The organism is Clostridium sp., from assembly GCF_050717535.1.
In the GTDB taxonomy this organism is placed as follows: domain Bacteria; phylum Bacillota; class Clostridia; order Clostridiales; family Clostridiaceae; genus Clostridium_AD.
The window spans coordinates 57,672-103,359 of the sequence record NZ_JBOITM010000073.1; the positions used below are offsets into that span (position 1 = coordinate 57,672).

The following is a 45,688-nucleotide window of genomic DNA, read 5'->3' on the forward strand; positions in this document are numbered from 1 at the left end:
TGCTCTCCACAACAAGTATTGAAGTGTCCGAAGCGACTTGCAATAAGAGACGTAGAAACTATTGAAATTCGATTTAGAAATTCTTGCTTTGCGAAAATAAAATCCTCGTAAGCCTGCCAGGACGGCAGGCTAGCGAACCCGAGCCAGGACGGCGAGTGCATAACAATTAATAATTGTTATGTCCCCCAGAGAACTACCCAGAGGAGAGCGCTAGAGGATTTTATTTTCGCAAAGCATTAGAATTTCTTAATCGAATTTCCAGTTTCAAGCTCGTTTGCAAGGCGCGTAGGACCTCCCTAATACTTCTTGCACTTGGGTTTTTGTTTGCCTTCTCTCCCAAAAGCTAACATAGCATTAAGCTCTCCACCTAGTAATATTATTATGGAGGTAATATAAAGCCATAACATAAGCACTATAACTGCTCCTATACCACCATAAACACTAGAATAGTTATTAAAATTATTCACATAGTACGCAAATGCTAATGATGATAGTAACCAACCTAAAGTACTAAAGGTAGCTCCTGGCATTACTTCTCTCCACGTAAGTCTTCTACAAGGGGTAAAATGGTACAATGCTGCAAATATAAATACCATTCCAACTAGAGTTACTACATATCTTATAATATCCCAATTAAAAATAAATTTACTTGATACATTAAATCGCGTTACAATAACTCCACCTATCATTTGTCCAAATACTACTAAAGCTACCGCAGCTATAATAACCAGCACAAGTCCCAGCATAAATAATACGGATATAATTAGAGTCTTCCAGTAAGGCCTTGTTTCTTTTTCATCATAAGCTTTATTTAATCCCTTTATTATAGCTCTGAAACCACTGGACCCAGTCCAAAGTACACCTATTATACTTAATGAAACTAAATTTCCACTTGTTTTATCAAACACACTTACAACTGTATTGTTAATTAAATCAAAAGTACCCTTGGGTACTACTTTACTTAGATATATCAGCACATCTGTACTTTTTAGGTCACTATAACCTAAAACGCTAAGTAGCAGCAATAAAAAGGGAAAAAAAGATAGCAATAAATAATAAGTAAGTTGAGCTGCCAAAGCAGTAATATCATCGTCTATAACATTGGATATAAGTTTTTTCAAATCTTTTAACATATAGACACCACCCTTTTCAGTTAACAATCTGTAGTGGAGAGTTGAGCTTTAATTATAAACACTTTATTTTATTATTATAACTTATAGTAAATTTTTATACCAATAAGTTTTTCGAAGTAGCTAAAAATAAGTGGTTACTTTAGGCACAAAGAATAAATTATCTGATAAGTTCATAAATAAGAAAACAATAAAACTTGCCATTACACCAGTATAAAAGGGTATATAAAACTTATCTCTAGTTATGCTATACAGTTTCTTAATTCTAAATAGCGTCGTTGTTATAATTCCAAGGAAAGAAAGTATTCCCAATATGCCTAGCTCACTTTGAAATTTCAAATAGGAATTATGGTTTGGATAGCTCTTATATGCATAATATTTTAATTCACTATACTTCCCTACATATTCATTATATCTAGTAACGAAATTTCCATTACCAATGCCTAAAATTGGATGATCCCTTATCATATATAGTGCTGTTTTCCAAAGTTTAATTCTTAATTCATTTTGATGTAAATCAACTGTACCTTCAATCCTTTGAGCCACAGACGGTATGAACGAAATCAAAATAGCAAAACCACCTAAAGTGAAAATCCACTTAATACTATAAATTAGTGTAAGCACTAATAATCCTAGTCCAAGACCTAATATTGCATTCCTAGAAAAAAATATTTACTAATCTCTTTAATATATAATAACAAGTTGAAAATATTTTATCACTAGTATCAGCAGTGGAAACCTTAGCTTCTTCGGTTTCAGGCGCTGGTTTGACCAGTCCCGGAATTCTAGTCACAATAGCAGAAAAAGATCTGTATAAACTAGGACGGGCTTGCATGAAATTTACAGATGCAGCAATTGCGATAACCAGACTACATGATATCATGAATGTCAAAATCCGCTTCCACGAATTCCATTTTGCCCCAAATATCAACAGAAACGATGCTACAATTACTGCTCCCATAACCACCCAGCCAAGGCGCCCTCCGGAAAGGAATGCAAAAACCAAACTCATGCCCACGTTAGCATATGCAATTGGTGTTATCCATGATGGCAATCTTTTTTCATCACTTTCTTTTATTGTCCATATTGAGTCCGTAAAGGGTAAATGTAGCATAAAACGTATGCTAAAGAGCACAAGAAAATACACTCCAAATGAAAACAATATCCAAAATACTCTATTGGATAACTCCGTAAATTTATAATCACGCTTATATATTCCATGATAAATAAACCTATTAAGAAAAAATCCTATGGCAATTATTTCTGATAAAGCCAAATATAGTGATAGTCCCTTGATTCTAAACAATATCGTAGTAGCAATTAGTATTATGCAGATAAGTTCAGTAACCCAAAAACGTTTATGAAATGCTAGGGTATCTTCCATTCTATAATTCTCCTTTGTTTGCTTTTAAACGCCTATTTTGAATACATATTGTTATAATAATTTTGGTATTCCCCTGATGTAATATTATTCATCCACTGTTTATTATCTATATTCCATTTTATTGTCTTTTTTATTCCTACTTCAAATGTAGTTTCAGGATACCATCCTAACTCCTGTTTTATCTTAGCTGGATCTATTCCATATCTCATGTCGTGACCTTTTCTATCTTCAACATAAGTTATTAGTTTTTCCGTTATGTCACTATCTACATTTTCATTTAAATAATTTACAACAGTTTTAACTATTTGCATATTAGTTCTCTCGTTATGTCCACCTATATTGTAAACTTCCCCTACTCTACCACCATTTATAACCATGTCTATAGCTTTACAGTGGTCGACTACGTACAACCAATCTCTTATATTCATTCCATCACCGTAAACTGGTAGATCTTTATGATTTAAACAGTTATTTATTAGGAGCGGTATTAATTTTTCTGGAAATTGGTATGGACCATAATTATTTGAACATCTGGTTATATTTACAGGCATTTTATAGGTATCAAAATAAGCTTTAACCATTAAATCTGCGCCTGTTTTACTTGAAGAATATGGACTATGTGGGTCTAGTGGTGTAGTTTCAAGAAAGTACCCTGTTTTGCCAAGTGATCCATATACTTCGTCCGTTGATACTTGCATAAATTTCTTTCCTTCTTTAAATCCACCGTTAATTTCCCATGCATTCTTTGCTACATTTAAAATATTTACTGTACCTAAGATGTTTGTTTTAACAAATATCTCTGGCTCTTTTATACTTCTATCTACATGTGATTCTGCTGCAAAATTCACAACGTAATCAATATCATTATCGTTAAATATTTTTTCTACAAATTTTTTGTCACATATATCTCCTTGCACAAAGGAATAGTTTTTATTATTTTCTATATCTTTCAAATCTTCTAAGTTTCCTGCATAAGTTAATTTATCTAAATTTATAATTTTTATATCTGAATATTTATCTAACATATAATGTACGAAATTTGCACCTATAAATCCAGCTCCACCTGTTACTAAATAAGTTTTCATAATTAATTACACCCCTTATATTCGAATGACACTTGTAAATTTTTTAATTTCTTTTGCAACTTATCCTTATCCGATAATAGTATCTCTTCTATACCTTCTAATGGCCACTCTATAGATATATCTTCATCATTCCACAATATACCACTATCATATTCAGGAGCATAGAAGTCTGTACATTTGTAATTAAACACAGCAACATCTGACATAACTAAAAAACCATGAGCAAAGCCTTCCGGGACATAAAATTGTTTTTTATTTTCTTCCGTAAGAATTGCTCCTTCCCACTGTCCAAATGTGGATGAACCCTTCCTTAAATCTACAGCTACATCAAATACTTTTCCCTCTGTAACTCTAACTAATTTACCTTGAGTATGTTTAGTTTGAAAATGAAGTCCTCTAAGTACTCCTTTGTTAGACCTTGATTCATTGTCTTGAACAAATTCCATAGTAAGTCCTGCCTCAAAGAAATCATTCTTATTGTAGGTCTCCATAAAATAGCCTCTATTGTCACCGAAAACTTTAGGTTCTATTATATACAAATCCTTTATCTTAGTCTCTATAAAATTAAACATCAATAACTCCTCCTCGATTTATTCTAGCTCAACTTCAGCTTTTAACTTAGCTTCTAATTTAGCTTTATCATAATCATCAGCAATCCGCATTAAATACTTACCATATTCTATTTTCATTAGTGGTTTTGCCAATTTTAGAAGTTGCTGTTTATTTATAAACCCCTTTCTAAAAGCTATTTCTTCTATACAAGCCACATATAGTCCTTGCCTGGTTTGAATAGCTTCAACAAAGTTAGCTGCGTCCAGGAGTCCTCTGTGAGTTCCTGTGTCAAGCCAAGCCATTCCTCTTCCAAAAAGCTCAACTTTTAAATTACCTCGCCTTAAGTATTCATTATTAACTGCTGTTATTTCTATTTCTCCTCTATCAGAAGGTTTAATGCTTTTCGCAATCTCTACTACATCGTTATCATAGAAATATAAGCCAGGCACTGCATAATTTGATTTTGGTTTCAGTGGTTTTTCCTCTATAGATAATACGTTATTATTATCATCAAATTCAACAACACCAAACTCCGTTGGATTGCTTACATGATATCCAAAAATAGTAGATCCTTCTTCTCTGTCCACTGCTCTTTTTAATCTTTCACTAAAGCCATAACCGTAGAAAATATTATCACCTAAAACTAAGGCTACTTTATCACTGCCTATAAACTCTTCTCCTATAATAAAAGCATCTGCAAGTCCTCTTGGAATTTCTTGAACCGTATATTGCAATTTAAGTCCTATATCACTTCCATCACCTAATAACTCTTCAAAAGTAACTATATCTCTAGGCGTTGAAATAATTAATATTTCTTTTATACCTGCAAGCATTAATACTGATAATGGATAATATATCATCGGCTTATCGTATATTGGTAATATTTGCTTTGATACTGCTTTGGTTACTGGATATAGCCTAGTGCCGGAACCACCCGCTAAAATAATACCTTTCATATTTTGCCTCCCTAGAAATTTTTATATAAAATCACAATTTCGTTAAATTTTCATCCATTGTTTGGACGTACAATTATATTTTTTAATAACCCTGGCAGGCATTCCAAAAGCTATGCAGTTACTAGGAACATCCCTATTAACCACTGAATTTGCTCCAATAATACAACCATCGCCAATATTAACTCCTAATAATATGCAAACATTTTCTCCTATCCATACATCATTGCCTATTGATACAGATTTAGTATTAAGTGGTCTCTTGTCTGGTGCCTTTTCATTCTCTTGTATAAAATCATACGCATCTTTTATAGCTTGTCTAAACTTTTCCTCCTCTATAATAAGATGATCTGAAGGTAATACCACCATGGTAGAATCACTGTAAAACTTTTCTATATAAAAAGCTGAAAGTGCTATACATGGCGCAGTATTTTTACCTACTGGCTCAACTATAATATTTCTAACTGGCAACTGCGGTAACTGCTGCTTTACTAAGTCCATGTAATCTAATGATGTTACTACAAAAATTCTTTCCTCAGGAATTATATCTTTGATTCTATTAATAGTCATCTGTATCATTGTTTCCTCACCTAAAAGTTTTACAAACTGTTTAGGTTTTTCATCAGTTGAAAGAGGCCAAAATCTAGTCCCCTTACCTCCTTTCCTGCTATTTCTCCTGGAATAATATATAGTCCATCTATTCCTATTCTAATTCCCAACCACTTCACATCCTATTTTTTTATATTTATATATTATTATATATTATTATATATTATTATATATTTATATATTAATAAACTATCTAAGATAATTATTATTTCTTCCATTTATAATTGTTTGTACCCAGTTATGCAAACTATATTTTTCATAAACATCATCATTAATAGATACATACTTGTTATTAATAAATTCTTCTATTTCACCTAAATCATTCTCATCCATTACAAATATATTATTTTCATTATAAAAATCGTATTTCACAATATTTATATTGGTAGTAACCATCTTTCTTCTAGCGCCCAATGTCTCAATAGTTCTCATGGTCAAATTTACTCATATTCCTTCACCTCTTAGCCTGAATCAGCATTCCAGTTTCTTTCATTTCATCTATTGAATGTTCAAAAAAAACATCTGATTTTTCTAAGCCACTTTCACTATTTTGTAACTTCACCCATGTTGTAAACTCTTCCATACCTTTTTCAAAAGTATATTCGGGTTTAAATTCACATAACTCTTTAGCTCTACTTATCCTCTCCATATACAGATCGTGATGAAGAAAGAATTATTTTCTTGATAGGCAACTTATTTTTTAATATAACCTCAAGTAAATTTGCTCCGAAAAACTATCCAGAACAACGATCTCATACTTTCCTTTTTTATATAAGTTATCAACCACAGAATTTCCTATAAACCCTGCTCCTCCAGTTATTAAAACTTTACTCATCTTTTATTGTCTCCCCATACAGCTAATGAATCATATTCTCTATCATCAAATGCGCCATATTGTAATTTTATTTTTTTATCGTCTTTCGCAAGCAGCTCTATAGCCTGCCTTAAACTATTCTTAGCTATACCACATAATGAAGAAGGATTAGTGGGTGAATTTTCATCAATAGGTCCTTCCCAATATCCAATCTCATGCATTTTACCCATAACTGATAAATGCGTAAGTCCTCCACTAATCATATTTTTCAGAAATATATAATGATCATACCTTTTTCATATATCATTACTCCCTCTATACCATTTTAAATAACATATTTTAGCTTTCCCTTAATTTATGCTGAATAATCTTTAGACCTACGCGTTTTGAGTCCATCATCATTTATTCCCTCTGCTTTTATAACTTTAAATACTGTTCTAAATAAAATTTTTACATCAAGTGCCAATGATTTATTATTTAAATAATAAACGTCATGCACTGTTTTTTTAAGCTCATATTGATTGTATAAAGCAAGTCTTGGTCCAACAAAAGTCATATCCCCTTTAAGTATATTAATTGATTGGGGAAGTTCGTCTAGACTAGATTTTCTTAAGAATTTTCCAATTAAAGTTACATAACTTTTTGAACTATCAAGTTTATCAGTGGATACATCAGGAGTTCCAATTTTCATTGTTCTAAACTTATAGAATTTAAACAATTCATTATTTCTACCTATTCTCATCTGAGTAAAAAATACTGGTCCTTTTGAAGTTAACTTTATCATTATTCCCACAATCAAAAATAATGGTAATAGTACCACTAAAATAAGCAAACTAATTGTACTGTCTAATAATTTATCCATAACAACCTTTTGTTTTTCAAATTACTGGCTTATTATGCAACAATTCATTTAACTCTTTATTTCATAATAAGTTTAGTCAAACTTATTGTTAGCTCAGTAATATAATGGCATGTTTTAGAACCCACGCGAAAAAAAACAGTAGTTATAAACTCCTGATTTTTTATGTATTATATTAAATTATTAATAGCCAAATAATGTACATTAGATTCGCTTAAATAATATTGGTTTCCTATCACTATTATTATATAATATGATTATATATATACTGAATATAGAAGGGATTGATTAAATGAAATTAGCACTAGCCCAATTTGATATTGCTTGGGAAGATAAATCCACCAACAAAGAAACTGCAATACAATTCATAAAACAAGCAGCTGATGAAAATGTAGATATAATACTTTTCCCTGAAATGGCTTTAACAGGTTTTTCTATGAATACTTCTTTTATAGGAGAAACCAACAATGAAACAATAGAATTTTTTAAGAAAATCAGTAGTCAATTTAATATCTTAATAGGCTTTGGATATGTAGACGGCACCGCTAATAGTAAAAATAAATACTCTGTAGTGTCGCCTTGTGGAGATGAACTTGTAAATTACACTAAAATCCATCCTTTTTCCTTTGGAGGAGAAACTGAATTTTACCAAAGTGGAAGCCAAATAAACACATTTAATGCTTTTGGTTTTACTATAGCCCCTTTAATCTGTTACGATTTACGCTTTCCCGAAATCTTTCAGGTAGCTTCAAAAACTGCTCACCTAATTACCCTTGCAGCTAACTGGCCAATAGAACGTCGCCAGCATTGGATTACCTTACTACAAGCAAGAGCTATAGAAAATCAATGTTATATAGCAGGTATAAACCGAGTTGGTGAAGGAAATGGATTAACCTACAGCGGCGACTCCATGATCATAGATCCACTTGGGAATATAATAAGTAGCTTATATATGGATGATGGCTTAATTATAGCTGATATATCTGTGGAAAACGTAACTCAGATTAGAGAAAATTTTAACCTTAAAGAAGATAGAAAAGAAGGGCTGTATTGTACTATGTATTCCGATAATATTTATCCTCCTGTTGACTCATCAACTTATTGAAAAGTTCCTCACATTCTAGTAAACTCATCCCCACTGAAATATGTGCTCCTTCTTCAGCAAGTTTTTTATACGCACCCACTACGGTAAGTTGGGACTCATATGTTTCTATACTCATTATTACTAAATCACCATACCCATTTTTAGTAATAAAAATGGGTTCTTTACTTTTATGGCACATTTCAGATATTTCATTTGTATTTCTCAAATCTGTTATTGGTCTTATTAGTGGCATTCGAAATCACCTCTTTTATTTTTTTATAAATATGTACATTATTATGTCATAATTATTTACAAAATATACAGGATCTTTTTTTACCGATAGCACTATAAGTAGGCATACTATCCTTTGTATACAAAGAAAATGTTATGATGCAGCCTCTTTATATGGTAAATCTACAACCTCGCCCATACCCGTTATTTCTTCAGTCCAGGATTTAAATATCTTTGTTGCTGAACCAGAAAGACCGAGTCCTTGCGCTGCCACACCTATTCTTCCACCATCAAGAGTTTTCATTGCTATATTCACAGCCAGTTCTTGTTCTTTTGATAAATTAAAATTAATTTATTTTTTATTTAATCTAAATTTTCAGAGAAAAAATTCTCTCAGATTAGAAAGATCTTCAGGCTAAATGGGGGTATAAAAGAAGTGCTGTATTGTAATAAGTATTTCGATATTATTTATGACAAAAATTGAAAAGAATTTCTTCAAAAAATTAATAATAATAGTAAATTTAGATTATTTTATTAGTGAATAAGTTAATAATATTATATATTTTCAGATAATTTGTTTTCAGACAATTAAAAATTTATCCACAATTTAAGCAAAGTTATCCACATAAAGAGGATAACTTTGTTTAAATATACATGTAATATGCCATAGAGTGCTAGTATGACCATTTCTTATAAGAATTTATTCTCTTTATCAGAATAGTTATACACAGGCAAGAAATAAGTCTAAATATAATTCTACTGTGAAAGCTTCTTTTTCATCATGAACAATTCACGTTCATTATTGAATTCTTTCATACCAATATACTCGATTTTTTCACTTACAACTTCAACCTCATTTGATACATGATTTATATCATTTTTAATTTCTTTAACATCTTTTGAAGTGTCCTTTATAGCCAATTCTATAACTTCAATTTTTTCGTCAAAGTTTTTCACTATATTATTATGAACCTTTTCATCTTGCTCCATATGAGACTTTTGTACTTCTGCCATAGTTTCAACTTTAATTGTCAAATGCTCTAGTAAAATAGTATTTTTATCTAATCTATTATCTATAACATCTAATCTATTATCTATAACATCTAATCTATTGTCGATAGCCACTAATTTAGTGTCCAATCTATTCTCTAAATCTCCTAATTTACTATCTAACATTTTGCTAAACATTTCCATGGTTTCTTTGTCCATACTATTACCACCTTTCTATTGTATCTTGTGTATCTTTCAATGCAATATTATATTTATTATACCCTCAAAAGGCAATAATTTCAAAGCTTAAATTATGGAACTTACAATAGTTTATAAATATATGTAAAGAATATAAACAATTCAGCTATCAGTATTAAAGGTATTCCTATAACAAACTTTTTATGCTTAGTTTTATGCCTAAATAAGCGCATGCCCATAAATATACCCAATGCCCCAAAAGCAAAAGCTATAGTAAATATGGTGCTTTCTGGCGTTCTCCATTTTCCCTTTTGTGATTTTTTCTTATCTGAATACATAACGAAAATTCCGTATAAGTTTATAGCTATAATATAATACAATAAAAATTTCATGTGTTTTCCTCCAATTTATTTCTAGTAAACACAGCCTACCGGCTAAAACACTTTAGGGCTCGATTACTTAAATTCTATTCAGAATTTCTTATTTTAATTTTTTTCAGCATGATACATAGTAAACACAGCCTACCGGCTAAAACACTTTAGGGCTCGATTGCTTAGATCCTATTCGAAATTTCTTATTTTTATCTTTTCAGTATGATACATAGTAAACACAGCCTACCGGCTAAAACACTTTAAGACTCGATTACTTTAATCCTATTCGGAATTTCTTATTTTAATTTTTTTCAGCATGATACATAGTAAACACAGCCTACCGGCTAAAACACTTTAGGGTTCGATTACTTGGATCCTATTCGAATTTCTTGTTTTTATCGTAAACTTCACTTTTAAAAGTGCACAGGCTAACTCGCCACGTAATTGTATAAAATTTCTCTGGAGTTAATTGTAATAAGAAGCGCAGAAACTGTTGAAGTTTGATTTAGAAATTCTTGCTTTGCTAAAATAAATTTATCGTAAGCCTGCCAGGACGGCAGGCTAGCGAACCCGAGCCAGAACGGCGAGTGTGAGCGTTAGAAAAATTTATTTTCGCAAAGCATTAGAATTTCTTAATCAAATTTCCAGTTTCAAGCTCGTTTGCAATTAACGCAGGAGAAATGGTATACTTTTACGTATACTCGAGTTTAACCTTGCTCCCTCCTTGACCTTGTTCTGCTGGAGTAACTATTAGTTTTATTGGCACCCTATTCTTAAGTTCCTCCACGTGACTTATTATTCCCACAGACAAAGTACTAGAATGAAGCTTTTCAAGTGAATTCATTACTATTTCTAATAGATCTGTATCTAAAGTTCCAAACCCTTCATCTAAGAAGAAGAACTCTAGTGGAGCACTGCCTTTTAATTGAATTTGTGAGGATAGTGCTAGTGCTAGACATAATGAGGTTAAGAAGGTTTCTCCACCCGATAGGGTGTTAGTTTCACGTCTAGTACCTCCATTAAAATCATCCCTCATTACAAATGCTCCATCAGAGTCAAGCTCCAAGGCATAACGTCCTCTTGTTATTTCCTTTAAGCGCTTTGAAGCTTCCAAGGATATATATTTTAGCTGCTTCATGGCGACATATTCCACAAATTTATTCCCTTGAATTAAGTTATCAAGTTCTTTTAAAAGGCCCAGCATATGTTCTATTTCGCCTTTCTTTTTTATAAGTGCTGCGAATTCTAGAAGTTTCCTTTCCATTTCCTCTAGGGCTCTACTTTCAGCACCTACAGCCTTATTTTTCTCTTCTAAAACAGTTTGAAGTACTTGTATTTTTCCTTTTAGTTCTTCAAAGAAAACTGGATCTATTTCTTTACCATTCAGAAGTTTTTCTACTCTTTGCAAATTATCTAAAATTCTACCCACTTTTGTTTCATAGTCTTTTATTTCTTTTTCTAATAATATAAGCGCATCTTTTGTAATTAAGTATAAGGATACTATCTCTATACTTTGGAAGGAGTTCTCACTAAGAGATAATTTTAATTTTTCCTCCGCTGTAGCTAAAACTTTTAAAAGCATTACGTTTTCCTTATCACTACTTGTCTTTTGGGTTTGTAGGTTTTGCATTTCTATATTTTCTCTATCTAAAACTGCTTTTAAATTTGATTCTTTAAGGGTTATGTCTTTAATTTCATTTCTTACCTTTTCTATTTCTATTTTAGGGGTTAGGTCCTCTGAAGGCTTGAATCCACATAATTCCTCAATTTGTTTAGCCAAGCGATCTATTTCCGCTCTTTTTTCCTTGCCACTGGTTTCTATTTCTGTTTTTGAGGTAGTGAGGTCCTTTAAAATTTTGTCTACTTCAGCCCTTTGTTTTTCTAGCGCTGTCAATGCTAATCTAAGCTTCCTAGAACTAGCAGTTAATTTTATAACTTGATTATCTGTGGCTTTAAGTTGCTGTATTTTTTCACTTATTGATACAATCGTTGCACTTTGTTTTTGTTTAGTGGATGCCCCTGCCCTAGATAAATTCTCTTGTTTTTGCAAATCTTCTTTTAAAAGCATGTCTTTTGCTACTATTTCCTTTAGCTTTTCTGTGGTAATGCACAGCTCTGCCTCTATTGCTACTGCTGCTTCATTTTCTTTTTTCAGACCTTCTTGGAGAATAGCTTCTGACCTGTCTAACTTACCTTTCTCTTCACGTAACACAATTAAGGCTGCATCTAGCTGATTTTTTTCCTTGTTATAATCTTCTAAGGTTTTTCTAAACTCAAGTAAGGATGCTTCACTTATGCTTTTTTGCTGCTGCAAATCATCAATGTTTAGGTCACCTAGTTTTTCAGAAACCTCTACCAAACTATTATTTATATACTCCACATCTCTTAAAAGTTCTGCATTTTTAATTTGCTCTGCTTGAAGCTCTTTAACTAGTTTTTCTAAAGTTAATTCCTGTGTTTGCTTTGATTTTTTCTTGTCATCTAGGTCAATGTTTACTGCTACCTCTGCTAAATGAGTATGATGAAGAGATCCACATACTGGGCATAGTTCTCCTTCTTTTAAATTAGAAGCTAAAACTGCTGCCATGCCTCCTAACTCTATTTCTTTTATTTCACTCTCTATAATTTTAATCTGAGCTTTTGCGTTTTCTATAGCTTTTGACCTATTTTTTAAATTCTCACTTACTTTTGCACTTTCTAAACTTTTAATATTGTATTTTTTTTCAAGCTCAGCCTTTAATTTATTGTTTTCTACAGCTTTCTCTAGCTTATCTCTAAGTGTGCTAAAGGCATTTTGCTTTTCTAACAACAAATTATTATCTCCCGGGAAATTATCTGCTAAGGCTTTACTTTTTTCTTCTAAAACCACTAATTTATTCCCACTAACCTGCTGTAGTAACAGAGCCTTACTATATCTTTCCGAAGTTAGATTAACAGCCTTTAGGCAACCCTCTTGTTTATTTTTAAAAGCTTCTACATTTTTCGTAGTGGCGGAAACTTCTAGCTCACTATTGTAGGCATACTGAAGTTTCTCTCTATATTCTGGAAGTATCTCTATTTCATTTAGATTATCTTCTGTTATTTTTAAATTGTTTTCCGCCTCTGTTTTACTTATTCCTATCAAGTTATAATTAATTGTTTTTTCATTTATATTTATCAAAAATTGTTTATGTCGGTCTAAAAGCTTCTGCCTTTCAGTCCCTAAATAGTTTACTTTTTCTTGAATAGCTGTAGCTTGCTTAAGGCTTACTTCCTTTTCAATTAAAATAGGAAGTCTGCTATTTTTATTGTTTATGGCAACCTCATAAGAGGCTTTAGTTATATTTAGCCTATTACCTAGATCTAAAAGTGCAGTGTTTAATTTTTCAAGAGTGACTTTGTTTATAGCTAAGCTATCTTTAGTTTCCATCACATTGTCAATAAAGGGTTTTACATTTAATGCTGCGCTTCCCTTGGTGAATTTTTCACTTTTGTTTTTAATATCTACTTCCTGAAGCTTTAACTCTTGTGCTGTTTTAACATACTGATTTTTTTCTTGTTGAAGCTCGAAAAGTGTTTTATACTCCTGATATTGTTTATCTAAAGTGTTTTTTTCAGTTCTAAGAGCTTTTTCTTCATTTTTCAAACTGGCTAAAGATAATTTTATCTCCTTATGAGATTCTTCACTTACATTTTCGTAACCTTTCATCTCTCCATCTAGCTCATTTCTGGCTTTTAGGTTTTCAGTTTTGATTACTCTTATTTTTTCGTAGAGCTTTGTACCGTATTTCTCTAGGGCAAAGATTCGCTCTAACATATTTCTTCTATCTTTTCCTGAAAGCTTTAAAAATTCATTAAATTTACCTTGAGGTAGTACTACGGACCTTGTAAAATCCTCGACTTTCAGTCCTATAATATCTATGATTTTTTCTTCTAAATCCCTTGGTCCTTCTGCTAGCACCTGGTTATTTTCAGAGTTTTCTTTGTCTATTTCTATAAGCCTTGCATAGGCAGTTTTAAAATATCCATTTTTCAGCCTCTTTATGCATCTTTCTGCTCTATAAAGCTTTCGAGTTTTCCCTAGTCCTATTTCAAAGTCGTAGCTTATTTCTACCACATTAGTCTCTGTGTTTACAAACTCCTTGGTGTCTCTGGATACTTTCCCATAAAGAGCTATGGTTATTCCATCTAAAATGGTGGATTTCCCACTAGCTGTAGGACCGAAAATACCGAAAAGTCCTTTTTCTGTAAGCTTTGAAAATTCTATAGTTTGCTCTTCTACAAAGGAGTTTAAGCCCTTTATTTTAAGATTAACTGGTTTCATTTAACGAATCCTCCTCGTCGTATGCTATGGTTAAGAATAAATCCATTAACTCTTTGGAAGGCTCTAGTCCTGCTTTTTCTTTTATAAAATATTCTTTAAACATTTCCTCCATGGATTTTTCCCTTAGGCTCTCCACTAAGTCTTCTTCCTGATCAAGGCCTTCTAATATAGGCTGTATGGAAACTATGTCACGCCTTAACCTTTTCATTTCCTTTATATTCTCTGTGCTTATTATTTCTTTTGTCTTTATTTCAAGGTATACCCAAATATTTCTCTCGCCCTCTGCTTCACATTTTTGCAGGGCCTCTTCTACGCTACTACATTTCCATACTTCTATAGGCTTGTAGTTTCTAAACATGATTTGGGATATTTCAGCATCACTTCCCGCCTGAACATTTACCAAAAAAGCACCCTTACTATGGTTTATTTCACTTTTGCTATATTGAATCGGAGAGCCGGAATATCTTATCTTTCCTGAGGTTCCTGGAACTTTTTGCGGTCTATGAAGATGTCCTAAGGCAGAATACTGCGCCTTTTCTGGAAAAATAGCTGGTGAGACTGAAAGACTCCCCCCCAGTTGTATACTTCTTTCTGATCCACTTTCCTCTCCACCCATAACGTAGAGATGAGATACTGCTAAGTTTATGGTATCATCTCTATATTTAGCAGATAATTTTTCAAAAAGTTGCCCTATTCTATCAGAATAGCTCTTTTGTCTGTCCTCATCATCTAAGCTTTCGGAAAGTACTTCATTTAGCCTTTTTTCACTTGGATAAGGCAGTGTTATAATAACTGCTCTTTCCCCTCTAATACTAAGCTCTATATAGCCTTCTCCGCTTTCTACTATTTCAAATTCATATTTATTATCTAAGTCTTCTTCTCCAAAGCTACCTTGCCTTGCTATACTTTTTGGTTCACCTAGAAGTATTACTCCATGCTTATAAGCAAGGGGACTAGCTGCTACTAACCGCTCTGGATTATCATGATTACCTGCAATGACTAGCACTGCAGTTTTGCCACTTTTAGTTATATTCTTAAGGGTTTTATAAAACATTGATTCTGCCTTTGCCGGAGGATTCCCATTGTCATAAATATCTCCAGCTATAATAACTAAATCTATATCATTTTTTTCCACTATTTCTTCAAATTCGTCTAGAAATTCTTCCTGTTCTTCTAGCCTACTGTATTGCTCTAAGGTTTTTCCCAGATGCCAATCGGAGGTGTGAAGTATTCTCATAAATGCCACTCCTTTCTTCCCTTTTTATTCTACTTTCACGGCTTCATCTATACTAAATAGGTATAGGTATCTCTCTTTAACTTTCTTTTGCAGCGTTGTTTCCAAGGCTCTTGCATAATAATCTAGCTGAGACCTATATTTTTCGACTAAAGCACTAACCTCACCATTTTTCACAGAATCCGTTTTATAATCCACTAAAGTTATTTCTCCGTCTTCCTCAAAATAACAATCTATTATTCCTTGGAGCATTATTTTTTCCTCTCCATATATATCTATTGGAAGATTTTTATAAATTTCACTAGAACTTATCTCCATATGGAAGGGAACTTCTCTTTTTAAGTTATTTAACCCATAAGCCTTTACCATTCTTTGCCCAAGCTCTGTTTTAAATAATTTCACTATTTTCGCGGCTCGTACTGCTTTGCCCTCCTCGTCTGACAATAAGAGTTTTTCAACGTAAATTTGAATTTGCGCATCTATTTCATCCTTATTTTCAACTTTGGACAAATCTAATCTTTGCACCACTGCATGCATAGCGGTTCCTTTTTCTGCTGGAGTTAAGCCCTTTGTTTTTTCTAAAAATTTCGGTTTGCTTATAAGTTTTGGCATATACATAGTTTCTGAATCGCCCTGCGTAAGCTCTACATTAAATTTCCTCTTAAGCTCTGTTACTGTAAGTACTGTAGGCATTTTTGTGGACATTTCATATTTATATTTAAAGCCAAGCCTTTTATCTATCTCTTCCACATTTTGATCATCTGTAATTTTTTCCTGAAGATTCAATAACTTTTCCTCTGTACTCACAAGCGTTTCTTCTTCAATTTCTTGCGACTTAACTATATCGTCTCTATTCCAAAATCTAACCTGCCAGCTAGATGGATGATGCAAAAGATTTACGTTATCATCTTCTATTCCAATTAACTCTCTTAGTTTCTTTCCATCTTCATGTCTTATTACTGAAGGTACTATCCAATCTAGATAGCTTTTGGCCTTTAGAATTTCATATTCTCCAAGCTTTTCTGTGGACTCTTCTAAACTTGAGCTCATTCTCGCTATATTTTTCTCTATGTTTTTCATTGACCCAGTTATTATTAATTTTTCCTTAGCCCTTGTAAATGCTACGTATAACACTCTCATTTCCTCTGAAAGACTTTCAATTTTTATTTTCTTTCTTAATGCCTGTTTTAACACTGTAGGGTAGGAAATTCTTCTTATAGGATCCACATAATCTGGTCCGTAGCCTAATTCGTGATGAAATAATATACTTTTATTTATATCCATTAGGTTAAAGTTTTTTCCTGTACCACTTAAAAATACTACTGGAAATTCTAATCCCTTACTTTTATGAATGCTCATTATCCTAACTACATTTTCATTTTCCCCTAAGGTTTTAGCACTGCCCATGTCTCCAGAACTTACTTTTAACTTGTTTATGAAGTTTATAAAGTTAAACAGTCCCTTATAACTAGTTTCTTCATATTGTTTAGCCCTTTGAAAAAGTACTCTTAGGTTTGCTTGTCTTTGCATTCCACCAGGCATGGCTCCTATATAACCGTAATAGCCTGTGTCCGTGTATAGATACCAGATGAACTCGTCAATGGGCATATATTTGCAGATTCGTCTCCAGTGATCTAATCTTTTTAGGAATTTAGTGAGTTTTTGGGTGACTGATGCTTGAGTCACTGATGCTTTAGCTTCTGATTTTACAAGCTCAGATTCCTTTGAATTCTTGTCTTGCACTGCTTCTTCACTAGGCAGAAAATTTACCATGGCCTCGTAAAAGGTAATTTCCCTTTGCCCTATTCTTATATCTACTAGCTCCTCTGAGGTAACTCCACCTATAGGAGAACGTAGTACCGAAAGCATAGGAATGTCTTGCCTTGGATTATCTATAATCTGAAGGAGACTCATGACTATTTGAATTTCTACGGTATTAAAATACCCTGTGCCTGTATCTGCATAAACTGGTATGCCTTCAATTTTTAATTCTTCTAAAAATGAGGGTGCCCAATTTGAGGTGGCACGTAGTAATATTACAATATCCTTATAATCTACAAATCTATATTCTTTAATATTTTTATCATAAATTTTAAATGCGTTTTCATCATTATGTAGCATTAATTCTTTTATTCGTTTTGCCACAATTCTAGCTTCTAATTGAATATTTGTAGGGGTTTCGTCCTCTGCCGATTTGCTTAAGTCTTCATTTTCAGAGCTACCAAACTGACTTTCCTCTTGCGCATCTGAATTTTCCTGCGTTATATCTACAGCTTCTTTTTCAATAAGGTGTAGCTCTACTGGTCCACCTACTACTCCCTCATCTTTAAGGTCTTCAAAATAAGCGCCTAAATTTAGTGCTTCTTCATCTGTATAGTCAAGGTCTCCAATATTTTTGCACATTATTCCTTTGAAGATATAGTTTACCGCATTTATAACTGGTTCTCTACTTCTAAAGTTTTTGTATAGGGTTATTTTTCTGGTTTTAGCCCCCTCTTCCTTAGAATAGCTACTATATTTGCCAAGGAATAGTTCTGGCCTTGCCTGCCTAAATCTATATATACTCTGTTTTACGTCTCCTACCATAAATACATTGGGAGCCCCTATTTTTTCTCTTGAGATTATATTTAATAGTGTTTCTTGCACCATGTTGCTGTCTTGATATTCATCTATCAAAATTTCTTCGTATTTATTTCTAAGTTGGATGGCTACAGAGGATGGTTCTGGTTTTCCCTGCTCATCTAAGACTACCTCCCCTTGCTCATTTTTCTGCATTAATATATGGAGGCAATAGTGCTCAAAGTCATTGAAATCTATTATTGAGCGTTCCTTTTTCTTTTGTTTATATTTTTCCTGAAGGTCTATAACTAGTTGTGATAGTTCTAACATGAGAGGATAAAGTTTTTTTATATCCTCTATGGCTGTTTCTGAATTTGCAGCGACTATCTGCCCCTGAAGCTCTAGCAGTTGTTTTTTTACCTTGTTTCTTATGTCTTGTACTGCCTTTTGTTTTTCCTTGTCCTTGCAACCTCTTATAGTTGGAAGTTTTGGAAAACTCAAAAGTTCTATGGTATCGGTTAAGTTTTTAAAGGAATTTTTAGCTGCACTTATAAGATCAGCAATGGAGGCTAAATCTTCTTTAAAGACATCATTGTACACGGTTATTGCCTCGTTTTCCTCTATGATTCTCAATGCCTTTATCATTACTTTTTCAATGCCTAGTAGCTCTATTTTAGTGTCTTCCATCAAAACCATTGCCCAAGGAGTGTCGCTAAGGTTATAACCATCTTTTATGTTAAAATCCTCTGCGGCCTGTAGTAGCCATTTTGTTGGATCTGTGGAGCTCATTGAAAAATTATAGAGGCTTAGAACTATGCCTTGAAGGCCTAAGTCCTCTTTGTTGTTGCTATAGGCTTCGACTAGGTTTAGGAAACTAGAATTTTCTGGGTTATTAAATGTAGTTGTTTCCGTGGGCTCTAGGATGCTTGCGGATTCCGTATGGCTCTCGCCTTCTTTAAGTATCTGCTGCTCTGCAATAGTTACGTATCTCTCTTCAAAAAGTTCCTCTAGAGCTTCCTGCTTTAGAAGTACAGCTTCTGTTGCATCTGCTATTCGAAAATTAGGATCTAAATCTACTACATGAAAATTGCTCCTAATAACTTCAAGGCAGAAGGAATGAATAGTTGTAATGCTAGATTTATTTAATAGTGTTAATTGTCTTTGCAGTAATTTACTTTGTGGATTTTTATGAAGCTCTTTTGAGATTGCCGCAGCTATTCTCTCTCTCATTTCTGATGCAGCTGCATTAGTAAAGGTAACTACTAAGAGCTTGTCTATATCTGTAGGCCTATCTTCGTCTGTCACTATTTTTATTATTCGCTCTACCAGTACTGCTGTTTTTCCAGAACCTGCAGCTGCAGCTACTAGAATATTGCAGTCACGAGTTAAAATAGCCTTTTGTTGATCCTCGGTCCATGAAACTGCTTTTTCCACAGGCACAATTTCGCTTGTATCCATTACTCTTCCCCTCCTGTCTTTTGATGATTTGTAAGATTTAATCTTGTTTCTTCTGTAGCTTCATTACATAAGAGTTCCCATATTTCTTGGTCTTTTCTATCCTTTATTATCTTATAATTATTTTCCTTTAATGTGGGGTCGAATTGGCATATAGCTGTGTATTCACAATAAGAACAAGGGGTCATATCCTTTTTCTTGTAGGGCTTTATGTCTATTTCTCCGCTTAGCATTTCCTCGCAAGTACTTATTAAGTTTTCCTTTACGTGATTAAGTAGCATATTAAATTGCTCCTTAGTTGCTACTGAAGATCTTGAGCCTAATTCTCCATCTTTTTTAATAGATGCTGGAATAACTAGAGAGGCTCCCTCAATATTTCTATCCATTTCCCTAATTATTTTAGTGTCTGCTAGTAGGAGTCCCTTCATTTTTAAAGCTTTCATTATGGCTTTTTCCAGTTCTTCTTCATCTAAATTATTTTTAGCCTTGATTACTGGGTCATCTATTTTAAAATACAGTATACCTGCCGGGAAAATTGGCTCCTTTGATAGCTGGCTCTCATTTGTAAGCATGGCATCTAAATAGGTAAGTAGTTGTATTTGAAGTCCGTAATATACATCTGATAGTTTAAAATCCTTATTTCCAGATTTATAATCTATAATTCTGTAAAATTCTTCGCCCTCATTTATCAATTTATCTACTCTATCAATTCTACCAACTAAATTTACTATTTCTCCTGTGGATAGTTCTACCTGAATCGGTGGATAATCTCCCTCATTAAAACCAAAGGATACTTCATACCCAAAAGGTTCAAAGCCACTGTTTTTCATCTGCTCAACTATTACCAAAATAGTTCGCTTTAAAACTCTTTTTAACCGCTCTGTAAAATACTTATACCTTGGTGAACTGTTTAATATATACCCACTGGAGCCTTCCGCCGCTTCCATTTCTACAATAGTTGCTATATTTTTCTCGCACCAATCTTTATTAAGGTCCGCCCATTTCATTTCACTTTTATCCACAAGCTTTGAAAAATTATCAAGCACACTGTGCATAAAACTTCCGAGATCTGGCGATGAGAAGGTAAAAGTTTTTCTTTCCTTTGCTTTTAGGCCATATTGCACAAAATATGCAAAAGGACACTCTTCATATTTTTCTATTCTAGATACGCTAAAATAGTTTTTTGCTCCATAAAGTAGTTTTACTTTTTCCTTTTCTAGCATTTTGACTTCATTCTTATAGTCAAAGCCCTGGAACATGGTGTTGGACTTTTCTTTCCAATGTTCTTCATTTTGAAACCACTTATAAACTTTTATCCAAAGTGGAGATATATAACCCTCTTCTAAGTATTTTCTTAGAGCAAAGATTAATCCATTAAAAGTTGGGGTTTTTGCACTTACCTCTCGAAGTTCACGGTCATCCCCTAGATCATCCGCATATTCTGTTATATTACTTTCTTCTATGAGGCCCTTAAATAAGGCTTTAAATCTGGATATTATAATAGAAGGTCTTAAAGTTTTGCCTTCGTAATCTGCTATGGGATAACTTATGTTTAAATATTTACTTGGGATAGTTATTGTAGCATAAATTAAATACTGCTCGTTAAATACCTCGGTTTTAGTATCATTAGCAAGCTCTACGTTGTTTTCTTTTAAAATTATTCTGTCACTGTCTGTAAATATTCCCTCTTCCTTGTTTGCCTTTGGGAACACTCCATCATTTACCCCTATAATGTATAGGGCACTTATATCATGACTTTTTATACGATCCACTGAGCTAATGGTAACTCCATCTAAGGCTGGTGGAATAAGTCCCATTTGATGTTTACTAAAGCCCAGTGACAGGATTTTTACAAAGTCCTCTAGTGTTAGAATTTCTTTGCCTAGCACATCCACCATCTGGTCTAATAACTCGTTTACTAGATTCCATATTTTACTGTACTCTGTGACTTGCTCCTGGGCACCGTCCCTTTTGAAATCCTCTATCCAGAGCTCTATGGTTTTATCTACCTTTGTGTTTTCTAGAAATTCAAATAAGGCAGTGCATATTTTTATAGTGGTATTTTTGCCCTTTAATTTTTCATTTAATTCAATTAGTGGTTTTATGAAAACTTCCCTTGTATCATTTAATATTTTAATGGTAGCTTCTATTTTTTCGGTTTCACTTTCTTCTTCTTTTGCTGGCATTTCGACTTCTTCGGATGCTGAGTCTTTGTTTTGTTTGGTTGCTGTATTTTTAATCTCTTCTATTATAGAGTATTCAATTTCTTCAGTTTGCTCCGTTTTCAACGTTTCCGCACTTTCTATATCCTTTTGAAGTTCCTCAGCTTCTGCCTTATTAACGTAGTAATCTCTAAAATAAAATTCTATCTTTTCCTGCCATAGTTGAGGTTCCGTCCATTTCCTTTTGCCTCTTATACCCGATGCTATTACAAAGTTTTCTAGTATATCTATATTTTCCATCTTTATATCTAATAAACCTGTTTTAAGGTATCTAAACACTGCTTCATAACTAAAGTTCTTAGTGAAAATCTCAACGGCTCCGGTTATTAATACAATTAGCGGATTACTTGTTATATCTTTTTTCTTATCTATAAATATAGGTATATTGTATTCTGTAAAAATGGCCTTAATTAATTTTTCATAGGAAGGTAAATCTCTGGTTACTACCGCTATTTTATTAAATCTTATATCTTCATCTCTGCAAAGCCTTAAGATATCCTTTGCCACATGTTCTATTTCTGAGTAAGAATTTAACCCTTTAAATAGTTTTATATTCTCACATTTTTCAGTAGTGGGAGTATAGGGAAATGCAAAATAATTTCTCTCAAGGAAAGAAAGCTCTGCATTATCTTTAAATTTATGCTTCTTGTTTCCCTCTAGCTCTATAGGTGATTCGATGCTAGTTCCAGTTAACTGAGCTATTTCTAATAACTTATCTTCTGTAAATTTTATAGAATAAAAAGCATCAGACTCCTCCATTCCTTTTGAATGTCGAGAGCTATTTAATGGAAGGGTTATATTTACCCTTTTGGCCTTTTTATATAATTTCTCTATTATTCCATACTGCTGTGGTGTAAATCCAGTAAATTCATCAATCCAAAATTCAGAACCATCAAGATCACATTCATCAATAGCACTATATAAACGAGTCAAATCGTCATCTGGGTCTACATAGTTTTGATTTAAAATATTATCAAATTGCCCATATATAAGGGATAAATCCATTATTTTATCTATTAGTAAAGGGGACTCCCCTAAGTTTTCTTTTACCGCATTTAAATCTTCCACTGAAATTCCATATTTTTTAAATTCTGTGATTGCGCCAGCCACATTATCTACAAAGCCCTTTTGCCTTGAGGCTGCACTAAACACTTTAAATTCATCTTGCTTCTTTTGCATTATGCTGTGAATAAGCATTGCTTTCCCGGAGGTATCCATAGGTTTTCGGGTTATTCCCCCAACCTCACCAAATACTTTGTAGGCTAATCTATTAAAACTAAGTACTTGGACATTCTTTATTCCTGTAGATCCAACTACTTTTATAAGGTTTTTTTCAGCTTGGAAAGAGAATTGTTCTGGCACTAAAAGTACTAGGGGTTTTTCACGTTCTTCCACTTGTCTATGCTTTATATCCTCTAAGCAGAAAGTACTCTTCCCTTTGCCAGCTCCTCCGTAAATAAATCTTAAACTCACAAAAACACATCCCTTCTTTTGACCTCATTATATTATACCATGTATGATTTTGCGCATAATACATTAATTTACTATTATAGTTTTTTATTATTTATCACATTAGACTAAATTAAAATTAATTAACGTTTAACCCCGAAATATAGTGTAAAATTTAGTGAAACATGGTATTATTATGTTGAATTTTTAATATAATTGCTATTTTTTATAAAATCAACTGTAATAAGTGAGATTAATTGAATAATTTGCAATTATAGATATTTAAATAAAAAATTGGGAGTGTTAAAATGAAATCTATAAAACATCAACTGATTATTATTACTATTTTGCTAGTAGCTATACCATTTGTAGTATCAAATTTAATCTCTGATTATTATATGTCAAGTCAATTAAAAAACGATGTATCCATTAATAATCAAGTTTTCGCAAAAACTGTCGGAAATAGTGTTTTTGATTATATGGCTAAATCTTATGCTTTAACTGAAGAATTGGCAATAAGCAGAGCAGTTAGTGACTTTATACCTCAAAAACAAAGTGAAGCAATTAAAGGAACTATTAAAAGAAATCCATATTTTGATTTGTTTTATATTCAGGATATGAAAGGTGATCAAACTTCTAGAAGCTCAGGTACTTTAGCTAATAGAGCTGATAGATGGTGGTTTAAACAAGCCCTTGAGCTAAAAGAGCCTTTTATTACAAAATCATATTTAACAACCAATGGTGACAATTACGCAGTAAATTCTATAATATACCCAATTAAAAATGATAAATCAGAATTAATAGGTGTAATGGCTGCTGATCTAAAGCTTGAAGAATTGCAAAATATAGTTGAAAGATATAGTACTAAAGATAACTATGCTTATGTAATAGATGGCGAAGGTGCAGTAATAGCCCATCCTGACAAATCTCAGATTTCAGAAATATACAATTATAAAACTATGACTAAAACTATAAAAGTAAAGGACGCATCTGGTAATATAATAAAAGATGCTGCTGGTGTTCCTAAAACAGAAACTCAAAAAATTACAGTTCCAAATGAATTAAAAAACATAACAGGTTATGCCTTAAGTGGTAAAAAAGGAATTACAAAGTATGTAGACGCAAATAAAAATAAAATAATTAGTGCTTATGACACAATTAAGCTACCTGGTAATTCTGGTAATTGGGCAGTAATAACCGTTGAAAATGAATCGGCCGCTTTGTCTTCTATAAATGCCATAAGAACCAAGAATATAATTTTTGCTGCTATATTATTGATACTCACTTCAATTCTTGTATCTATGTTATCTAAGAAAATCACAGATCCAATTTATAGGATAAAAGACTTAGCTAAACGATTATCTTTTTATGATTTTTCTGAAGGAATTGTTATAAAAGGGAAAAATGAATTTTCAGAAACAGGAATAGCTTTAAATACTGCGCAACAAAATATTAAAGAATTAGTTAAAGAAATAATGAGTAATTCTTCGGATATGAGTGCATCATCTGAAGAACTTTCAGCTACAGTTCAAGAAATAACATCTAGAATGGAAACTATAGACCATTCAACGCAAGAAATAGATAAAAATACACAGGAAACCAGTGCTACTTCCGAAGAAATAACCGCATCTGTGGAAGAGGTTAACTCAAGTATGGACGAATTAGCCTCAAAAGCTATGGAGGGTAGCGATAATGCTACGCACATAAAAGGACGAGCTAATGATGTTCGAACAGGTGCTAAACAAGCATTAGAAGATAGCAACAATATTTATAGAGAAAAAGAAAAAAACATATTAAAAGCTATAGAAGATGGAAAAGTTGTAGCAGAAATAAAAATTATGGCTGATGGAATTGCCGCAATCGCAACGCAGACTAATTTACTTGCATTAAATGCAGCAATTGAAGCCGCAAGAGCTGGCGAGCAAGGAAAAGGATTTGCAGTAGTTGCAGATGAAGTAAGAAAGCTTGCAGAAAAATCCTCAGAAACTGTAAATACCATTCAATCTACAATAGCAAAGGTTCAACAATCATTTGACAATTTATCAATAAATAGCAATGACATACTTAAATTTATGATGGATGATATTAGACCTGTTTTAGAACAATACGTAGAATCAGGCAATCAATATGGTCAAGATGGCGAATTCGTAAGCTCCATGTCAGAAGAAATTGCATCAATGTCTGCAGAGGTGGAAGCTACTGTAAATCAAGTTAGTACAGCAGTTCAAATCCTAGCACAAAATTCTCAACTTTCTGCGGAACGTACTGGAGATATTAAAGTTAGTATTGATGAAACCACAATAGCTATAGATCAAGTTGCTCAAGCTTCACAAGATCAGGCAGAACTAGCACAAAAACTTAATGAATTGGTTCAGAAGTTTAAGATTTAAGCTGGACAAGTATCGGGGACAGTCATTCACTAAATGAATTTAAGTACCCGTTAAGTAACTGGATAAAGTCATTAATAAGGTGCTTTACCATTATAAAAATATGGAAAGCACCTTAGATTTTTTATGTAAAATATTTAATATTTATTATATAATTTCTATCTAATTTTATCTAATGCCTAGTACTATGAGGGTTATCATGTATAACTTAAAGAATTTTCCCGAAATCGAGGTAACCATACTTTTAGAAGAGATTTTAAACAATAGGATACTATTTGCAAATGTGATAAGTGCAAATTGGATATTAAGGGATTCATGTAATGCAGAAAAAGCATTACATGAATCCCTTTTGTATTTTTATTTTGTGCTTTGAAGTTTTGCTATGATTATTTCTTTCATTTCCGCTAATTTATTTTCTGCCAGTGTTAAAGTTTTTCCTTTAGAGTACATATATATTTTAATTTTTGGTTCTGTACCTGAAGGTCTTACAGCATACCAGCTCTCATCATCAAAATAGAATTTAAGTACATTAGATACTGGAATTCCACTAGGTTCTTCAGTGCCATTAATTATGTCATAAGATTTTTCTATTTCGTAATCTATATATTTAACTAGCTTAGCACCACCTAAAGTCTTTGGATTATCTTTTCTGTATTCTTCCATCATTCTAGAAATTCTCTTTTGTCCTTCTATGCCTTCTAAAACTATAGATATTAAGTTTTCTCTATAATATCCAAATTCCGCGTATATCTCATTTAGTACATTTAATAGAGTTTTACCTTGTGTTTTATAGTAAGCTGCTGCTTCACATAAAAGCATAGATGCTATTACTGCATCCTTGTCTCTAACGAAGGTACCAGCAACATAACCGATGCTCTCTTCATATCCAAAGATAAATTCATAGCTATGATCTCTTTTGAAATCATTAACTTTGCCACAAATATTTTTGAATCCTGTAAGTACCTCGAAGGTCTCAACACCATACTTCTTGGCTATTGCCCTACCTAAATCACCAGTTACTAGAGATTTAACTATTGCAGCATTCTTTGGAAGTGTGCCTTTTTCCTTCATTCCTTCTATAACATATTTTATTAATATAGCTCCTGTTTGATTACCATTAAAGGCAACATATTCACCCTTATCATCTCTTACCATTATAGCAAGTCTATCGCAATCTGGATCTGTAGCTATTAATAATTCTGCCCCTTCTTTTTTGCCAAGTGCCTGTGCATATTTAAAGGCTTTTACGTCCTCTGGGTTTGGATATCCTACTGTGGTAAAATATGGGTCTGGATTTTCCTGCTCTGGTACAACTATTATATTTGTAAAGCCTCTTTCTTTTAGTACACGCCTTACAGGGATGTTTCCTGTGCCATTTAGAGGTGTGTATACAACTTTTATATCCTTATCTATATCCTCTCTTATAGCAAGACCTTTTACTTTTTCTAAATACTCATCATCCATAGCTTTTCCAAGCATTGCTATTAAGCCTTTTTCCTTAGCGACCTCCATATCCATTAATTTTATAGCGCTAAAGTCTGTAATACTCTGAATTTTTTCTGTTATACCATCTGCGATAGATGATAAAATTTGTGCACCATCTTCCCAATATACTTTGTATCCGTTGTATTCTTTAGGGTTATGACTAGCAGTTACTACAATTCCTGAAGCAGTATGTAATGTTCTTACCGCATAAGATAATTCTGGAGTAGGTCTTAACTGCTCAAATAAATAAGCCTTTATTCCGTTCGCTGCTAAAACTTGTGCTGCTGTGGCTGCGAATTTTTCTGAAAAATGTCTACAGTCGTATGCTATAGCTACTCCTCTATCCATATATTCACTTCCATATCCTTTAATATAATCTGCAAGTCCTTGAGTTGCCCTTGAAATAATGTATATGTTCATTCTATTAAGTCCTGCGCCTAATTTCCCTCTTAGTCCTGCAGTACCAAATTCTAAATCCATATAAAATCTATCCTGAATCTCTTTAGGGTCATTAGCTATTGACCTTAGTTCTTCCCGAGTCTTTTCATCAAAGTATTCATTATTTAACCATTCGTCATATTTTTTCATATAAGTCATTTTAAGTCCCACCTTTCCAAATAATTACTATTACTATCATTATACATTATTTTATATGTTTTTTAAACAATACTTTTTGTTGGTTAGTCTTGGGGCTTTTCTTGGGGACGGTTAACAACTAACTAAAATAAAACATTTAATTAGTTGTTAACCGTCCCTCTGTGTATGTGTGTGCCCACTTTATTATTCTTGTGCATCATATATCAGCTTAGATACTTTTGCAATAACTTCATTGGCCTCTGGAACGTCCTCTGTAAATACAACAAGAATATACGGATTTTTTTTATTTACTATGGCTATATCATTAACATACTCGCCATAATCTCCAATTTTATGAGCTACAATTTCCTTTGGAATATACTTGTCTATCCTGTCATGGTAATCTGTTTTTTTCATAGCTTGAATCATAGTGTCATAGTATTTATTGTTATCAACATTAAAATATAGTTTTTCTAAAATTTTCCAAGAATCCTTTGGTGTTGTATTATTTCCACTATGATCTACTTTGTGCCCAAGCATTTCTTGCATATAATCATATTTATTTTCAATGCCCACTTTTCTTAAAATCATATTTATGGCTATATTGTCCGAATACCTTATTGAATAGTCACTTAAGGTTTTTATACTAATAGGACTGCTTAAATCCGTCCCTTGAAGTATTCCAGCACCCTCTTCATAGTCACACTGTTCAAACTTTAGTTTTTCATTTATATTAATTTTATTTTCCTTAACCATATCATACATGAGCATATTTATGGGTACTTTTATTGTACTTGCCGCTACAAACTGCTTGTCCTCATTTATTCTAATGGATTTACTAGAGTTTATATCGTAGTAAACCATTCCAACTTTATTTATATTATTACCGATTAAGGCTCTAATTTGACTTTCTAAAGTATCTAAGTGGGCTTGTTTTATACAATTTTCTTTTATCTTTTTTTGTTTATACTCTAATAACTGCTGTTTAGCTATCTCTTCATGTTCATCCTTAGAAATTCCATCAGACAATCTATAATTATTACTTTTATTATTGGTTGATATAAAATCAAATTCTGCAATGCTTACATTCGCTGCTACTCCTTGTCTATTTATAAAAAATGTTACAAAGCATACCATTAATATAGCTATAAAAATTCCAGTATTTCTACCTTCCATGGAGCATCCCCCTTAGTTTTCCCTATGTATATAATAACAATTATCAATTGTTAAATCTTTAAAAACTCTCTTCCTTTAAATATATTTTTTGTATATGCCAATTCAATTACAATCATAATAACCGTTTATAAATTCATATTTTATTCTACTTTAATTTACATTATACCTTACATTATACCTTATATTTTGTCAAACTTTTATATTTTTTTATTTTTTTTGAAAATAGTTTATGTGAGTGATAAATCGGCAACCAGGAGACAATCATTGGGGACGGTTAACAACTAATTAAATAAACAATTAAACAAAAATAACTAGGAACTGTTTAAAAACTATTTAAATTAATTCATTGGAAATAATTTATATAAAAACTAATGTCTAGAAGTGATTTTTAATGGCGAGAATGGCAAGATTAAAAGCAGCCGATGCTATATATCACATTATGTGTAAAAGTATCAGCGATGCTTTTTTTAGTTTAGGAATATATATTGACAAAAGACGAGATCATTTCAACATAATTGATTATGGATTTGTTATGGGCTAATTCGACTTAACACTTAACTTAAGGACAATCATTTAAATTAATTTAAACATAACTTATTATAGAATCAAAAATGCTGTTTACCTTGCATCTATTTTAATCGCACTAAAATTGGACATGCTTATAGCCCCGATAAGCTAGTAACCTTTACTTTTAAAATAGTTAAACTAAATTCTAACATACTGCTCTCATAAGTAAAAGGTACAAGTTATAATGAAAACCTTATACCTTTTCACAAGTACAAAAGATAATTATTAGCTATCCTACCTATATATAGCTCTTTTAGTTTAACTATTTGTTAACCGTCCCTACTGATGTTGATTTTTTTTGTCAATTAAATTATATTTCCACAAGATCTAACATATATATATAGATGAATCTCATTTAAGGAGTGATATTATTAACGTTAAATTTTGCAAACACAATCATTGGAATGATGCTGTCATTACTATGCTAAGTGAAACTCATCCTGAAATAAAAATCTCCACAAAAAAATGTTTTGGTAAATGCCATAAATGCAAATCCCATCCTATAGCCATGATTCATAAAGAATTACTAGTAGGTACTGATGAACAAGATTTATATAATATAATAATTAGTAAATTGTAATTACCTTAGGCACATTGAGATAAATTACAAGTCAATATCATAGTATTTGACTTATTATTTATTTAAATGCGCCTTTGGATGCTAAAATGTTCTATAAAAGCTACATATATGAACCCTTTGTGTTACAGATTAATGTTATGATTAGTACAGATGTATACTATAATGCGGTACACTGTTCCGAAATACAATAACTGAATAAAGGTGGAAATATTATGATTATAACAGGTAAAAAAGTTGGAATGCTCGCAGGTACTTTAGCAATTCTAAGCTCAATATTTACACTAGCAAGTAATTTGTTGTATAAGAACAGTTATTCTTATGTAGCAATTGGACTTAGCTTATTTTCTGGTGTTACGTTGTTTGTTTTATGTTCTAATAGAACTAAAAAACTGTGATTTTAAAAACAAAAGATTCGCTTTAGGAGTTTACAACAAAGAATAATAGTAAAGATTTTTCCTTAAGAAGGCTAAGTATGAAGTGATTAATAAGAAAAAATAGCAGGGGTTTATCCCTGCTATTTTTATATGGATCTATAATAATATAATTGCATGATTTTAATAAACACAACCCTTTTATACTTAATTATAGGGTTCAATCCAATTAGTTTTTAAAAATTTCTCCTCAATTTCATTCGGTGGAAGAGGTCTACTAAAATAATAGCCTTGTATTTGATTGCAGCCCATGCTTTGAAGTAATAAAATCTGTTCCTTTGTTTCTACGCCTTCTGCAATAACATCTAAATCAATCTTTTGTGCAAGTTGTATTATTCCATCTACTATGGCTTTTTCTCTTTCATTAGTAACAATGTTATCGATAAAGGACTTGTCTATTTTCAATGTATTTATAGGTAACTGTTTTAGATAACTAAGAGAAGAATATCCCGTTCCAAAATCATCTAAGGCAATGTTTATACCTAAGCTTCTAATCTCAGTAAGTAATTTAACTCCCTTTTCGAAATCCTTCATTAATATACTTTCTGTAATTTCCAGTTCCACAAATCTTGTATTAACCTTTGTCTCAGATATAATTCTTTTAAGATTTTCTTCAAATTTATCATTTTGAAGTTGAACTGCGGATAAATTTATTGCAATAGTATCATATAGGTACCCTTTGCTTTTCCATAAATTATTTTGTAAATACACAGTTCTTATAATCCACTCACCCATAGGAATTATTAGTCCACTTTTTTCTGCTACTGGTATAAATTCATCTGGAGATATTCTTCCAAGCTCAGAATTATTCCATCTTAACAGTGCTTCAAAGCCCTTTATTTTATTGTTTATAATATCTATTTGTGGTTGATAATAAATTTCCAGTTCATTATTTTCTAATGCATGCCTTAATCCCTTTTCTATTTCAACACGCCTTACAACTATTTCACTCATGTTTTTATTAAAAAAAGAATATTTCGCTTTACCATTGTATTTTGCACTGTACATTGCAGTGTCTGCATTTTTCAATAAGATATTGGTTGCATGTCCATCATCGGGAAATACTGTAATGCCAATACTTGCAGAAGTATAAAACTGTTTACCAGCTATTGTTATTTCATTGTTTAATGAGCTTAGTAATTTTTCGCAAAAACAAGTTATCTCTGAATAATCCTCAATGTTTTTCATTAAAATAAAAAATTCGTCTCCGCCTACTCTTGCAACAATATCCCCCTCTTTAAGATCAGCTTTCAGAGATACTGCAACATTTTTTAATAATTCATCTCCATAGTCATGACCTAAGGTATCATTTATTTCTTTAAAATTATCTAAATCAATAAACAATACAGCAAGTTTAACACTCTTATCTATAGCTTTAAAAATTTCATTATCCAAGTTGTTAATAAATAATTTTCTGTTAGGTATGTCTGTTAATATGTCATAAAACTGCAATTTATTAATTTTATTTTCAGAATCCTTTTGACGCGATACATCTGTAACAGATCCTGAAATCTTAGTTGCAATGCCTTTTTTATTTCTCATACACTTGCCTCTAATTAAGACCCATCTATTCCCTCCGCCATTAAATTTAATCTTCAAATTGCTTTGGTAATGCAACGTTTTGCCCTCAATGTGATTATTAAAATCATCCACCGCAATTTTCTTATCTTCTTTCACAACTAACCTCATTAAATCCTTAAAATTCCTCATAGTATCCTTATCATATCCCGTAATATCACTAATTTTATCTGAAGAAAAAAATTCTCCAGTTATAAGGTCAACTTCAAATATGGCATCATTAGAACCTTCTAAAGCCAATTTGTATCTTTCTTCACTTTTTTCAATTATTGCTTGTTTGTCATGTAATTCATCAAATTGCGCCCTTAATTCCTCTTCTGCAGCTATTAGTTGCTCATAGGTAGCTTGAATTTCTTGATAATTTTCTTTTAATGTATGTGACCAGGCCTTACTTTTCTTAGTAAACTCATTAATTAAAAAATATATTATAAAAGATGATATAAGTACGTAAACCCACCCTTTAATGGTCTGTATTTGCGCCATTAAAGATTTACTTTCAATAATAACATCTAACACTCTGTCTGAAAATGATATCCAAATACCGCCAATCAAAGCATACACAATAGTTACTTTAAGTGGCATCTTTCCTAGTCCCTCATCATCCTGAAATAACCAATCTACATTAAGACACTCAGCATTAATCTTTGATTCTTCTTTTGCAATCTTTTTTGCGTCATTTTTTCCCCTTTTCCCATTCACCTAGATTCCTCCTATTAGCACTTACAAAGCAATACAGCCTGTTTTACATTTTATTTTAAAGCATATTAATATGATTATCGTCAAATTAAAATTTTTATTAATAGTTTTTTACAATTTAAATTTATTTATTTGTTTTTAAATATATCTATATTTTTATTAAACTTTCATATATTATTAATTTAGTGGTTTTCTATAAAATATTGCATTTATTTTTATACAATATTAATTATAAAGGTATATAAATGTGTATAAATATTTAAAATAATTTTATATTTTAGTTTATTTTGTTAATTCTTACATTTGTAACTTTATCGTAATACATTTTAATATAATATGGTGTATTATAAGTATTATAATGTGTTGGAAAAATTTTTATTGAAGGAGTTCTTAAAATGAAAAAAAAGAATATACTCACCACTGTGATTTTGAGTATTTTAATTGTAAGTTCTATATATTTCAATTCTATAAATAACAATAAAATTAAAGCTGCTAAATTAAAAACCGAGGCTTTAAAAATTGAATTTCAGTCCTTAAAAGCTGAAAATAAAACTTTAAAAGAAACAAATTGCAAACTCACTGAAACAAATTCAAAGGTCTCATCAAAGTTTAATAATTTAAAAAGTGTTGTAGATTAATGTCAACTGCCAGCTACCCTAAAGGGATAGTGGTTTTATGCTTAAATTTATAAAAATTAATTTAAAAGGAAGGTTTTACTATGAGAAATTCAAAAAGAAAGAAAAAGCGCCCAATAGGACTTCTATTAGTTAAAATTTTCATTTTTACACTATGTATTTCTTCACTTGTACAAGCAGTTGTGGGGCAAGCAACCGTTATACGTGGTGAAAATGAAAGTACTTTATTAGCAGAACAGATAAGCCAAATTCGTAGCCATAATAAAAAATTAAAATTAGAAAACAAAAATCTTCAAAATGGAATCCTAGAAAAAGAAACTTCATATAAAAAAAAGATGGCTAATACTAAAATAGCTTATTTAACCTTTGATGATGGTCCATCAGAAAATACTGTAGAAATATTGAAAATTTTAAAACAATACGATGTTAAAGCTACCTTTTTCGTAAATGGTCATACTAACTACTCATACCTTTATAAACAAATTTCTGATGATGGACATGTTTTAGGGAATCATACCTATAGTCATGATTATAACAAAATTTATTCATCAGCATCTAATTTTAAAATGGATATAGTAAAATTAGATGAATATCTTACAGCAATAACCGGCAAACAGCCTTCTCATATTTTAAGATATCCAGGTGGATCCAATAATACTATAAGCCACAATTATGGCGGAAACGAGATAATGAACAGGGTCATTAAAGAAATGAATGCCACAGATTATAAGTACTTTGATTGGAATGTTGATTCTACTGATGCTTCTACTTACTGTCAAGACAAAAATAAAATTGTACAAGCAGTTTTAAATGAAAGTAGTCAAACTAAACATGCCGTTATATTAATGCATGATTTGACTCCGAAAATTACAACTGTACAAGCCCTACCTGAAATTATTGTGGGCCTTAAAAATCAAGGATTCATTTTTGATGTACTTTCCAAAAATGCTTATGCGCCACAGTTCACAGTAGTTAAATAGTTTTATTGGAACCTTGACATTTTTATTGCAAGTGCTATAATCAATGTAAATTCAATACTTTAACACTACGAAGAGAAAAGTAAGCTCTAGCGCATTTGCAGAGAGAGAATACCCTAGCTGTAAGTATTCTTAAATGTTCATTGTTGAAGACTGCCTCTGAGTGACTCCAATAAAGTCCGGTAATTCCGTTATAATTATTAAGTGGTTTATTTTTATAAACAATTTGGGTGGAACCGCGGGAAATTATAATCTCGTCCCTTTTCTTTAGTTAGAATTGGGATGTGGTTTTTTTTGTTTTATAAAAAAATATGTTAGCAAAACTTGTGCATAATCTTATGCCTAGTTATTTTTTTTAAATATTTTTAATTAATTTCAAAGGTGAAAGGAGCAATATATATGATAAATATTACATTAAAAGATGGTTCAATGAAGTCTTATGAATCTGGTATGACTGTACTTGAAATTGCGAAAGATATTAGCGAGGGACTAGCCAGAGTTGCTTGTGCCGGAATGGTAAATGGTAAAACTGTAGATTTACGTCACGAAGTTACTGAGGACTGTGAACTTAGTATATTAACTTTTGATGATGAGGAAGGAAAAAAGGCCTTTAGACATACCGCTTGTCATATATTAGCTCAAGCAGTAAAAAGATTATTTCCTGCTACAAAGCTTGCCATCGGACCTGCTATAGACGGAGGCTTCTATTACGATTTTGATAAACAAGGTTCTTTCTCTGCTGAAGAAATTATACAAATTGAAGCAGAAATGAAAAAGATTGTTAAAGAAGATTTACCAATAGAAAGATATGAACTTCCAAGAGCTGAAGCTATTTCCTTTATGCTAGGAAAAGATGAAAACTTCAAAGTTCAATTAATAGAAGATTTACCAGAAGACGTAGCAATATCCTTCTATAAACAAGGTGAATATACGGATCTTTGTGCGGGCCCACATTTAATGTCTACAAAACCTGTAAAAGCCTTTAAGCTTACTCAGGTTGCAGGTGCATACTGGAGGGGTGACGAGAAAAACAAAATGCTTAGCCGTATATATGGAACTGCCTTCACAAAAAAATCAGATTTAGATGATCATATAGAAAGAGTTGAAGATGCTAAGAAAAGAGATCATAACAAACTTGGCCGTGAATTAAAATTCTTTACAACTTCTGATGTTATAGGTCAAGGTTTACCTCTACTTATGCCTAACGGTGCAAGGGTAATCCAATTATTACAACGTTTTGTTGAAGATGAGGAAGAAAGAAGAGGTTATGTTATAACTAAAACTCCTCTTATGGCTAAGAGCGATTTATATAAAATGTCTGGCCACTGGGATCATTATAAAGATGGAATGTTTATCCTTGGTGATGAATCTAAAGATGAAGAAGTTATGGCACTTCGCCCAATGACTTGCCCATTCCAATTTACAATTTATAATGCTGATCAAAAGAGTTATCGTGACCTTCCAATTAGATATGCAGAAACTTCAACATTATTTAGAAATGAATCTTCTGGTGAAATGCATGGCCTAATAAGGGTAAGACAATTTACTATTTCAGAGGGTCATTTAGTTGTTAGACCTGATCAATTAGAAGACGAATTTAAAGGTGTTATAAATTTAATCAACTATATAATGGTTACACTTGGACTTGAAAATGATATCACTTATAGATTCTCTAAAGGGGATCCAAATAATAAAGAGAAATATATTGATAACCCTGCAGCTTGGGAAGATACTGAAGCTAAGATGAAGGTTATATTAGACCACTTAGGAATAAACTATAAAACAGCTATAGATGAAGCTGCTTTCTACGGTCCTAAGCTTGATCTTCAAATTAAAAATGTTCATGGTAAAGAAGATACTATAATTACTGTGCAAATTGACTTTGCATTACCGGAAAGATTTGACATGACTTATATTGATAAAGATGGAGTTAAAAAACGTCCATATGTTATCCATAGAACTTCAATTGGTTGTTATGAGAGAACACTTGCTATTTTAATAGAAAAATATGCTGGTGCTTTCCCAACTTGGCTTGCACCACTACAAGTTAAGGTATTACCTATTTCCGAAAAATTCCATGATTATGCAGATACTGTAATAGCTAAGCTTAAAGCTGCTAACATTAGAACTTCAGGAGATTTTAGAGCAGAGAAAATTGGATACAAGATTCGTGAAGCTCGTAATGAAAGAGCTCCTTTCCTACTAATAGTTGGTGAAAAGGAAGCTGACCTGAATGAAGTTTCTGTTAGAAGCAGAAGAAATGGTGATGAAGGTTCAATCGCACTGGATTCCTTTATTGCAAGAATTAAAGAAGAAATAGAAACTAGATTATTATAACAAAGAAAGAGTATAAAAACGCCCAGTAGTGCCACCCTCGTGGCAAGTGGCAAAATTGACAAGCTCTAATGTATAAACGTTATCCACAGCAACTTCCGCAAGCTGTTTCCTATATAATAAAAAAGCCCTTATATCACATATGTGATATAAGGGCTTTTTTATAATTTTTTAAAGGTCAAACTATTTTTGAATTTTAAAAGAACTTTTTAAAGATACTATTCTATTAAATACTAGTTTACCTTCTGTGGTATATTTAGAATCCACATTGAAATATCCATGTCTGAAGAATTGAAATTTGTCTTGTGGTTTTGATGCTTCCATATTTGGTTCTATAAATCCTTGTAAAATCTCTATAGAATTTGGGTTTATTTGATCTAAAAAGGTTTTTCCTTCTTCTTTTTCTTCATCTAAAATTAGTGGCTCAAATAATCTAAATTCTGCTGGTACAGCATTTGTTGCATCTACCCAGTGAATTGTTCCTTTAACTTTTCTTCCAGTAAATCCACTTCCACTCTTAGTGTCAATGTCATAAGTACAGTGTATTTCGGATACATTTCCATCTGAATCTTTAACTACATCATTACATTTTATAAAATATGCTCCCTTTAGTCTTACTTCGTTTCCTGGGAACAATCTGAAATATTTCTTTGGCGGAATTTCCATGAAATCTTCTTGCTCTATATATATTTCTTTTGAGAAGGACACTTGACGAGTTCCCATAGATGCATCATCTTGATTATTCTCAATTTCTAGCATTTCCACTTGAGCTTCTGGGTAATTTGTAATAACTACTTTTAAGGGTCTTAGAATCGCCATAGTTCTAAGTGTTTTTGGGCTTAAATCTTCTCGTATAAAATGCTCTAACATTTGGCCATCTACTGTACTGTTAGCTTTTGCAACTCCAATTTCTCTGCAAAAATTACGTATAGCTTCTGCAGTATAGCCACGACGTCTAAGTCCTGCTATAGTTGGCATACGTGGATCATCCCAAGCATCTACAATTCCCTCGTCTACTAATTGCTTAAGATTTCTTTTACTCATTACAGTATTGGTAATGTTTAATCTTGCAAATTCTATTTGTCTTGGTTTATTTTCCATTTCACAATTGTTTATAACCCAATCATATAGTGGACGATGATCTTCAAATTCTAAGGTACATATTGAATGTGTAATTCCTTCAATTGCATCTTCTATTGGATGTGCATAATCGTACATAGGATAAATACACCATTTATCTTCTGTATTATGATGCACAGCATGAGATATACGATAAATTATTGGATCTCTCATGTTTATATTCGGAGAACTCATATCTATTTTAGCTCTTAGAACCTTTTCTCCATCAACAAATTCACCTTTTCTCATACGGTCAAATAAGTCTAGGTTTTCTTCCACAGTTCTATTTTTGTATGGGCTTTCTTTCCCTGGTTCTCTTAGTGTTCCTCTGTACTCTTTCATCTCTTCAGCTGTTAAATCGCACACATAGGCTTTATTATTTTTTATTAATAATACCGCACGATCATACATTTCTTGAAAATAGTTTGATGCAAAAAATAATTCATCCCACTCATATCCAAGCCATTTTATGTCTTCTTCTATGGAATTAACGTATTCTTTATCTTCCTTTGCTGGGTTAGTATCGTCAAAACGTAAGTTTGTCTTACCGTTAAATTCATCTGCCAATTCAAAGTTTAATATAATAGATTTTGCATGCCCAATGTGCAAATATCCGTTTGGCTCTGGTGGAAAACGAGTTATTATTTTACTGTGTTTTCCGCTTTCTAAATCATCCATGACAATGTTTCTTATAAAATTTGATGAAGTGATTTTGTTTTCCATATTTGTCACCTTCCTTGTAATTTCGCCGACTTGTAAATTTTCTCTATATTCTAATAAATATATCACAAAAATAGAATTTTTCCTAGGATTTTTATGGTATTTATTCACTTAAAGTGTTATTATCCCACATATCGTAATAATTTAACCACATTTCTAGATTTACCGATACAAACTTTCTGTGCTGTGCTGTGGGGACGGTTAACAATTAATTAAATTTAATTAGCAATTATCTGCCCCAATGTTTATAATTAAATTTTAAAATTTGTTAACCGTCCCCAAGTGCCGGCTTGTCCAAGTTGCCAATTTCCAAGTAATGGCAAGTGGCAACATCACATAAAAGGCTGCCTCGCTTTAGAAAATAAATTCTATAGCGAAGCAGCCTTTTATAGTTATGACCTTTTTAATTTAGCAGATATCTTAGCTTTCCTCTACCTTCTCAATATATTCAACATTTTTTAATTCTTCCAAAGCATCTTCCTCTGATATATCGTCTAAGATTCTAGCATAAAGAATTACGCCTTTATTGACATCTTCATCCCACGCAAAATCAGTCATTACCTCATTTATCCCTAGATATTCGCCCATAGTATTTGCACTAATGTTAGATCCTCTATAAGTATCAAGCCCCTCATCTGAGATTATAATTCCATATGTTTTATTATTTATTGGCATCTATAATTCCTCCCTTTTGATTATTTTAACTTACTAAATATAATGTTCTACAGAGTTCTGAAAATATACATATTATTTTTTTAAATTCAATTTAGACAATTAAATTATAATTAACAGTTTTATTTATGTATTGATAATTTATATTTTTCTCTTTTCTCTTTCTTTCTATCCTTCCTTAATTTTGCAAGCTCTATCTTAAATTTAAAGTCTGCATAGTCTGGTTGTATTTTTTTCAGATAAGAACTTATAGCTATATCTTTTGCAGATTTTAATTTACTCTTAGTCAAATCACTCCCTGTACAATTTATTAATTTTTCATAAAAGTACCTACATTCTCTTGTATTCCAAGCAGCATTTCTTAATGCTTTTTTTTCTTCCGCTTGCTTTTGCTTTAATTTTTCTGCTTCCTGAACTTCTTTTTCATAATTTAAAAAGTCTTTTAAGTTATCAAATTTTGGTTCATCATTAAAGTCATCATCAAAATCTTCATCAAAACTATCATCATAATAGCTTTTTCTTTCATAATATTCCTTTTGATTATTATTTTGATTTTTAATCCAATTAATTATTTTATTTTCGTCCCATTTTTTTGGGAAAACCCATTTATCCATTGAATAATCGTAATCGTAATGCTGAGCTACTAAATTAGGTTGTTTTTTGCATAGGGTGAGACAATCTGCACATAAAAATAAATTATCATCTATTTTATAGAGTTTTTCCCCATCATAATCTCTGAAATCATGCAAAATACATTTCCCTATATATTCGACCAATTCTATTTCAGTACCATCCTTAATTGTTATTGTCCCATTCCAATTTGAAGCTAAAACTTCCTTTTCTTTATCTTCATCTAATCCTTCTTGACTCTCGCAAATTTCTTCTATTTTTTTATAAATGTCAATCATGGTTGGTAGGCTATTAATGTTTCTTGCTTGCGCTATTATCCCCAAAAATCTTGCTTTAATATTTTCCATAAAAACCACTCACTTTACAATATAATAATGAGAACCACATTATTTCCCATTTAGCTTTATTATTACATATATTGAAAAAATATATTCATTTAAACATCTATCTTTTGTGCTCCTTTCCACTTATTATTCCCTCTTAGTAAAAAACAATTATAATAATTCTTTAACTTGAGAATGCAACTTACAATATGTCATAATATAACTAACCGGTAATCTAGTGAAAGGAGATGATTAGATTGATTACAGCTAGGAGGTGGCTTTTGACCTAAAAAGGTTAAAAGTTTACCATAAAATATGAGGTAGTTAGCAATTTATAATTGTTATCTACTTCAGATGAATATAGGGGGGCATATTGCCTCCTTATATATAACCTTTCCACTTGTCACCGCGGGCACCAATTATTATTGACATAATAAGGTTTTTATAATAAAATGAAATTGTGTGAATAATCAAACTAAACAAAAATAATCCAGATGAAGGAGATGTTGATATATGATAAATTTAATTGAAGCTTTTGAGGTGCTTGATCAATAACTGAATATTAATCGAAGGCAGTATAATCTTTTGTAGAGATGTCTTTACATTAGATCTACAAAATATAAAATGGGGCTTATTAACCCTTTATTTTGTGTGCTTTCGAAATCTAATTAATAACCGTCATCTGAAACGTTAAACGAATTTAAAGTTTGGCAGAATGCACGAAGTTATCGTGTTTTTTTTATTGCCTTTTTTAATATTCCCGTGGATGGTTTTTATATCCACGGGATTTTTCTATAGAAAAATAAATAGGATAACGGTTCATAATTGTTATATCTAAAAAAATATAGGAGGTGGTTTCAATGGAAATTTCTAAAACTCTATTAAATACTATTGATAATAAAGAGGAGGAATTTACTATTGTGTTACAAGAATGGGAAAGATGTTCTGCCCGCAGCACTTTTAAAGGAGCTGCAAAAGTATATTCAAGGAGAGATCATATATATTCCAAAAGAAGATAATGTACGGAAGGCTTGGGGTGAAAATAATGGCACTCGAAAACTTCTAAGAAAACGTAACATGGAGATATATAACTTTTATAAAAATGGAACTACAATTACTAAGCTTACAGAATCTTATAATCTATCAGAAGATAGCATTAGAAAGATAATTTTTAATATAAATAATGAAAATTTAAAATTAAATGCATAGGAGAGGATATTTATATATACTTTAAAACAATTAGGCTGGGAGGAATATTACAAAGAAGAATTTTATAACGAAGAGGATAAATCATCTTTAAAAGATGCTAGCACTTTTATAGAAGATGGTTATTCAGTAGCAAGAGTTTTCGGTGAGCATAAGCATATTTATAAAATTTATACTGAGCTTGGGGAGATGTTGGCTGAGGTGTCCGGGAAACTAAGACACGAAGTAATGGACCAGCAAGAATTTCCTTCTGTTGGAGACTTTGTGATAGTAAGTCTTAGAACCTCGGAAATGAGAGGTACTATTCACAAAGTACTCCCTAGGAAAAGCAAATTTTCCAGAAAAGTCGCAGGCACTAACACTAAAGAGCAAATTGTAGCTTCAAATATAGATACAATTTTTCTTGTTAATTCCTTAAACAAGGATTTTAATGCCAGACGAATAGAGAGATATTTAACCATAGCTTTAGAAAGCAATTCAAATCCAGTTATTTTGCTTAGCAAGGCTGATCTGTGCACGGATTTAGCCGAAAACTTAAGACAGACTGTAAGAGTGGCTGCTGGAGTCCCAATTCATGTAATTAGTACCGTTGACAATCGTGGTATGGATGATTTAAATCAATATTTGAAGCCAGGTACAACCATTGCACTACTGGGTTCTTCAGGTGTTGGAAAATCTACCTTGCTTAATTATCTTGCAGGAGAAGTGGTTCAAGAAACAAAGGAAGTTCGAGAATACGATGATAGGGGCAGACATACTTCAACCTCTAGAGAGATGTTTATTTTAGATAATGGTGCCATTATGATAGATACCCCAGGAATGAGGGAACTCCAGCTATGGGGTGGCGCGGACGGCATAAGTGAGGCTTTTGAAGATATAGAAGAATTAGCAGCCCAATGTAGATTCTCAGATTGTAGTCATAAAAAAGAGCCCGGTTGTGCCATAAAAAAAGCTATTGAAGATGGCATTATAGATGAAAAAAGATTTAAAAGCTATTCAACTCTACAAAAGGAAATTCTAATGATTGAGAAAAAGCAAAATGATATAACTAGAATTATTGGGAATAAAAAAAGCAAAGTATATATAGACCATAAGTATCGAGGGCTTTAATGGGGATATTTTTACCACACTAAAAAAAGGATCTGTTATACAATATAGCGGATATAGTCATAAAAAAACCGCCTTATCTATTTTAAAGACAAGGCGGTAAGTTTTTAATTGTATTAAGCACAGTTTGATCCTATTGTGCAATAACGTATTTTTCAATAGCTTTTTTCCATACTAAATACCCTGCATTGTTTAAATGCAATCCGTCTATAGCATAATCATTATTTAGCTCATTCCCTTTGCGGAATAAATCATATAAATTTATATAATTTACGTTTAATTTTTCTGCAATATCTTTTAACTCACTGTTTAATTCAGCTACATTATTATTAATTTCATCCTTTTTAACAATTTGTCTACTAATAGGCAAAATGCTTTGTATAAATATATTAGTATTAATATTATTACTTTGTATGTCTTTGACTATATTTGTATAATTATTAATAATATCCTCTTTGCTTTTCCCAGATGACAAATCATTTATGCCTATCATTATAAAAAGTTTCTTTGGCTTCAATATATATATATCATTTAATCTGTTTAATACTCCACTTGTAGTATCACCACTAATTCCTAAATTTCTAATACTTGTATTATTAAATGCTATATTCCAATTACAGTAATCGGTCAAACTATCCCCCAAAAATATAATTTCATTACTTTTCTTTATGTTTTTGAAACTATTTACTTTATCATTATAATATGAACTAGTTTTTGGTTTGGGATAGTTTGAATTGATTACGGTAGATTCCTTAATTTTAGTATATTCAATTCCACCGTTTTCATAAACAACAAAACCACCCACAAAAATAAAAAGAATATTAAAGATTAATGATATTATTAATATAAGTTTAAATTTTTTCATATAATAACACGCCCCTATATTATAAAATATATACCCATATTCTAGATAATCTCTACCCTCATTTTTTCTAATTCTTCACAAATTTTCTCATCGGGCCTTTCGTCTAAAATAATTGCGTCTACATCATAAATATCTGCAAATTTGTAAGTGCCATCATATTGAAATTTCTTGTTTTCCATCACTAGATAAACTTTTTTTCCTGAGTGTATAATGGCTCTTTTCGTATTACCATCCTCCATATCAAAAGTTGTAAGACTTTTATCAAACATATTCACTCCACAGCTACCTATAAAGGCTCTATTGGGATTGTGCCGAGATACACTCTCTATAGTGGTAGATCCAACAAACCCATTTAATTCTTTATTAAACACTCCCCCAGTGCCTATGACGTCTACATGGTCACACTTTGAAAAGGTTCTAAAAATATCAATCATGTTAGTTATAACTATGAGCTTTTTATTGCCCTTTGCAATTTTCTCTGCAATTAATATATTTATGGATGAAATATCTAAAAAAATTGTCTCCTTTGGCTTTATAAGTTCATAGGCCTTTTGTGCAATGTTCATTTTTCCTTCTGAATTGATATTTACTCTACTTAGAATATCATTATGTGGAGCGGACTTTCTACTTAATACTCCGCCTCCATAAGTTCTCTTAATAATTCCTTGTTTTTCTAAGACTTTTAGATCTTTTCTTATACAGTCCTCTGTTACATTAAATCTTTTGCTTAGTTCCTTTACAATTACTTTTTCGTTTTCATTTAGCAATTGAATTATTCTCTCTATTCTTTCTTCTGCAAACATTTTATTTCCACCTCACCTTATAGAGTGTACGTGATTATAATTTAATACAAAATATTATTTCTTATACAGCTATCTTTTGATTTAAGATAAACTTTTCTATGACATGTGCCACCCCATTGTCCTCATTGCTATAAGTTACATAATCAGCAATTTCTTTTATTTCTGGAAATGCGTTTCCCATTGCCACACCGAGCCCTGCATACTGGATCATCTCTTTATCATTCCCCGAATCTCCTATACAAATTATCTCATTTGGCTTTATTTTAAGTTCCCTTGCAATCTTTTCTAGTCCTGTTCTTTTACTAATATTTTTCTTCATAACTTCCACATTAAAAGGTGTTACTTTTGAAACTGTGAAATTTTCTAAAAATTTTTGTGGCAACTTAGACATATCTTTGAATAATTCTCTGTTGAAACCCTCTTTAGCTTCAAGTTTATTTTCATCCAATATTATACTTGGAAATAATGCTTGCACCTCTTCTAAAATACTTAAGTCCTCATTTATTAACATTATTTTTGTTATTAGTGTATCTTTATCTAGTGAATTAAAATCCCTAATTTCTAAAGGTATATTATTAGCGATAGCATCAAATTCACTATAATAGTTGGCAGAGTTTATTAATATACGGTCATCAGAATACATATTTAAAGTTATATGAAGCTTCTTCACCAAATTAAATACATATTTAAACTCATCATAACTAAGTGGACTAGATTGAATTACTTTTTCATTAGTATTATTCATTACTAGCGCCCCGCTACATACCACGCAATAATTATCATCACTTACTAAATCTAACTTTTCTAAATACTTCTCTATGCCTTGAATTGTACGTCCTGAGGCAATTACAACTTTAACACCTAGTTGTGTTGCTTTTTTAATTGCTATAATGTTTTCCTCTGAAATTTTCTTATTATCATTTAATAATGTTCCATCCATATCTATTGCCAATAATTTATACATATAAAAACCCCTTATTTTTGTAGAAATTCTTTTAGAACTTCTACAATTAAATTATGTTCTGTTATTTGTACTAAACTTGCCTTAAGTAATAATTATATTTTTTTTCAATTTGGTATTGAATTTTCCATAATTACATTATACAATAAGACTAAACAATAAACAATGATAATAAACAATAATATACATATAAAAAGGGGGTATATAGTTTTGGCTAGTGATAGAATTGAAAAACTTAAAAATCAACTTTTTGAAATCGAGTAGGAGCTAAATAATTAATTTATTTAGCGACCTCTCACACCACCATGCATACCGTTCGGTACACGGCGGTTCAATAGAAATTAATGTTTTAATAAATATGTCTCAGATATAGAAACT

At 31.7% G+C, this 45,688-nt stretch carries 39 protein-coding genes, 1 pseudogene and 1 other annotated feature; of the genes and pseudogenes, 10 read left to right on the top strand and 30 right to left on the bottom strand.

The features are described from left to right. Positions 1-296: 296 nt before the first annotated feature. The 13 genes and pseudogenes from ACREVU_RS13410 to ACREVU_RS13470 form a co-directional block, all read right to left on the bottom strand. Entirely contained in the window at positions 297-1,133 is an 837-nt protein-coding gene (locus ACREVU_RS13410; RefSeq protein WP_431552106.1) for a YihY/virulence factor BrkB family protein, read from the bottom strand. Positions 1,134-1,253: 120 nt separating this feature from the next. Beyond that, positions 1,254-1,754 carry an O-antigen ligase family protein gene (locus ACREVU_RS13415; RefSeq protein ID WP_431552107.1) on the bottom strand — a complete coding sequence of 167 codons (501 nt, stop codon included), beginning with the start codon at positions 1,752-1,754 and terminating at the stop codon, positions 1,254-1,256. 34 nt (positions 1,755-1,788) lie between these two features. Then, positions 1,789-2,514, bottom strand: coding sequence for a hypothetical protein (locus ACREVU_RS13420; RefSeq protein ID WP_431552108.1), 726 nt, complete (start codon positions 2,512-2,514; stop codon positions 1,789-1,791). Between the two features lie 32 nt (positions 2,515-2,546). Next, entirely contained in the window at positions 2,547-3,599 is a 1,053-nt protein-coding gene (gene rfbB / locus ACREVU_RS13425) for a dTDP-glucose 4,6-dehydratase (RefSeq protein ID WP_431552109.1), read from the bottom strand. 2 nt (positions 3,600-3,601) lie between these two features. Continuing rightward, complete coding sequence (gene rfbC, locus ACREVU_RS13430) at positions 3,602-4,171, bottom strand: dTDP-4-dehydrorhamnose 3,5-epimerase (protein WP_431552110.1); 570 nt, start codon at positions 4,169-4,171, stop codon at positions 3,602-3,604. An 18-nt stretch (positions 4,172-4,189) separates the two neighbouring features. Continuing rightward, positions 4,190-5,107, bottom strand: a complete 918-nt coding sequence (gene rfbA, locus ACREVU_RS13435; protein ID WP_431552111.1) for a glucose-1-phosphate thymidylyltransferase RfbA — start codon at positions 5,105-5,107, stop codon at positions 4,190-4,192. 42 nt (positions 5,108-5,149) lie between these two features. Then, the gene (locus tag ACREVU_RS13440) at positions 5,150-5,395 is read right to left on the bottom strand and encodes a DapH/DapD/GlmU-related protein (protein WP_431552144.1); all 246 of its coding nucleotides are present in this window, start codon (positions 5,393-5,395) and stop codon (positions 5,150-5,152) included. Then, positions 5,375-5,794 (bottom strand): annotated as a pseudogene (locus ACREVU_RS13445) (sugar phosphate nucleotidyltransferase); the annotation flags it as partial. The pseudogene ACREVU_RS13445 and the gene ACREVU_RS13440, both read right to left, overlap by 21 nt. 108 nt (positions 5,795-5,902) lie before the next feature. Further along, positions 5,903-6,145, bottom strand: coding sequence for a WaaS/CpsH family glycosyltransferase (locus tag ACREVU_RS13450; protein ID WP_431552112.1), 243 nt, complete (start codon positions 6,143-6,145; stop codon positions 5,903-5,905). A 22-nt stretch (positions 6,146-6,167) separates the two neighbouring features. After that, the gene (locus tag ACREVU_RS13455; protein WP_431552113.1) at positions 6,168-6,362 is read right to left on the bottom strand and encodes a hypothetical protein; all 195 of its coding nucleotides are present in this window, start codon (positions 6,360-6,362) and stop codon (positions 6,168-6,170) included. Between the two features lie 51 nt (positions 6,363-6,413). Continuing rightward, complete coding sequence (locus tag ACREVU_RS13460) at positions 6,414-6,548, bottom strand: NAD-dependent epimerase/dehydratase family protein (RefSeq protein ID WP_431552114.1); 135 nt, start codon at positions 6,546-6,548, stop codon at positions 6,414-6,416. After that, a complete protein-coding gene (locus ACREVU_RS13465) occupies positions 6,545-6,790 on the bottom strand; it encodes a hypothetical protein (RefSeq protein WP_431552115.1) in 246 nt (81 codons plus the stop codon). The genes ACREVU_RS13460 and ACREVU_RS13465 overlap by 4 nt, the downstream gene beginning before the upstream one ends. Positions 6,791-6,882: 92 nt before the next feature. Further along, complete coding sequence (locus ACREVU_RS13470; RefSeq protein ID WP_431552116.1) at positions 6,883-7,389, bottom strand: sugar transferase; 507 nt, start codon at positions 7,387-7,389, stop codon at positions 6,883-6,885. A gap of 289 nt (positions 7,390-7,678) precedes the next feature. On the opposite strand from ACREVU_RS13470, the gene ACREVU_RS13475 reads away from it, so the two are divergent. Further along, positions 7,679-8,491: a nitrilase-related carbon-nitrogen hydrolase gene (locus tag ACREVU_RS13475; RefSeq protein WP_431552117.1), complete on the top strand. Its 813-nt coding sequence runs from the start codon at positions 7,679-7,681 to the stop codon at positions 8,489-8,491. Here ACREVU_RS13475 and ACREVU_RS13480 read toward each other — a convergent pair. The 8 genes from ACREVU_RS13480 to ACREVU_RS13515 form a co-directional block, all read right to left on the bottom strand. After that, on the bottom strand, positions 8,442-8,723 hold the full coding sequence (locus tag ACREVU_RS13480) for a type II toxin-antitoxin system Phd/YefM family antitoxin (protein WP_431552118.1): 282 nt from the start codon (positions 8,721-8,723) through the stop codon (positions 8,442-8,444). The two genes, ACREVU_RS13475 and ACREVU_RS13480, sit on opposite strands and share 50 nt — an antisense overlap. A 132-nt stretch (positions 8,724-8,855) precedes the next feature. After that, the gene (locus ACREVU_RS13485; protein WP_431552119.1) at positions 8,856-9,005 is read right to left on the bottom strand and encodes a hypothetical protein; all 150 of its coding nucleotides are present in this window, start codon (positions 9,003-9,005) and stop codon (positions 8,856-8,858) included. Between the two features lie 452 nt (positions 9,006-9,457). Beyond that, positions 9,458-9,910, bottom strand: coding sequence for a hypothetical protein (locus ACREVU_RS13490; RefSeq protein ID WP_431552120.1), 453 nt, complete (start codon positions 9,908-9,910; stop codon positions 9,458-9,460). A gap of 101 nt (positions 9,911-10,011) precedes the next feature. Further along, on the bottom strand, positions 10,012-10,281 hold the full coding sequence (locus ACREVU_RS13495) for a DUF1294 domain-containing protein (protein WP_431552121.1): 270 nt from the start codon (positions 10,279-10,281) through the stop codon (positions 10,012-10,014). A gap of 670 nt (positions 10,282-10,951) precedes the next feature. Then, complete coding sequence (locus ACREVU_RS13500; RefSeq protein ID WP_431552122.1) at positions 10,952-14,563, bottom strand: AAA family ATPase; 3,612 nt, start codon at positions 14,561-14,563, stop codon at positions 10,952-10,954. Then, a complete protein-coding gene (locus ACREVU_RS13505; protein ID WP_431552123.1) occupies positions 14,550-15,800 on the bottom strand; it encodes an exonuclease SbcCD subunit D in 1,251 nt (416 codons plus the stop codon). The genes ACREVU_RS13500 and ACREVU_RS13505 overlap by 14 nt, the downstream gene beginning before the upstream one ends. 24 nt (positions 15,801-15,824) lie before the next feature. Continuing rightward, a complete protein-coding gene (gene addA / locus ACREVU_RS13510; RefSeq protein ID WP_431552124.1) occupies positions 15,825-19,814 on the bottom strand; it encodes a helicase-exonuclease AddAB subunit AddA in 3,990 nt (1,329 codons plus the stop codon). Continuing rightward, complete coding sequence (locus tag ACREVU_RS13515; protein ID WP_431552125.1) at positions 19,814-23,506, bottom strand: helicase-exonuclease subunit AddB family protein; 3,693 nt, start codon at positions 23,504-23,506, stop codon at positions 19,814-19,816. The genes addA and ACREVU_RS13515 overlap by 1 nt, the downstream gene beginning before the upstream one ends. Before the next feature lie 284 nt (positions 23,507-23,790). Between ACREVU_RS13515 and ACREVU_RS13520 the strand changes: the two genes are divergently transcribed. Further along, positions 23,791-25,872 (top strand): methyl-accepting chemotaxis protein, encoded by a 2,082-nt coding sequence (locus ACREVU_RS13520; protein WP_431552126.1) that lies wholly within the window; start codon positions 23,791-23,793, stop codon positions 25,870-25,872. 354 nt (positions 25,873-26,226) lie between these two features. Here ACREVU_RS13520 and ACREVU_RS13525 read toward each other — a convergent pair whose 3' ends face one another. Both ACREVU_RS13525 and ACREVU_RS13530 read right to left on the bottom strand, forming a co-directional pair. Then, positions 26,227-27,951: a phospho-sugar mutase gene (locus tag ACREVU_RS13525; RefSeq protein ID WP_431552127.1), complete on the bottom strand. Its 1,725-nt coding sequence runs from the start codon at positions 27,949-27,951 to the stop codon at positions 26,227-26,229. Positions 27,952-28,134: 183 nt separating this feature from the next. Beyond that, positions 28,135-29,106 (bottom strand): serine hydrolase, encoded by a 972-nt coding sequence (locus tag ACREVU_RS13530; protein ID WP_431552128.1) that lies wholly within the window; start codon positions 29,104-29,106, stop codon positions 28,135-28,137. Between the two features lie 391 nt (positions 29,107-29,497). Between ACREVU_RS13530 and ACREVU_RS13535 the strand changes: the two genes are divergently transcribed. The 3 genes from ACREVU_RS13535 (at position 29,498) to ACREVU_RS13545 (ending at position 30,648) form a co-directional block, all read left to right on the top strand. Then, positions 29,498-29,647 (top strand): hypothetical protein, encoded by a 150-nt coding sequence (locus ACREVU_RS13535; protein ID WP_431552129.1) that lies wholly within the window; start codon positions 29,498-29,500, stop codon positions 29,645-29,647. A 396-nt stretch (positions 29,648-30,043) separates the two neighbouring features. Continuing rightward, the gene (locus ACREVU_RS13540; RefSeq protein ID WP_431552145.1) at positions 30,044-30,253 is read left to right on the top strand and encodes a DUF1450 domain-containing protein; all 210 of its coding nucleotides are present in this window, start codon (positions 30,044-30,046) and stop codon (positions 30,251-30,253) included. 212 nt (positions 30,254-30,465) lie between these two features. After that, the gene (locus tag ACREVU_RS13545; protein ID WP_431552130.1) at positions 30,466-30,648 is read left to right on the top strand and encodes a hypothetical protein; all 183 of its coding nucleotides are present in this window, start codon (positions 30,466-30,468) and stop codon (positions 30,646-30,648) included. Between the two features lie 183 nt (positions 30,649-30,831). On the opposite strand, the gene ACREVU_RS13550 is transcribed toward ACREVU_RS13545, so the two are convergent. After that, entirely contained in the window at positions 30,832-32,961 is a 2,130-nt protein-coding gene (locus ACREVU_RS13550; protein WP_431552131.1) for a sensor domain-containing protein, read from the bottom strand. A 392-nt stretch (positions 32,962-33,353) separates the two neighbouring features. Between ACREVU_RS13550 and ACREVU_RS13555 the strand changes: the two genes are divergently transcribed. The 3 genes from ACREVU_RS13555 to thrS all read left to right on the top strand — a co-directional run bounded on the left by ACREVU_RS13555 (position 33,354) and on the right by thrS (position 36,907). Continuing rightward, positions 33,354-33,596: a hypothetical protein gene (locus ACREVU_RS13555; RefSeq protein ID WP_431552132.1), complete on the top strand. Its 243-nt coding sequence runs from the start codon at positions 33,354-33,356 to the stop codon at positions 33,594-33,596. Between the two features lie 80 nt (positions 33,597-33,676). Next, positions 33,677-34,573 carry a polysaccharide deacetylase family protein gene (locus ACREVU_RS13560; protein WP_431552133.1) on the top strand — a complete coding sequence of 299 codons (897 nt, stop codon included), beginning with the start codon at positions 33,677-33,679 and terminating at the stop codon, positions 34,571-34,573. Between the two features lie 58 nt (positions 34,574-34,631). Further along, positions 34,632-34,835 (top strand) — a binding site (T-box leader). A 134-nt stretch (positions 34,836-34,969) separates the two neighbouring features. Further along, complete coding sequence (gene thrS, locus ACREVU_RS13565; protein WP_431552134.1) at positions 34,970-36,907, top strand: threonine--tRNA ligase; 1,938 nt, start codon at positions 34,970-34,972, stop codon at positions 36,905-36,907. Positions 36,908-37,087: 180 nt separating this feature from the next. On the opposite strand, the gene ACREVU_RS13570 is transcribed toward thrS, so the two are convergent. The 3 genes from ACREVU_RS13570 to ACREVU_RS13580 form a co-directional block, all read right to left on the bottom strand. Next, complete coding sequence (locus ACREVU_RS13570) at positions 37,088-38,746, bottom strand: glutamine--tRNA ligase/YqeY domain fusion protein (RefSeq protein ID WP_431552135.1); 1,659 nt, start codon at positions 38,744-38,746, stop codon at positions 37,088-37,090. 417 nt (positions 38,747-39,163) lie between these two features. Beyond that, positions 39,164-39,418: a hypothetical protein gene (locus ACREVU_RS13575; protein WP_431552136.1), complete on the bottom strand. Its 255-nt coding sequence runs from the start codon at positions 39,416-39,418 to the stop codon at positions 39,164-39,166. Positions 39,419-39,537: 119 nt separating this feature from the next. Then, positions 39,538-40,392 (bottom strand): hypothetical protein, encoded by an 855-nt coding sequence (locus ACREVU_RS13580; protein WP_431552137.1) that lies wholly within the window; start codon positions 40,390-40,392, stop codon positions 39,538-39,540. Between the two features lie 894 nt (positions 40,393-41,286). On the opposite strand from ACREVU_RS13580, the gene ACREVU_RS13585 reads away from it, so the two are divergent. Beyond that, positions 41,287-41,577: a CD3324 family protein gene (locus tag ACREVU_RS13585; RefSeq protein ID WP_431552138.1), complete on the top strand. Its 291-nt coding sequence runs from the start codon at positions 41,287-41,289 to the stop codon at positions 41,575-41,577. A 198-nt stretch (positions 41,578-41,775) separates the two neighbouring features. After that, positions 41,776-42,684 (top strand): ribosome small subunit-dependent GTPase A, encoded by a 909-nt coding sequence (rsgA, locus tag ACREVU_RS13590; RefSeq protein ID WP_431552139.1) that lies wholly within the window; start codon positions 41,776-41,778, stop codon positions 42,682-42,684. 130 nt (positions 42,685-42,814) lie between these two features. Here rsgA and ACREVU_RS13595 read toward each other — a convergent pair whose 3' ends face one another. The 3 genes from ACREVU_RS13595 to ACREVU_RS13605 form a co-directional block, all read right to left on the bottom strand. Beyond that, a complete protein-coding gene (locus tag ACREVU_RS13595; protein ID WP_431552140.1) occupies positions 42,815-43,546 on the bottom strand; it encodes a GDSL-type esterase/lipase family protein in 732 nt (243 codons plus the stop codon). 41 nt (positions 43,547-43,587) lie between these two features. After that, complete coding sequence (locus ACREVU_RS13600) at positions 43,588-44,349, bottom strand: DeoR/GlpR family DNA-binding transcription regulator (protein WP_431552141.1); 762 nt, start codon at positions 44,347-44,349, stop codon at positions 43,588-43,590. A gap of 61 nt (positions 44,350-44,410) precedes the next feature. After that, complete coding sequence (locus ACREVU_RS13605) at positions 44,411-45,313, bottom strand: Cof-type HAD-IIB family hydrolase (protein ID WP_431552142.1); 903 nt, start codon at positions 45,311-45,313, stop codon at positions 44,411-44,413. Between the last annotated feature and the right edge of the window lie 375 nt (positions 45,314-45,688).

Coding starts and splice junctions, on each gene's coding strand:
- ACREVU_RS13580 (WP_431552137.1), bottom strand. CDS start 40,392: ATGGAAAATATTAAAGCAAGATTTTTGGGGATAATAGCGCAAGCAAGA.
- ACREVU_RS13605 (WP_431552142.1), bottom strand. CDS start 45,313: ATGTATAAATTATTGGCAATAGATATGGATGGAACATTATTAAATGAT.
- ACREVU_RS13595 (WP_431552140.1), bottom strand. CDS start 43,546: ATGAAAAAATTTAAACTTATATTAATAATATCATTAATCTTTAATATT.
- ACREVU_RS13545 (WP_431552130.1), top strand. CDS start 30,466: ATGATTATAACAGGTAAAAAAGTTGGAATGCTCGCAGGTACTTTAGCA.
- ACREVU_RS13450 (WP_431552112.1), bottom strand. CDS start 6,145: ATGAGAACTATTGAGACATTGGGCGCTAGAAGAAAGATGGTTACTACC.
- ACREVU_RS13520 (WP_431552126.1), top strand. CDS start 23,791: ATGAAATCTATAAAACATCAACTGATTATTATTACTATTTTGCTAGTA.
- ACREVU_RS13505 (WP_431552123.1), bottom strand. CDS start 15,800: ATGAGAATACTTCACACCTCCGATTGGCATCTGGGAAAAACCTTAGAG.
- ACREVU_RS13535 (WP_431552129.1), top strand. CDS start 29,498: ATGGCGAGAATGGCAAGATTAAAAGCAGCCGATGCTATATATCACATT.
- rfbC (WP_431552110.1), bottom strand. CDS start 4,171: ATGTTTAATTTTATAGAGACTAAGATAAAGGATTTGTATATAATAGAA.
- ACREVU_RS13495 (WP_431552121.1), bottom strand. CDS start 10,281: ATGAAATTTTTATTGTATTATATTATAGCTATAAACTTATACGGAATT.
- ACREVU_RS13575 (WP_431552136.1), bottom strand. CDS start 39,418: ATGCCAATAAATAATAAAACATATGGAATTATAATCTCAGATGAGGGG.
- ACREVU_RS13420 (WP_431552108.1), bottom strand. CDS start 2,514: ATGGAAGATACCCTAGCATTTCATAAACGTTTTTGGGTTACTGAACTT.
- ACREVU_RS13455 (WP_431552113.1), bottom strand. CDS start 6,362: ATGGAGAGGATAAGTAGAGCTAAAGAGTTATGTGAATTTAAACCCGAA.
- ACREVU_RS13470 (WP_431552116.1), bottom strand. CDS start 7,389: ATGGATAAATTATTAGACAGTACAATTAGTTTGCTTATTTTAGTGGTA.
- ACREVU_RS13530 (WP_431552128.1), bottom strand. CDS start 29,106: ATGGAAGGTAGAAATACTGGAATTTTTATAGCTATATTAATGGTATGC.
- ACREVU_RS13600 (WP_431552141.1), bottom strand. CDS start 44,349: ATGTTTGCAGAAGAAAGAATAGAGAGAATAATTCAATTGCTAAATGAA.
- ACREVU_RS13410 (WP_431552106.1), bottom strand. CDS start 1,133: ATGTTAAAAGATTTGAAAAAACTTATATCCAATGTTATAGACGATGAT.
- rfbB (WP_431552109.1), bottom strand. CDS start 3,599: ATGAAAACTTATTTAGTAACAGGTGGAGCTGGATTTATAGGTGCAAAT.
- ACREVU_RS13460 (WP_431552114.1), bottom strand. CDS start 6,548: ATGAGTAAAGTTTTAATAACTGGAGGAGCAGGGTTTATAGGAAATTCT.
- ACREVU_RS13555 (WP_431552132.1), top strand. CDS start 33,354: ATGAAAAAAAAGAATATACTCACCACTGTGATTTTGAGTATTTTAATT.
- ACREVU_RS13465 (WP_431552115.1), bottom strand. CDS start 6,790: ATGATTAGTGGAGGACTTACGCATTTATCAGTTATGGGTAAAATGCAT.
- ACREVU_RS13490 (WP_431552120.1), bottom strand. CDS start 9,910: ATGGACAAAGAAACCATGGAAATGTTTAGCAAAATGTTAGATAGTAAA.
- ACREVU_RS13525 (WP_431552127.1), bottom strand. CDS start 27,951: ATGACTTATATGAAAAAATATGACGAATGGTTAAATAATGAATACTTT.
- ACREVU_RS13485 (WP_431552119.1), bottom strand. CDS start 9,005: ATGAAAACTCTTGATGGTGGAAGAATAGGTGTGGCAGCGCAAGGACTC.
- ACREVU_RS13570 (WP_431552135.1), bottom strand. CDS start 38,746: ATGGAAAACAAAATCACTTCATCAAATTTTATAAGAAACATTGTCATG.
- thrS (WP_431552134.1), top strand. CDS start 34,970: ATGATAAATATTACATTAAAAGATGGTTCAATGAAGTCTTATGAATCT.
- ACREVU_RS13500 (WP_431552122.1), bottom strand. CDS start 14,563: ATGAAACCAGTTAATCTTAAAATAAAGGGCTTAAACTCCTTTGTAGAA.
- ACREVU_RS13560 (WP_431552133.1), top strand. CDS start 33,677: ATGAGAAATTCAAAAAGAAAGAAAAAGCGCCCAATAGGACTTCTATTA.
- ACREVU_RS13475 (WP_431552117.1), top strand. CDS start 7,679: ATGAAATTAGCACTAGCCCAATTTGATATTGCTTGGGAAGATAAATCC.
- ACREVU_RS13480 (WP_431552118.1), bottom strand. CDS start 8,723: ATGCCACTAATAAGACCAATAACAGATTTGAGAAATACAAATGAAATA.
- addA (WP_431552124.1), bottom strand. CDS start 19,814: ATGGATACAAGCGAAATTGTGCCTGTGGAAAAAGCAGTTTCATGGACC.
- rfbA (WP_431552111.1), bottom strand. CDS start 5,107: ATGAAAGGTATTATTTTAGCGGGTGGTTCCGGCACTAGGCTATATCCA.